The sequence below is a fragment of the Planococcus antarcticus DSM 14505 genome, assembly GCF_001687565.2.
GTDB lineage: Bacteria > Bacillota > Bacilli > Bacillales_A > Planococcaceae > Planococcus > Planococcus antarcticus.
The window spans coordinates 562,501-620,171 of the sequence record NZ_CP016534.2 but is presented as its reverse complement, the minus strand read 5'-3'; the positions used below and the strand labels follow the sequence as shown (position 1 = coordinate 620,171).

At 42.7% G+C, this 57,671-nt stretch carries 40 protein-coding genes, 1 tRNA gene, 3 rRNA genes and 6 pseudogenes (2 of these 50 only partly in view); 9 read left to right on the top strand and 41 right to left on the bottom strand.

Annotated elements, in window-relative coordinates; genetic code table 11:
* On the top strand, positions 1-172 hold the end of the coding sequence (locus BBH88_RS03225; RefSeq protein ID WP_065537302.1) for an ISL3 family transposase. 1,064 nt of this gene lie to the left of the window's left edge; only the last 172 of its 1,236 coding nucleotides appear in the window; its start codon lies off the left edge, out of view; its stop codon occupies positions 170-172.
* Positions 173-178: 6 nt separating this feature from the next.
* On the opposite strand, the gene BBH88_RS03220 is transcribed toward BBH88_RS03225, so the two are convergent.
* From BBH88_RS03220 to BBH88_RS19545, 6 genes and pseudogenes are all read right to left on the bottom strand, one after another.
* Positions 179-3,229 (bottom strand): AAA domain-containing protein, encoded by a 3,051-nt coding sequence (locus tag BBH88_RS03220; RefSeq protein WP_065537303.1) that lies wholly within the window; start codon positions 3,227-3,229, stop codon positions 179-181.
* Between the two features lie 263 nt (positions 3,230-3,492).
* Positions 3,493-4,260, bottom strand: coding sequence for a DUF6920 family protein (locus BBH88_RS03215; RefSeq protein ID WP_065537304.1), 768 nt, complete (start codon positions 4,258-4,260; stop codon positions 3,493-3,495).
* Between the two features lie 186 nt (positions 4,261-4,446).
* Positions 4,447-5,028, bottom strand: a complete 582-nt coding sequence (locus tag BBH88_RS03210) for a hypothetical protein (RefSeq protein ID WP_065537305.1) — start codon at positions 5,026-5,028, stop codon at positions 4,447-4,449.
* A 95-nt stretch (positions 5,029-5,123) separates the two neighbouring features.
* Positions 5,124-6,323, bottom strand: coding sequence for an MFS transporter (locus BBH88_RS03205; RefSeq protein WP_065537412.1), 1,200 nt, complete (start codon positions 6,321-6,323; stop codon positions 5,124-5,126).
* A gap of 346 nt (positions 6,324-6,669) precedes the next feature.
* Positions 6,670-7,899, bottom strand: a complete 1,230-nt coding sequence (locus BBH88_RS03200) for a threonine synthase (RefSeq protein WP_065537306.1) — start codon at positions 7,897-7,899, stop codon at positions 6,670-6,672.
* A gap of 107 nt (positions 7,900-8,006) precedes the next feature.
* Positions 8,007-8,241: pseudogene (locus tag BBH88_RS19545) on the bottom strand (sulfite reductase); the annotation flags it as partial.
* Between the two features lie 63 nt (positions 8,242-8,304).
* On the opposite strand from BBH88_RS19545, the gene BBH88_RS03190 reads away from it, so the two are divergent.
* Positions 8,305-8,880: an NAD(P)-binding protein gene (locus BBH88_RS03190; protein ID WP_169823197.1), complete on the top strand. Its 576-nt coding sequence runs from the start codon at positions 8,305-8,307 to the stop codon at positions 8,878-8,880.
* A gap of 106 nt (positions 8,881-8,986) precedes the next feature.
* Here the strand turns inward: BBH88_RS03190 and xylF are convergent, their stop codons facing one another.
* From xylF to BBH88_RS03145, 9 genes are all read right to left on the bottom strand, one after another.
* Positions 8,987-10,048, bottom strand: a complete 1,062-nt coding sequence (gene xylF / locus BBH88_RS03185; RefSeq protein ID WP_065537308.1) for a D-xylose ABC transporter substrate-binding protein — start codon at positions 10,046-10,048, stop codon at positions 8,987-8,989.
* On the bottom strand, positions 10,041-11,594 hold the full coding sequence (locus tag BBH88_RS03180; RefSeq protein ID WP_065537309.1) for a response regulator: 1,554 nt from the start codon (positions 11,592-11,594) through the stop codon (positions 10,041-10,043). The genes xylF and BBH88_RS03180 overlap by 8 nt, the downstream gene beginning before the upstream one ends.
* The gene (locus BBH88_RS03175; protein WP_065537310.1) at positions 11,569-13,035 is read right to left on the bottom strand and encodes a sensor histidine kinase; all 1,467 of its coding nucleotides are present in this window, start codon (positions 13,033-13,035) and stop codon (positions 11,569-11,571) included. The genes BBH88_RS03180 and BBH88_RS03175 overlap by 26 nt, the downstream gene beginning before the upstream one ends.
* Complete coding sequence (locus BBH88_RS03170) at positions 13,032-14,012, bottom strand: substrate-binding domain-containing protein (protein WP_065537311.1); 981 nt, start codon at positions 14,010-14,012, stop codon at positions 13,032-13,034. Before BBH88_RS03170 ends, BBH88_RS03175 begins: the two co-directional genes overlap by 4 nt.
* Before the next feature lie 136 nt (positions 14,013-14,148).
* A complete protein-coding gene (locus BBH88_RS03165; protein WP_065537312.1) occupies positions 14,149-15,324 on the bottom strand; it encodes a sugar ABC transporter permease in 1,176 nt (391 codons plus the stop codon).
* Between the two features lie 12 nt (positions 15,325-15,336).
* On the bottom strand, positions 15,337-16,857 hold the full coding sequence (locus tag BBH88_RS03160; protein ID WP_065537313.1) for a sugar ABC transporter ATP-binding protein: 1,521 nt from the start codon (positions 16,855-16,857) through the stop codon (positions 15,337-15,339).
* A gap of 86 nt (positions 16,858-16,943) precedes the next feature.
* Positions 16,944-18,062 carry a sugar ABC transporter substrate-binding protein gene (locus BBH88_RS03155; RefSeq protein WP_065537314.1) on the bottom strand — a complete coding sequence of 373 codons (1,119 nt, stop codon included), beginning with the start codon at positions 18,060-18,062 and terminating at the stop codon, positions 16,944-16,946.
* A 185-nt stretch (positions 18,063-18,247) separates the two neighbouring features.
* Positions 18,248-18,766: a YehS family protein gene (locus tag BBH88_RS03150; protein ID WP_006828651.1), complete on the bottom strand. Its 519-nt coding sequence runs from the start codon at positions 18,764-18,766 to the stop codon at positions 18,248-18,250.
* Between the two features lie 119 nt (positions 18,767-18,885).
* Positions 18,886-19,098 (bottom strand): hypothetical protein, encoded by a 213-nt coding sequence (locus BBH88_RS03145; RefSeq protein WP_006828652.1) that lies wholly within the window; start codon positions 19,096-19,098, stop codon positions 18,886-18,888.
* Positions 19,099-19,292: 194 nt separating this feature from the next.
* On the opposite strand from BBH88_RS03145, the gene BBH88_RS03140 reads away from it, so the two are divergent.
* On the top strand, positions 19,293-19,805 hold the full coding sequence (locus tag BBH88_RS03140) for a CarD family transcriptional regulator (RefSeq protein ID WP_006828653.1): 513 nt from the start codon (positions 19,293-19,295) through the stop codon (positions 19,803-19,805).
* A gap of 73 nt (positions 19,806-19,878) precedes the next feature.
* Here the strand turns inward: BBH88_RS03140 and BBH88_RS03135 are convergent, their stop codons facing one another.
* The 3 genes from BBH88_RS03135 to betB form a co-directional block, all read right to left on the bottom strand.
* On the bottom strand, positions 19,879-20,343 hold the full coding sequence (locus BBH88_RS03135) for a MarR family winged helix-turn-helix transcriptional regulator (protein ID WP_006828654.1): 465 nt from the start codon (positions 20,341-20,343) through the stop codon (positions 19,879-19,881).
* Positions 20,344-20,719: 376 nt separating this feature from the next.
* Positions 20,720-22,402 (bottom strand): choline dehydrogenase, encoded by a 1,683-nt coding sequence (gene betA / locus BBH88_RS03130; protein ID WP_006828655.1) that lies wholly within the window; start codon positions 22,400-22,402, stop codon positions 20,720-20,722.
* Positions 22,403-22,624: 222 nt separating this feature from the next.
* Complete coding sequence (gene betB, locus BBH88_RS03125) at positions 22,625-24,097, bottom strand: betaine-aldehyde dehydrogenase (protein WP_065537315.1); 1,473 nt, start codon at positions 24,095-24,097, stop codon at positions 22,625-22,627.
* Positions 24,098-24,383: 286 nt separating this feature from the next.
* Between betB and cudC the strand changes: the two genes are divergently transcribed.
* From cudC to BBH88_RS19540, 3 genes and pseudogenes are all read left to right on the top strand, one after another.
* Complete coding sequence (cudC, locus tag BBH88_RS03120) at positions 24,384-24,935, top strand: choline uptake/conversion transcriptional regulator CudC (protein ID WP_065537316.1); 552 nt, start codon at positions 24,384-24,386, stop codon at positions 24,933-24,935.
* Positions 24,936-25,122: 187 nt separating this feature from the next.
* The gene (locus tag BBH88_RS03115; RefSeq protein WP_065537317.1) at positions 25,123-26,022 is read left to right on the top strand and encodes a glycine betaine ABC transporter substrate-binding protein; all 900 of its coding nucleotides are present in this window, start codon (positions 25,123-25,125) and stop codon (positions 26,020-26,022) included.
* A 183-nt stretch (positions 26,023-26,205) separates the two neighbouring features.
* Positions 26,206-26,450, top strand: a pseudogene (locus BBH88_RS19540) (family 1 glycosylhydrolase); the annotation flags it as partial.
* Positions 26,451-26,690: 240 nt separating this feature from the next.
* Here BBH88_RS19540 and BBH88_RS03110 read toward each other — a convergent pair.
* On the bottom strand, positions 26,691-27,428 hold the full coding sequence (locus tag BBH88_RS03110) for a hypothetical protein (protein ID WP_006828659.1): 738 nt from the start codon (positions 27,426-27,428) through the stop codon (positions 26,691-26,693).
* A 602-nt stretch (positions 27,429-28,030) separates the two neighbouring features.
* Between BBH88_RS03110 and BBH88_RS19980 the strand changes: the two genes are divergently transcribed.
* Positions 28,031-28,318, top strand: a complete 288-nt coding sequence (locus tag BBH88_RS19980) for a TetR-like C-terminal domain-containing protein (protein ID WP_169823196.1) — start codon at positions 28,031-28,033, stop codon at positions 28,316-28,318.
* A 44-nt stretch (positions 28,319-28,362) separates the two neighbouring features.
* Here BBH88_RS19980 and BBH88_RS03105 read toward each other — a convergent pair whose 3' ends face one another.
* The 11 genes and pseudogenes from BBH88_RS03105 to groES all read right to left on the bottom strand — a co-directional run bounded on the left by BBH88_RS03105 (position 28,363) and on the right by groES (position 44,333).
* Complete coding sequence (locus BBH88_RS03105) at positions 28,363-29,109, bottom strand: aquaporin (protein ID WP_083387735.1); 747 nt, start codon at positions 29,107-29,109, stop codon at positions 28,363-28,365.
* Between the two features lie 407 nt (positions 29,110-29,516).
* Positions 29,517-30,518, bottom strand: a complete 1,002-nt coding sequence (locus BBH88_RS03100) for a tRNA dihydrouridine synthase (RefSeq protein WP_006828661.1) — start codon at positions 30,516-30,518, stop codon at positions 29,517-29,519.
* Positions 30,519-31,123: 605 nt separating this feature from the next.
* A complete protein-coding gene (locus BBH88_RS03095; protein WP_006828662.1) occupies positions 31,124-32,071 on the bottom strand; it encodes a sensor domain-containing diguanylate cyclase in 948 nt (315 codons plus the stop codon).
* A gap of 348 nt (positions 32,072-32,419) precedes the next feature.
* A complete protein-coding gene (locus tag BBH88_RS03090; protein WP_006828663.1) occupies positions 32,420-33,265 on the bottom strand; it encodes a DegV family protein in 846 nt (281 codons plus the stop codon).
* Between the two features lie 629 nt (positions 33,266-33,894).
* Positions 33,895-35,487 (bottom strand): BCCT family transporter, encoded by a 1,593-nt coding sequence (locus BBH88_RS03080; RefSeq protein ID WP_065537319.1) that lies wholly within the window; start codon positions 35,485-35,487, stop codon positions 33,895-33,897.
* Between the two features lie 897 nt (positions 35,488-36,384).
* Positions 36,385-37,166: pseudogene (locus tag BBH88_RS03075) on the bottom strand (TCP-1/cpn60 chaperonin family protein); the annotation flags it as partial.
* 106 nt (positions 37,167-37,272) lie between these two features.
* Positions 37,273-38,610, bottom strand: a complete 1,338-nt coding sequence (locus BBH88_RS03070) for a uracil-xanthine permease family protein (RefSeq protein ID WP_065537320.1) — start codon at positions 38,608-38,610, stop codon at positions 37,273-37,275.
* Between the two features lie 30 nt (positions 38,611-38,640).
* Positions 38,641-39,942 (bottom strand): glycosyltransferase, encoded by a 1,302-nt coding sequence (locus tag BBH88_RS03065; RefSeq protein ID WP_006830537.1) that lies wholly within the window; start codon positions 39,940-39,942, stop codon positions 38,641-38,643.
* Positions 39,932-41,974: a glycosyltransferase gene (locus tag BBH88_RS03060; protein ID WP_006830538.1), complete on the bottom strand. Its 2,043-nt coding sequence runs from the start codon at positions 41,972-41,974 to the stop codon at positions 39,932-39,934. Before BBH88_RS03060 ends, BBH88_RS03065 begins: the two co-directional genes overlap by 11 nt.
* 411 nt (positions 41,975-42,385) lie before the next feature.
* On the bottom strand, positions 42,386-44,017 hold the full coding sequence (gene groL, locus BBH88_RS03055) for a chaperonin GroEL (RefSeq protein ID WP_065537321.1): 1,632 nt from the start codon (positions 44,015-44,017) through the stop codon (positions 42,386-42,388).
* 31 nt (positions 44,018-44,048) lie between these two features.
* Entirely contained in the window at positions 44,049-44,333 is a 285-nt protein-coding gene (gene groES, locus BBH88_RS03050; protein WP_006831533.1) for a co-chaperone GroES, read from the bottom strand.
* Between the two features lie 191 nt (positions 44,334-44,524).
* Between groES and BBH88_RS03045 the strand changes: the two genes are divergently transcribed.
* Positions 44,525-45,343, top strand: coding sequence for a CPBP family intramembrane glutamic endopeptidase (locus BBH88_RS03045; protein ID WP_006831532.1), 819 nt, complete (start codon positions 44,525-44,527; stop codon positions 45,341-45,343).
* Between the two features lie 202 nt (positions 45,344-45,545).
* On the opposite strand, the gene tatC is transcribed toward BBH88_RS03045, so the two are convergent.
* The 3 genes from tatC to BBH88_RS03030 all read right to left on the bottom strand — a co-directional run bounded on the left by tatC (position 45,546) and on the right by BBH88_RS03030 (position 47,234).
* Complete coding sequence (gene tatC, locus BBH88_RS03040; RefSeq protein WP_006831531.1) at positions 45,546-46,304, bottom strand: twin-arginine translocase subunit TatC; 759 nt, start codon at positions 46,302-46,304, stop codon at positions 45,546-45,548.
* 12 nt (positions 46,305-46,316) lie between these two features.
* Positions 46,317-46,511 carry a twin-arginine translocase TatA/TatE family subunit gene (locus BBH88_RS03035; protein WP_006831530.1) on the bottom strand — a complete coding sequence of 65 codons (195 nt, stop codon included), beginning with the start codon at positions 46,509-46,511 and terminating at the stop codon, positions 46,317-46,319.
* Between the two features lie 90 nt (positions 46,512-46,601).
* A complete protein-coding gene (locus tag BBH88_RS03030) occupies positions 46,602-47,234 on the bottom strand; it encodes a redox-sensing transcriptional repressor Rex (RefSeq protein ID WP_065536178.1) in 633 nt (210 codons plus the stop codon).
* A 130-nt stretch (positions 47,235-47,364) separates the two neighbouring features.
* Here BBH88_RS03030 and BBH88_RS03025 point away from each other — a divergent pair, with 130 nt between their 5' ends.
* The gene (locus BBH88_RS03025; RefSeq protein WP_006831528.1) at positions 47,365-49,299 is read left to right on the top strand and encodes an ABC-F family ATP-binding cassette domain-containing protein; all 1,935 of its coding nucleotides are present in this window, start codon (positions 47,365-47,367) and stop codon (positions 49,297-49,299) included.
* Positions 49,300-49,676: 377 nt separating this feature from the next.
* Here the strand turns inward: BBH88_RS03025 and tsaD are convergent.
* The 8 genes and pseudogenes from tsaD to BBH88_RS02975 all read right to left on the bottom strand — a co-directional run.
* A pseudogene (gene tsaD / locus BBH88_RS03020) lies at positions 49,677-50,688 on the bottom strand (tRNA (adenosine(37)-N6)-threonylcarbamoyltransferase complex transferase subunit TsaD).
* Positions 50,689-50,694: 6 nt separating this feature from the next.
* A complete protein-coding gene (gene rimI / locus BBH88_RS03015) occupies positions 50,695-51,135 on the bottom strand; it encodes a ribosomal protein S18-alanine N-acetyltransferase (RefSeq protein ID WP_065537322.1) in 441 nt (146 codons plus the stop codon).
* Positions 51,132-51,826, bottom strand: a pseudogene (gene tsaB, locus BBH88_RS03010) (tRNA (adenosine(37)-N6)-threonylcarbamoyltransferase complex dimerization subunit type 1 TsaB). Before tsaB ends, rimI begins: the two are co-directional and overlap by 4 nt.
* A pseudogene (gene tsaE, locus BBH88_RS03005) lies at positions 51,823-52,273 on the bottom strand (tRNA (adenosine(37)-N6)-threonylcarbamoyltransferase complex ATPase subunit type 1 TsaE). The pseudogenes tsaB and tsaE overlap by 4 nt, the downstream one beginning before the upstream one ends.
* 1,466 nt (positions 52,274-53,739) lie before the next feature.
* Positions 53,740-53,812 (bottom strand) — tRNA-Asp (locus BBH88_RS02990).
* Positions 53,813-53,822: 10 nt separating this feature from the next.
* A 5S ribosomal RNA gene (gene rrf / locus BBH88_RS02985) occupies positions 53,823-53,937 on the bottom strand.
* Between the two features lie 77 nt (positions 53,938-54,014).
* Positions 54,015-56,939, bottom strand: a 23S ribosomal RNA gene (locus tag BBH88_RS02980).
* A 200-nt stretch (positions 56,940-57,139) separates the two neighbouring features.
* Positions 57,140-57,671, bottom strand: a 16S ribosomal RNA gene (locus tag BBH88_RS02975); it runs 1,020 nt beyond the window's last position.
* The 16S, 23S and 5S rRNA genes sit together here with 1 tRNA gene alongside, the layout of an rRNA operon.

Here is a 57,671-nt window from a genome sequence, read left to right as displayed (position 1 = left end):
CTGGCGGAAAGAAATCTGTAATTACCACCATCTCCGCTTCACGAATGCGGCGGTGGAAGGACGGAACAACAAAATCAAGGCCCTGCAGCGTCGACATTACTTCACGCGGAATCCCAAGCACTATAAACAACGGATTCTGCTGGAATGTAACGAAGAACTTTTACGGTGTTAAAAAGAATCAAGTACATGTTTTGGTGAAGAGCCTTTTTTTTACTGCTATATATTTCGCAATGGTTTCATAATGCGTTTTAGTGGCAAAGCGCTGATAGTCTGCAACGATGTAAAATTCTTTTTTCGCACGCGTTACAGCGACATTCAGTAAATTCGGTTTTGAGCATGACCATTGAGCAGCTCCGTCACTATCAGCATCAGTTCCTGCAACAAAATAAACGATTTCCGCTTCTTTTCCTTGGAAAGTATGGACCGTACCGATGGATTTTTCTATCCAATCAGTGATTTTTTGTGGCTCGATAGATAGTGCTTTCAGTTTTCTGCGAACAGCTGTTTTCAAGCCATCTTTGACCGCAGTAAATGGCGTAATAACAAAAATAGTTGGCTCTTTGTTTTCTGCTGACCAATGTCCAGCGATCAGCTCTGCAATCAATTCACCTTGTTCTTTGACGTATTGACGGTTAATAGCTTTTCCTGAACAGTCATACCAACCAACTTGTCCTATTTCTTTTTTCACTATTACCATCTTCCCTTCATAGGCAATTTCATTGGCGATGGAAAACATCGGATCAAGGCAACGGCGATGGACCCATAATGGTGTTCCGATCCAGTCTCCACTAATTTTCCATGTGCCAGTCGGGTTTGCACGATCCGCTAAACTTTGAACAGAAGCACCGTTGCCGATAAAGTCCTCTTCCAGCTTATAATGCTTCCGGATATCCGTTAAAATCGTCTGATCTATCGTAACTACCGGCTCAATTTGAATTGGATCTCCAACTACTATGGCTTTTCGTGATCTCCATAAAGCACCCGCTGCCTGTTGTGGACTTGCCTGCCCTGCTTCGTCAATGAATAGATAGTGGATAAAATCCTTGTCTATTCCGCGATACATAGATGATAAGCTTGCGAAAGTTGTGCTCACGACCGGCGTGATCAAATGAATGATGTTCCACATATTTTTAAGGTAACGGACATGATCTTCATCATTTAAATTTAGTTTGTTTCGCGACATTAACAAGCGGATGGCATCCTTTACAGTCACATAATTAAACGCCAAAAATAATTTATGCAGTTTCATCGCTTTCAGGAACAACAAGCCCCGTTCAAAATTCAGCTCATCTGTCAGCCAAATTGTCGCTTTCTGCCTTTTTTCATAGGCCTCAGTATGCCCCTGCCAATATTCTTCAGTCGGCAGCACAAGTCCTTGTTTTTCATAGTAAGAAAGTTTCTCAAAAAAAGATTGCTGTTGCTCTTCGAGTTGCTGTTGTTGGTCCTGCAAGTCATTTCGCTGTTGCTGAATTGCAAACTGTCTGGAATGCAAGGTTTTCAATTCACCCAAGTATTGAACAAGTTCTTTTTTGATTTCATCTCTTTTTACATCTTTTTTGCCAAGCATCTTTTGGAAAAATGGAAGATTTGGCAAAATCGCTAATTCACTTTCCGTTAACTCTCGGTTGATTTCCAATTGCTTCATGTTTTCTGCAACTGCAAGTTCTTCGTGTGCGTTTTCTTCGACTTTTGCTTTCAGCTCCAGTAATTTGGTTTGTTCAATTTCAAACTGGCCGAACTGTTCAGCTAGTTTCTGTAGCTTCGACTTTTTTTCTTCAATCGATGCATGCAGTCCCTGGAATTCCTCTACTGCCTGCTGCCAGTCTCTGGTACTGCTTTTCGCAGCAGTTTTTTGTAACTGGCTGATTAGTCTGTCTGGATCGTCTTTCGATCCCATAAGCACTTTACTGAAATCACTAATATTTCCACTTTTGCCAAGCGCTCCCGAAAACAATCCCCAAGCTTCTTCATCTTTGCCAAGCATCTTTTCTGCTGTCTCTGGGAAAAATGCCAATTGGTTTGCTGTATCTGCATATACTTTTTCGTATTCCGGAAAACTTCTTTCTTCGTTTGGCGAGCGAATTGCTTCCTCTTTCTGCGGCAGCTCTTTTGAAATGTTCTCAACTGCTCCATTATTGCTTGATGCAACTACCATGGAGAAATTCGTTAATTCCTCATTTAAAATGGATATAGAGAATGAATAGGGATCATCAAAAGTAACCTTTTTTTCAAATGTAAATCCCTGCTTTGGGTCTTGGAGCTTGGCCATTTCTAACGCTCGGTTAACGACAACATTTGCGAATATCTCTTTAAGTAAGGTAGTCTTCCCAGTTCCCGGCGGCCCATTGACCGAATCAATATTTTGCCCATTATTCATGATTTGATTAACAGCTACTTGCTGCATCAATGACAGACGATGTTCTACCGGCGACAGCCATCTGCCAGCTGGCAGAAATTTTGGTTGTAATGTGTGTTCAATGTATTTGCGATTTTCATCTATATCTACTTTTTTATCGGCACCTTCAATAAACTGCCGGATGGTCTCGTTGCTATCTTTTTCAAGAATTTGCTGCAAATCCTTCAAATAAAAGCTATTAAAGTTCATTTTACTTTTTAAGCTTTTTATTTTCTTTACCTCTGTTTCTATGTAAAAACGATCTGCATTCCCTATTTCTCCAAACAATTCGCTGTAAAGCCGTTTAACTTCACGCAGAGATTGTTCGTTGATCCCATTTAGAAAGGCCGCTTCCGTCTGCTCTTTAAACAAGCTCATTTGAGAGTCGTAATTGGCTTGAAGCAAATCATAATCCACAGTCGAGCTGTCATTCAATTTTTTAATAAGAAACATGACGATAGGGACAAACAACGAGTCGGCAATGTACTTGCCTTTGTGGTCTACAGAAAAGACAAAGCTGAATAACATGGATGAATCTTCATTAATGATTTCTTCCTTGCTTTTAAAATGATCGCGCAGGAATCGAACCAACTTGCTTTGCTCAAAGCAGTTCATGTAATAATGAGATTGTGATCCAAATGCCTGCTCATCTTTTAGTTGAACAGCTTGCCATGTATAACCATCAATTAAAGCAGATTCTACAGCAGCTCTGTATTCCTCATCTTTAAACAACGACTTGCTTAATTCATTTCCTCTGTCTGGCACTTGGCTGGGGGTAACCGCCTCTACTAAATGCCAGGCTTTTAATGTTGCAGTTACTTTCTTTGCAGTCATTTCTTCTCTCTCCTTTTCGTTAGCTTAACCAAATGATACCACGAAACTAAATTGCATTATATTTCCATGTAAATTAATTTCCTACAAGTCATGTTTTGTATTGCGAACAGATTCCATCTTCTTTTACTAATCTCTATTCATAGAACCATTCCAACATTTAATCTCTTTAACAAGCTCTAGCCGTCAACAAAAATAAAAACTACAGATTCCCCAATGCTGTCGGGTTCACCTGCAGTTTGACGAGTAGTTGTCACTAAAAAAAGTCAGAAAATGCGCTCATTTATTGCATTAAACCGGATATCCTGCGCATCGAATTTATACCAGGTAAATGTTCCACCCTCCAGCACCCAGCTGACTTCCATTTTTACCGGAACCGTCAAGCCGTCAACCAGCTGCTGTTCTATAACGGTGCCGATACACAACAGCGGAAGCGCGTCTTTTCCGCTGTCTTTGTAGCGCCACGCTTCCACTCTCAGCAATTCGCTTTGTTCGTTGAAAAAATAAGTAGCGGAGCCCGTCAGCTCTCTGTATGTTATTGTCGCTTTCGCTGTGTGCGCATCTACTCTCTCCCATGAAAGGAGTGGACTGAAGACAGCTGATGGATACCAAGCCATCTCCATCAAGTAACGCTGCAGCGCCGACTGATTGGTCTTTTCATTGTCAACTGATTTGGAAATTGGAAGAATGCCGGCTATTTTGATGCGCATGCTGGCCTTGCCTTCCTCGAAGCTGTCTTTGCCCGTTACAAATAATCCTTTCCCCATTTTCATCTTCACTGACCAGCGAAATGCAGGCGGATCCGTAAAGCTGATTTGCTTCGCTTCAGATGCGGTCCATGCTTTTTGCTCCGGCTTCAGTTTTATCCAACCCGATTGTTTGAGACTGACATTATTGATTTGTTCGTGGCCGACAGCACCAATTGCGTGAAGCCAATTTTTCACGGGTAGCGGGAGCGACTCAGTCATTTCCGCTGTCATTCTCTTGGTTATGGCACGATTGGATTTTGCACCGGGTGCAGCTTTCTTCTTCATGGTAATCCCTCCTTCAGATTCTATACCTGTTTTCGTGACTTTTAAGGCATCTTTTCATCGATCCCAATCTTGAACTAAAGATGTTCAACTGTAGAGATTTTTTCATCCAAATCAAAAAACCTGTCTAGAATCTAAATTCCACACAGGTTTTTTAAGTCGTTTTTTTCATTGTGCTCTGTACATCCTTTAAAATAGGCTCTGCAATTCCTTTATCGGCCGAACATCCGGCTGGTCTTCGTAGCTAGTGAATTCGATTTCCCCGATACGCATACCGACATTGTATTCTCCGATGACGGTATCTAGCAGAATAAAGGAAGCTGAGATGAATTCATCTTCATTTTCTTCAGTAAATCCTTTGATATAAATCGTCAAATTTACTTCTTCTCTGTCTTCTTCAAACGTAAAGAAGATATCACCCCATGTCAGTTCAATATCGCCGTACGCGACGGAAAATTCTTCATTATGTGGCTGTCGAAAACCAATAAGGTCGAAGTTGTTAAGAACTGGAGCATTTCCGACCAACTCGATGACATCTTCAAAAGCTTCCACTACACCATCCGCACTAACAATAAACTCGCGTTTTCCGGCGACCAGGCTCTCCCCAAACTCAAAAGCCAAATGCCGATTGACCTTATGCAACTTCTTTTCCAGCTGGCTGAAAAGCTTGTCTCTGCCGAACTCGTTCAACTCGAAGTAGGCTTCTTTGTTGTCTATAAACCATCCCCAGAAAGCCGCCACCCTATTTTTCCTCTTCGGCAACCAATTCATCCCGCTATCCCCTTTGCTTCCATCTATATTCTTTTCTCTCTATCATAATCATTTTCACATGAAAGTGATAGTTCTTTTTATCCATATCCAAAAGACTACTTACTGTCTGCTTCTATTTCGTAAGTTCGGAATTTCATCATGGAAATTATACCGAATACAGGACCGATGCTCAGTAAGGCAAATACCCATTTCCAGCCGATAATGCTTTGCACGACTGGAATCAAATTGATCGAAAAAATGGTGATTAAAAATCCAATGCACATCTGAAACGTCAAAGCTGTTCCTACATAAGGAAGCTCTGCGAATTCTGTCACCGCTGCTGAAAATTGGGCGAAATCGGAAATTACGAACATTCCCCAAATGACTGACACCGTTAGCGTCAGCCACAATGCCTGTCCGAATGTAAAGCCAATGACAACCGAACAGCTGGCGCTGACTACGAGAGAAATAATGGTTAGCCGTGACCTTCCCACCTTATCTGCCACTAGGCCCCCTAAAACGCAGCCAACCGCTCCGGCAACTCCAATCGATACAAAAGAGGCAAAAGCAATCATTGTCGGACTAACTTGCGAAGAATAACTGGCAAAACTCGCAGCAAGAAAAACAGGAAGCCATGTCCACATCGCACACAATTCCCACATATGGCCAAAATAGCCATAGTTCGCCAGAATGACGGGTTTATTGACCAGTACTTGTTTCATCAATTTAAAGGAAAAAACCATTCGTTGTTGAGTAGCTGGTGCGTCCACTACTACCCAGTTCATAATCCCGGCAGCAGCCAATGCCAGTAGCGAGCTGACGAAGATAACCAATTTCCAGTCGACAGAAGAAAAAAAGATGCTGATGAAATGAGGCAAGGACGAGCCCAAAGTCAACGCCGCGATCAAAATGCCAAGCGCCAACCCTCTTTTCGCCGGGAACCATTGGGACAGTAATTGAACGGCTGTTGGATAAACGCCTGCTAGTGTCACACCTGTCAATATCCGCAAGATGATTCCGATTGCGGCACTGTCAGTAACGGTCAACAGTCCATTGACCATCGCTCCCGCCAATGCAGCAAGCGCAAAAACTTTTCGTGCATTAAAGCGATCTGAAATACCGAAATAGACGCTGATTAATGTGCCGATGATAAAACCGACCGGGACAGATGCCGATAACCAGGCTTCCGTCCGCGTGGTGAGACTCCAGAGCTCCCTCAATTCCGGTCCCGTTACGCTTTCACTAAACCATAAACTCAACGCAAATAGCTCCGCTAGCGCAATCCATACTAAAGCCTTCCATTTTCCCGCCCCAATAACACTGCTCCTTCCGCAAAACAAACCGATCCTGATCCTTCTCTTCTCCTCATCATAGAACAGCAAAAGCAAATAAGAAAGCTGATAAGAAAAACTGGCGCCTGCTGAAACTAGAGGGATAGCATATTTTTTTATAGAATATTGTTGTCATGATTTTATCCTTTCCAAACAAAAAGAAACCCTTCACCAGTTGAATGTCCTGATGAAGGGCTTTGGAATTTCTGAACATATCAAGTTGCGTTTATGGCGATTGTAATCTGTATCAGCAAACTGGCCTTTACTTTCATGATTCACGCTCTGTTTTTTTGCAACATGGGTTAAACCTTATTAATAAGCCCGGGCGTCTTCAATTTCCAGCTATCTGCTCTCTCTCAATCGAATCGCCTTTTTCCAATGTAGGAACCTCAATGTTCACCGTGTCCGGATATTTGATGCCTGCCCCTGTGTTCAGCGCCACAACGGTTTCTCCTTCTTTAATCCATCCTTCTTTTTGGAGTTGGCGGATTGCTGCAAATACAGCGGCCCCTTCCGGACAAATAAAAGATCCTTCCAGGCGAGCGACTTTTGCCTGCTCGGCAAGCATGGCCTGGTCGTCAATCGCGATGGCACAGCCCTGTGTTTTGTAAATAGCGTCCAGCACCAGAAAATCGCCTAAAGCTTTTGGAACATTGATGCCAAAAGCTTGCGTACTTGAATTTACCCAGAATTCGGACTCGTTCTTGTTCTCTTGCCAAGCTTTGACGATCGGCGCACAGCCGGTTGCTTGAACGGCTACAAGGCGCGGCAAATCGCCTTCAACCCAGCCGAGCTTCTTCAATTCATTGAGGGCTTTATAGATGCCGATCAATCCGACACCGCCGCCTGTCGGATAGAGAATGACGTCCGGCATTTCCCAGTCCATCTGCTCAGCGATCTCTAGCCCCATCGTTTTCTTGCCTTCGATGCGGTAAGGCTCTTTTAATGTCGATACATCGTACAGACCGAAATCCTTTACGGCTTGTCCGACAATCTTCCCGGCATCGCTGATCAGCCCATTCACCAAATACAAATTGGCACCTGACAACGCCACTTCGTTGCGGGTGATTTTCGGTGCATCTTGTGGCATGACGATTGTCGATTGGATGCCGGCTTTAGCACCGTAAAGTGCCCAGGCAGCACCTGCATTGCCATTTGTCGGCATCGCAAACTCTTTGACGCCCACTTCCTTGGCTTTCGAAACTCCTACTGCCGCTCCTCTCGCCTTAAACGTACCGGTTGGAATAAGCCCTTCGTCTTTCATATAAAGATTGGTGACATCCATGTCTGCTCCTAATGTCGGCATCGCAATTAGAGGCGTCATGCCTTCTCCTTGAGAAACAACATTTTTTTCATTTTCCACCGGCAGCAGTTCATGGTATCTCCATAAATCTGGCTGCCTTTTTGCCACTTCATCCCGCTTCAGTTCCGCCTTCAGCTCGTCCCAAAGATAATCTACCAACAAAGGCGAACCGCAAATACACAATTGATGCTGCTGCTTGGTATCGTAAACAGCTTCGCATTTCGGGCAATATAGATGAGAAATATAACTGTATTTCAATTCAAGCACTCCTTTTTCATGAATCTTGCTGTATTGAAAACAACTAGTCTTCCTGACGCCAATAGCCCAGAAATGGATCCCGGGCTATTGAATCGATCTTATTTTATTTAGCTGTGAAAGTTAAGCCCGGATGTGACCGGTGCCACATAACCTGCGCGGATGACGAAATCACCGAAATGCTCGTTTTCCTGGCGCTCTTTGGCGAATTGGAAAAAGATCGGCTTGAGTGTCGCTAAAATCTCTTCTTCCCCCGATATTCTCACGGTATATTTTATTGAGCCGGTCGCCGGCAAAGCCTGCACCCGAATACATATTGTATGTGCCAGACGCTTTTCCGGAATACTTCTATTCAATGCAGAAAGGAATTAATTTGAAAGTATGAGAAGAGTTGAGGAGGGGCAGAAGATGACGGTGATTCCCATTATGATCGATTTGGAAGGCAAAAAAGTGATTGTTGTAGGTGGTGGGCGCATCGCCGAACGGAGGTTAGACAGTTTGCTTGATAACGGAGCGGGGATGATCGTAATCAGTTCCTCTGTAACACCGGAAATAAGTCGATGGGCTGAAGAAGGAAAAATGATTTGGAAGCAAAAAAGCTTCGAGCCAACAGATGCCGAAGATGCTTTCATGATAATCATCGCTACCGACGACCTAGCCGTCAATGCTTCTGCACGAAAAGCCGTTCCTCCACATTGCTTAGTGAATGCTTCTGCTAAAGCAGAGTCCGGCAATATCCATTTTCCTGCTCATTTCAAGAGGGGTAAATTGAGCATCGCGGTTTCAACGAACGGCGCAAGCCCGATGCTCGCAAAAAAAATCAAACACGAGCTGAAAAACCAGTTTGACGAACACTATGAACAATACTTGGAATTTCTTTTCAACGCCAGACAGCTTTTGAAGCAAATCCAGCTTTCCTGGATGAATCATTCTTACAGAGCGTGGCCCAGCAGCAGACACTTCGCGAATTGCGACTGCTCGTAAACAGAGACAACGATTTTCGTTAGGATTCGAGCTGAAAACCGATTTCTCACAAACCATTTCAATCCAAAAACAGACGAAGTTCAAGCCTGAATTCCCGGACTTTCCGTTATCTATCTACCGCACCATAAACATCCGTTCCTGTATGGAAGCCATCTGCGATAACCGTGTCCCGCATATTCTCGGCCGTTACCGGTATCGGCGTCAATAGGATGGATGGAACATCGATTTTGCCGTTGTTGACATATTTAACGGTGGTGACGTCTTCTCCTTTTGCCATTCTGACAGCCAAAGCAGCAGCTTGTTGAGTCAAGGTCTGAATCGGTTTGTAGACTGTCATTGTCTGGGTTCCGCCAACGATTCGCTGTGCCGCAGCAAGCTCTGCATCCTGACCCGCTACTGGAATCTGACCCGCCAAACCTTGCGCTTCCAATGCCTGAATAACACCTCCAGCAGTCGCGTCATTGGCGGCAATGACCGCATCGATTTGATTGTTGTTCGCTGCAAGTGCTTCTGTCATATTAAGGAAGGCCTTTTCCGGCGACCAATCCTCTGTCCATTGATCGTAGACAATTTTGATGTCTCCCCGGTTGATGGCTGGCTGGAGTACATTAAATACACCTTTTTTGATCAGGTGAACATTATTATCGGTCGTTGCCCCTCCGATATAGACGTAATTCCCTGTTGGCACCAGCTCCAAAATCGACTCCGCCTGCATTTCTCCTACCTGCTCGTTATCAAATGATACGTATAGATCGATGTCTGCATTTTTCACCAGACGGTCATAGGCAATGACCTTAATGCCAGCACGATGCGCTTTTTGGACAATGGCCGCTGTCGCCTCCGCATTGTGTGGCACGATTACAAGGAGATCGATGCCTTGTTGGATCAGCGTTTCAGCCTGAGTGAGCTGCAATGCGTCATCGCCGTTGGCTGCAACAATTTCCACTTCCGCACCCAGCTCCTCCACCGCTTTCTTGAACAAGGCTTGGTCTTTCAGCCAGCGCTCCTCCTTCAGTGTATCCATGGAAAATCCGATTTTGACGGTCTCGTTACTGTCCGTCACCCGTATTTTTTCGGGTACGGCTTTGCCAATCGACTCTTCAGGTGCGCAGGCTCCGAATAACAGGCTGATGAATAAAACCAGTATCAGTCGAATTTCCTTATTCATCGCGTTGATCTTTCCTTTCCGTTAAAAGTGTCCGGCGGTATTCTTTTGGAGATACATCATTCATCTTCTTGAAGACCTTGCTGAAATAATTCGGCTCGTGATAACCGATTTCGAAGGAAATTTCCTTTAAGCTTTTCTGCGGATCTCCCAATAGCTTTTTCGCTTTGTCGATTCGGCAGGAGGTCAGAAAATCGATGTAGTTGATACCGAGTTTTTCCTTGAACATCTTGCTCAGATAAATGGGACTCAATTCCACTTTCCGCGCTAGCGCATCCAATGAGATGTCTTCATGGGAATGATCTATTATATATTGCTTAATCTGGTGAATTTTATCCACTTCAAGGCGATTGTAATGCTTCAGGTAGACCTGTTTCAGCCGTCCAACCACTTGAAGCGTTTCCACAAGCAGCTGTCGATGGTCTTTGGCTTGAATTGTGTAATAGGGAATGGTGGCGTCAATGCCCATTTCTCCCATGACCCGAGCAGTGATCCATAGAAATTCAAGTGTTCGCTGCTGAGTCCAGAGGATATTGACCCCTTCCTGCTCGAAACGGCGGATCAGGTCTGTCACCAATCGGTCAATCGACTCCCATTCCCCTAAACGAATAAAATCAAATAGCTTTTTCTCCTGTTGCTTGATGAAAGCCGCATCGCCCACTTTTTCAAGGGACGGAACATCAGAGGAAAAGCGGTATCTCGATGGCAGCGACAAATCCATTGTGGCAATCAGGGATTTCTGGTAGGAATTGCGGATGTCCTCCAGCGATTCACAGACCGGCCCCACGCCGACAAACCAGCCTTCCTGACGGCTTCCCGAAATGGATAGGATGGCTTTCACCAATGAAATTGCCTGGGAACGAAACGATTTTTCCTTGTCCCGAAAGACGATGATGGGCAATTGGCAGCCATACAATGCCCCAATCCACGCATTCTCAGTCTGGCGGATTTTTTCTTTTACTTGTGGATACAATCTCCCCAAGCCTTCCGGCACCAGAACTGTCATGACAAATTTTTCAGCAGTCGCAGGGATTTCCAGCATATCAACCAGCAATTCAATATGGACATCATGAACATGATCGAAAAGCAATTGGGTCACGACATCTGTCTCTACAATAGCCAGGGCTTTCTGAAAGTCTTCCTTCTGCTGGTGTTGAGTAGCTGAAACCTGCTCTTTTTGAGCTTGCTGCTCAAGCAGTTTGCCGACTGTCGCTACAATTTCACCGGCTTTACTCGGTTTCAGCAAATAGTCTTTGACTCCCAACTTTATCGCCTGCCGGGCATAATCGAAAGTATCGAAAGCAGTTACCATGATGAATTGAATGTCCCGGTTTTCTTGCTGGATTTTCTCTATCGCTTCCAGCCCGGTCATGCCTGGCATCATAATATCCATAAATATCCAGTCCGGTTTCCAGGATGCCGCAAGATTAATCGCAATTTTCCCGTTTTTCGCCTGCCTAATGTCGAAATCGTTGTAGGCATGCTGCAAAATGGCTTGCATGCCGTCCCGTTCAATCGGCTCATCATCTACTATCAATAGTTTGATCATGGTTAGCCGCCCCCCTGACTTTCGGTAGTTTCAAGATAATTTTAGTCCCTTGTCCTATCTCACTTTCAATGTCCACCAAATCGTCCTTTCCGTAAAACAGCTGTAGCCTTTTTACAACATTGGCAAAACCAATGCCGGTCGAATGGCCTTCTGCCGGTAAGATAGATCCCCCGAGCAGCATCTGCCGTTTTTCTTGGCTCATGCCTTTGCCATTGTCCTCAATTTCAATCCTCACTTCTCCTTGTTGGTCTTTGATGCGGAACCAGATATGGCCACCGTCTTCTTCTGGCTCAATCGCATGAATCACTGCATTTTCAATAAGCGGCTGCAGCGTGAGGCCCGGAATCTGCAAGTTTAAGCAGGTAGAATCCAACTCTGTAAAAAACTGAAGGCGGTCGCTGAACCGCGCTTTCTGGATTTCCATGTATTGGCGGAGGACAAACTCCTCTTCCGCAAGCGTCACAGCACGGTCCATTCGCTTCAAGTTATAGCGCAGCAAGCTGGCGACACTGACCAGCAGGTCACTGGTTTCTTCAGCGCCATCCAGGTAGGCTTTCTTGGATAAGGTATTCAAAGTATTGAATAGAAAATGGGGATTGATCTGGCTTTGCAGATTGCGCAGCTGGCTTTGCTGGAGCAGTAATTTGCTGTCCTGCAGCTCCCGTTCCAATTGTGCTTTCTGCTGAATTTCCAAAATCATGGCATTGATATTCCCCCGCATGTGATTGAAGGTTTTAGCCAAAAAAGAAATTTCATCATTGGAATCCACACGAATTTCCTGATCAAAACGGCCTTTAGCCAATTCATTTGCCGCTTTTGTCAGTTGATGGATTGGCTTGGTGATACTGAGTGAGAACAGATACGTAAACAGCAACAGCACCGCCGTGATCAGCAGCAACAGCCAGACACCCAGTTTCTTCAATTCCGCCGATTGATCAATGATTCCGCGGTAGAATCCTTCATAGGTTTTCAGTTCTGTATCAATAATGGTTAACGTCATTTCTGAAATATACATGGAAATCCGTGTAGCTTCTGTAAATTCCGCCAAGGAAGCTTCGGTAGCTTCCTGCTCCTGAAAACTGACGGAGCGATCCACCGTTTCCACAAAACTGCTGATCAGATGGCTGTAATTCGTCAAAGCGAATTCATTTTCCACATTCCTCAATTCATAGACAGTCGATTGAACGCCAAGAAGCCGTTCTCTGCTATCCTCGAGGCGCGATTGTGTTTCATCCGATGGCATCAATAAATAATTATTCAGATCCGTCACCATTTGCTGGCTTTCACTGGTAATTTCATTCATCTGCAAATAGCGCTGCAGTATGTCATTATATTGGGTCTGCACCTTTTGATTGTAGAAAGTCAGCGTCAGCCATATGGCGATCATCATCACCAACACCACGATTGCCAGCATCCAGATTTTTTTCTGAATCGTATTCATGGTCCTGCTTCCGCCCCTTTCACAACACGAATATCTGTGATGTACCCACTGGATTCCAGAGGAACGACTTCATTTCTTAACCATTGCATCATCAATTCAACGCTTTGCTCCCCCATCTGTTCGGGAGACTGCTGAATCATCGCATCTAGCTTGCCTTGGTCCAGCAATGACGCCGTTTCAGATCCATCATCAAATGAATAAAGGTGATACGGCGCCAATTGAGCTCGTCTGCTGATTTCTTTCATCAGCGGTCCGACATGATTGGCATTGAGTGCGATAAAGGCCTGGACATTCGGATATTGGTTGAGTACGTTTTGTGTGGCAACAATAATTTCTTCATCCGACTTGCCGCTTTCCGCATAAACCGTTGAAATGCCTTCATGCTGTGCAAGAACTTCGTTAACTCCCTGCATCCGCTGCCGTTGGCTATATTGCTGCTCCATATCCCCGAGTAGCACCACCTGTCCACTGCTGCCCATCTCTTTAACTAATTGCGCAGCCAGCATTTTGCCGGCCGCGTAATGATCCGACCCCACAAAGGTTTTACGTAGACTTTCTGCCACCGGTACATCATTAGCAACGATGATAATAGGAATGCCATAAAACGCGGCTTTCTCTTTCGTCAATTTCTTGAATTCCTCCGTATCCAGCCCCTGCACGATTACGCCGTCCACTTTGGAATGAAGAGCGATTTCAATCTGCTTCAAAAAATCTTCACGGTTGCTGCCGTAACTTCCCCAGACGTCCAAAATCACCCCTTCCTGTCCGGCTTGCGCCGCTGCACCTGCTCCGACTTTATCCCAAAAAGGAGTTTCAAGCTCCTGCGTTATTAGCACAAGCCGGTAGCTTTCTTCATCCGCAGGTATGGCAGCGGGTAATTGCCAATCGGATTGAAAAGCTCCTTCCGCCGACCATAAGGTGAAAAACCCAAGAACTGCACACACGGAACACAAGACGATCATGACTTTTTTTCTCACGGGAATCGGCTCCTTTTCCGGTAGTGAACTCTTCCCATCTTACCACTTGGCTGAAAATTCACAATACAGTTTCTTATGAGCAAAAGGCATCTCCCAAAAGGAGATGCCGCTTTATTTTCTTCATCTTTCAAACTGTCTAGGCACGCTGCCGACGCGTCATTACATCAAATATAACAGCTACCGCCAGAACGCCACCACGAATCATATATTGATAGGAAATGCCCGTCCCGAGCAAGTTCATGCCGCTGGATAATGAGGCCATCACGACAGCACCGATAATGGCTCCTGTGACGCGCCCAACTCCTCCTGCCGCTGAAACACCGCCTACATAAGCGGCAGCAATGGCATCCAGCTCGAACAATGTCCCTGCCGTAGTCGTTGCCGACTGCAGACGCGAAGTGAACAGCAAGCCCGATAAGGCAGCCAGCATGCCCATCGAGCCGAATACAATGTAAGTGATTTTCTTGACATTGATCCCGCTCAAGTGTGCTGCTTCCGGATTACTACCAACTGCGTAAATATTACGTCCTAAAACGGTCTTTGTCGTCAGAAAATGATAGATGACCACCACTATCAGCATAATGACCATTGTCCACGAAAACCCGTTATAGCCTGCTAGAATCCAGGTAATGTACGCAATGACCAAAGAAACGAGCAATAATTTAATGAGGAAAATGCCACTCGACATGACGTCAAAACCGTAAGTCATTTTATTTTTCCGAGTGGAAACTTCGCTGTAGATATACAAAATGATGGCGGCAACGCCAAGCAGCAACGACAGCAGGTGAAGGCCATTGACAAGCATTAGCGAGGGAATGAATCCGTTGCCGATTGCATTGAATTGATCGTTATTAATGATGATGGTTCCGGTATCTTCCGTGACATTCAGCAAAGCTCCGCGGAAAATGAGCATGCCTGCAAGTGTTGCCACAAAAGCAGGGATGCCAAGCTGCGCAATCAAAAACCCATTGAAAAGGCCAATCACAATCCCAAATAGCAGAACGATGGGAATGGTGATCCAAACGGAAAAACCCAGCTGTGTCATGAAGATTGCCGCGACAGCACCTAAAAAGCCGGCAACAAAGCCCACGGATAAATCAATATGGCGGATGACGATGACCAAGGTCATTCCGACAGCAAGGACAGCGATATAACCTGCAGAGTCCAATAGATTGCTGATGTTCCGGGATGAGATAAAAAGGCCATCTGTCATGATAGTGAATGTCAACATGATGACGATCAACGCGATGTACATGCCGTAATCGCGGATATTTGTTTTTACGATGGATTTAGCTTCCGTAAAAAGATTCATTGTTACTGCCTCCTATTGCGTCGCGAGCTCCATAATGGTCTCTTGAGTGGTTTCTTCAATTGCCAGTTCACCTTTCACTGCACCTTCAGCCATTACGTAGATGCGATCGCTCATTCCCATGATTTCACCAAGTTCTGAGGAAATCATGATGATGCTGAGCCCTTCTTTGATCAATTCGTTCATGATGGTATAGATTTCAAATTTAGCCCCCACGTCAATCCCGCGCGTGGGTTCATCGAGAATGAGGATTTTTGGTCCTGTGAACAGCCATTTGCCGAGCGAGACTTTCTGCTGGTTGCCGCCGCTCAATTTTCCAACAACCTGTTCAAGAGAACTGGCCTTAATATTCAAGGATTTTTTATAATCTGTCCCAACTTTCACTTCTTCATTCAGGTTCAGGATGCCTTTTCTGGAAATGCCCTTCATATGAGCGGCAGAGATATTGATTTTGATATCCTGTATCAAAAACAGCCCGTCGCCTTTACGGTCTTCTGTCACATAAGCAATGCCCGCTTTGATGGCGTCGCTGGTGTGCTTGAAGTTTTTCTTTTCTCCGTGCACTTCCAGTTCCCCTTCGAGCTTGTAGTTTTTAGGGTTACCGAATATACTGAGCGCCAGCTCTGTTCGGCCCGACCCCATCAGGCCTGCGATGCCGATGATTTCTCCTTTTTTCACTTCCAAGTTGATATTCTTTGCAACTTTGCGCCCCAGTTGGGGGTCATAGGCAGACCAGTCTGTCAGCTTCAATACGGTTTCGCCGATTTTCTTGTCCAACCGTTTCGGATAGATGTCTTCAATTTCACGTCCGACCATGTTTTTGATGATGATGCTTTCAGTGATCTCACCTTTTTGCGCATCGAGTGTGCAGATGGTTTTGCCATCCCTCAGCACGGTCGCTTTGTCGGCAATCGAAATGACTTCCTTCAATTTATGTGAAATCATGATGCAGGTGATGCCCTGGCTTCTCAGTTCCTTCAATAACTCCAATAAATTCTCGCTGTCGTTTTCGTTCAAGGCGGCGGTCGGTTCATCGAGGATCAGCAGTTTCACCTCTTTGCTGAGGGCTTTGGCAATTTCAACCAGCTGCTGTTTTCCGACGCCAAGATCCTTAATCAAGGTTTCCGGTGTGACATTGAGCTTTACTTTTTTCAGCATTTGTGTCGCTTGAACAACAGTTTCATTCCAGTCGACAAAAGGCCCTTTTGTGATTTCATTGCCGGCAAAGATGTTTTCGTATACGGTCAAATCCGGAAACAGTGCAAGCTCCTGATAAATGATGCCGATTCCTGCTCTGACACTGTCATTGATTTCGTTGAACTGCTGAACGTCCCCTTCAAAAACGATATCTCCTTTATAAGTTCCGTAAGGATAAACACCACTCAGCACCTTCATCAAGGTAGATTTACCGGCTCCATTTTCACCAATCAGGCAGTGAATTTCTCCCTTTTCAACTTTGAAACTGACATCGGAGAGCGCTTTGACGCCTGGAAACTCTTTGGTGATGTTGTTCATTTCTAAAATATAATCGATCATGCAATCGCCTCCCTGCTCTAAATACAAGTGAAACGGAAGAACAGCGATAGAAGTTCTATCACTATTTTTCCGCTTCGCTGTATTTTCTACTCTAGCCCCGTAAACTCACTTGCTTCATAATACTCGGAATCAATCAGTTCAGCTTTCACGTTGTCCTGGTCCACAACAATGACGGGCGTCTGTTTCGCTTTTACTTCTACCGATCCGTTGTCGTAAGTTCCTGTTGTTTCAGGTGTATTACCATCCAATACTTCAACTGCCATGCCCATTGCATCTGTAACCAATGAACGGACATCTTTAAAGACCGTCATCGATTGCTTTTCATCGATGATATATTGAATCGACGCTTTTTCTGCATCCTGCCCGGTAATCAAATAGCTAGATACCGCACTGTCAGAAGCAAATACATCTGCGATTGAACGGGCTGTTCCATCATTTGGCGCAAGTACTGCTACATCGCCTTTCATGTCATCCCCTACAGAAGTCAAATGCGTCTGTGCTTTGTTTTTGGATTCATTTGGATCCCAGTTGGTCGTAACCTGACCGATGATTTTGCTCAATTGCTCACGTGATAGGTCTCCCGTATCTTTTAACGCTTCTGCTTCACTCGAGTTGGCTACTTTGAATGTGCCATCAGCGATTTTTGGCTGAAGCACTTCCCATGCGCCTTCGAAGAACAGGAAGGCGTTATTATCTGAAGATGCTCCTGCATATAAGTAAAGTGGAATGTCCTTGCCTTCTGCATTGTCAACCAGATACTGCGCCTGCGCCGCTCCCACCGCTAAGCTGTCAAATGTCACGTAATAGTCGACTGCATCCGTGTCCGTGATCAAACGGTCGTAAGCAATGATAGTCACATCTTCTGCTTTCGCTGCTTCTACTGCCGCTGCAGCTGCTGGTCCATCATGAGGTGTAATGATCAATACTTTGATGCCTTTGTTTAACAAGGCTTCAACATTCTCTTTTTCTTTTGCTGAAGATCCCTGGCTGAATAAGATTTCTGTCGAATACTCGGAATCTGCCAATGCATCTTTGAAACGTTGCTCATCCTGAACCCATCTCGGCTCATCCTTGGTCGGCAATACAATTCCAATATCCACAGCTGATGAAGAGCCTCCACCGTCATCGCTATTGCATCCGGCAGCCACTAGCGCAAATACCACAAGCATCATTAGAAACAGAACGCCTTTTAAATTCTTTCTCATTATTCATCCCTCTCCCTTTGAATAAACTAAGTACAACTTTAGTATAAATTCAGGTAATAATATTGAAAGCGCTATCACTAGCACTCTTTCAACATCATCTGTAATTTTTAAACTTCCCCCTAAATTTCCCGGCACAAAAAAAGCATCTCCACTTGCCGATCGAACCGACAGGTGGAAATGCTCTTTTATTTTCTGTATTTGATCGCCAAACCCTTGAGGAAGTTCCGCGCATAGCGATCGCCGCATTCTTTGTAATTTTTGTGGCCTACTTTTCGCAGCAAGGCACCCATTTCGCCTCTTGTCACTGTCACACCTGCCAAATCCCAAATCTCCAGCACATCTTCACTGTTCAGCTGCAAAGCGATTTTCACTTTTTTCAGCAGCAAGTTGTTGGAGCGCTCATTGGTCAATGCCGGAATTTCAGGTTGACCGGGTTTGGGCTCCTGCTTGCCTCTCTTGAAAATGATGAAACCGTTTAAAAACGACTCGAACAAGTGGTCGTCTGCCTTGATGTAGTCCTCGTTGTCCTGTTCAGTCCAGATGCTGTCATTGCCCTCGTCATCGCTTTCTGGCGTTTTCGTCAGCACTTTCAGCACTTCTTCCTTGCTCAGTTCCACACCACCCAGTTTGAAAATCTCGACCATATCTTTGTTTTTTATGTCTAGCGCGTAGCGCAGCCTGATCAGTAAATCATTATTATCCATTCTAATTTGCCTCCTGTTAATTTCCAGTAATGATGTCTATGCACAATAAATCCAATTCTAATGATAGCACATATTCCCTTGTCCATCGGGCTTACAAACAGACAGTAAAAAAGACAGCTTTATATGCCTGTCTCCTGGTTTTCTCTATTCTTCGCTTCTTTTAATTGCTTTACCTTATCTTGTAGGTCCACGATAATTTCCAGAGATTCTTCATCGTCTTTTGACTCTTCATAAAAGAACTGTAAATCGCGCTCCATATCTGCCAAACGTTCGTTATAATGCTCAAGTTTTCCGGCAATAATTAACCGCTTTGTTTCTTCTACATTTTTCATTTCTCTTTAACCTCCACTTTGATTGATGGAACGTTCATTTTCTTTTAGTTCCCGCTCTCGAATATCTTAATCCGTTCTTTTTGACATTTTTATGTCTATTTTAAGTCTTTTTATCCAATTGTCAACTAAGTTTACAATTGGTTGGATTTATGATACGATGAAAGTTAGTTGAGTTATATTTTAGGAGGAAAAAAATGTTCACTATTGGAGATCACATCATTTATTCCGCCCATGGCCTATGTAGAATTAACGATATTCGTGACGAAACAGTTTCAGGTGTCACAAAGAAATATTACAAATTACATCCTTTGGAGAATACCTTGGTGACCATCAGTACACCTGTCGATAATGACAAGGTCGTTATGCTGAAACTTCTTCAGAAAGAACAAGCTCTTGAAATCATCGAAATCTTTAAACAGCCTGGAGCAGAGTCGGACAGCCAATCAAATTCTAAACCGTTGCCGTCTAAAAACATCAATACGGGAGACCGTATGCAGATTGCAGAAGTCGTCAACACATTGATGCGCAAAAAATTTGATACGCAACTCCAGAAAGAAGCTTTCTATGCGCACGACTACAAACTTCTCAATAACACACAGATTATTCTCTTTAAAGAACTCGCCCACGCATTGGACACAAGCTTTGAAGAGATCAATAAAATGATCAACGACTTGATCACGGAAGAACAACCGCTAACTATTGGTTAACTTTTGTACTGATAAAAAAGTGCCCCGCTTCATCAAGATCTTGATGAAGCGGGGCACTTTTTCAAAATCTAAGCTATGTTCCCCAATCGGCCTTAAGAAGATCCTTGAGAATCTTCATTTGGTCAGCACCAATTTTTTCTATAATTTTATTTTCTAGCTGACCCTTTAGTCCTTCGTGTTTCTCATAGCATTGTTCTCCTAAAGCCGTTAACCGGATGCATTTCTCTTTTTTATTGTTCTCCACATTCTGAACTTCTACCAATCCTTTGGCAGCCAGATTTTTAATGAATTTATGGATCGCTTGGCGGGAAATATCCACATTCTTAGTGACGTACGCAATGGTGGGCTGCTTTTTATAAATACGCGCCATAATATGCCATTCAGAGTTTGAAATGTGAATTTCACTCGTTTCATTCCATGCATGTTCCAAGATTTTCAGTGTTGAAATCTGGCGTTCGCTCAATAAATCAATCAAATCTAAACTCTGCAACTCCACATACGGGGCCAAACGGTTCACTCCAATCATCTTCTTCGCCATTTAATATACCGATTCCATCAGATGAAGTCAATTTGTAGAAATACTTATGCAAGTTTGAAGAAATTGCTGCTATCCCTCCACTCTCCCATTCATTTGTCTTCCACCAATCGACTGCTATACTTTAAAATATTTTGAATTAACATCCACTTTCTCGGTAATATACGAAATGGCGGGATGCCGTTTATAGAATCATTTCTTACTATTTTATTGGCTTCTCCTTTTTTAGGCTAGCCTACTTCTCATTTTCCAATAAATGCATCACCTGTATTATTATTGTTATTCTAAATCCATTCATAAAAAAAGAGAAGGCACTCTATTATAAATGGATGCTACATGAGCAAATACATCTTGATAGAGGCCTTCTTACTGGAAAGTGTTATTCAGTTACTGTGCCCGCATTAGCCGGATGGACGCCATGACGATAGAAATCGGCATGAATTGGCTTCAACGCTTCACGTCCCAGGATAAGGTCTGCTGCTTTTTCCGCCAACATCAATACAGGTGCATGGATATTGCCGTTCGTAACGTATGGCATGGCTGATGCATCGACCACACGCACATTGTCTAACCCATGAACTTTCATCGTTAACGGATCTACGACAGCCATTGGGTCCGAAGCAGGTCCCATTTTCGCTGTGCAGGATGGATGAAGGGCAGTCTCAGCATCATTCGCCACCCATTCTAAAATCTCCTCGTCTGTACTAACGGCAGTTCCAGGTGAGATTTCCCCTGAATTATAAGAAGACATCGCAGATTGAGACATAATTTTCCGAGAAACTCTTACCGCTTCAATCCACTCACGTCGATCCTGTTCAGTAGAAAGATAATTATAGACCATGCTCGGGTACACTTTAGGATCTTTTGAACGGATCTTCAATGATCCCCTCGAATCGGAGTACATAGGTCCAACATGTACTTGGAAACCATGTTTAGTTTCCGCCTTTTGCCCATCATAACGCACTGCTACCGGCAGGAAGTGAAACATCAAATTCGGGTATTCAACGTCTTCGTTCGAACGGACAAAACCTCCGCCTTCGAAATGATTGGTCGCTGCCGGACCAGTGCGTGTGAAAATCCACTGTAAACCGATTAAAGGCATCCGCGCTTTGTTTAAACTAGGCTGTTGAGAAACAGGCAATGGACAAGAGTGTTGGATATAGACTTCGAGATGGTCCTGCAGGTTTTCTCCTACGCCTGGAAGGTCCACTACAGGTTCAATGCCGAGTGAGCGAAGGTGTTTAGCCTCTCCAACACCTGACAGTTGAAGCAGCTGAGGCGTGTTGATTGCACCACCAGATAGTATAATTTCACCGGCTTCGACATAATGAGTTTTGCCATTTTGTCGATAAGTCAGTCCTTTAGCTCGAGTCCCATCGAAGTCGATGCTAGAAACGAAAGCACGCGTTTTCACCGTCAGATTTTGACGCTCCATTGCCGGATGCAGGTAAGCACGCGAAGCTGACAAACGTCTGCCTTTGTACACATGCTTATCGAATGGTCCAAATCCCTCCTGACGAAAACCATTCACATCTGGGGTTCGTGAGTAACCTGCCTCTACACCTGCGTTAAAAAAGGATTGAAACAAAGGATTAGTAGCTGGCCCGCGTTCAAGTTTGATCGGTCCATCGTGGCCACGAAGATCATCATCCGGTGAGGCCAAAGCCGTTTCCAAGCGTTTAAAATATGGAAGACAGTGGGCAAAACCCCATGTCTCCATTCCTGTGTCTGCTCCCCAGCGCTCATAGTCCAGCGGATTTCCGCGTTGGTAAATCATCCCGTTGATTGAACTCGAACCGCCGAGCACCTTTCCTCGGGCATGCTTGATACGTCGTCCATTCATGTATGGCTCAGGATCCGATTCATATTTCCAATCGTAAAGACTGTTGCCTGCAGGAAATGGCAAAGCTGCCGGCATTTGAATCAATAAATCCCATGAATAATCACTCCGTCCCGCTTCTAAAACCAGAACATTTCTTGTGCCATCTTCACTTAGACGATCGCCGAGCACTGAACCCGCACTACCTCCACCAACAATAATAAAATCATATGTTTCACTCATCTTCTGTTCCTCCTTGAATGTTGAAATTGACAGGAAAGGAGTTAGACAACAGGAAAAGCATTGCTCAAAAACCCTTCTTCATTTTTCAAATTTAGTTAGTAATTTGTGTTTTGATAGCCCATTTATCTAAACCAAATCGGTAGATCAAAATCGACTTTACGAGAAATTTTGAATTCTTTTGCTCTTGCTGATTCTCTAAAGAATGGATCACCGGTTAACGGCTTAGAACCAATTAATAGAAGCTGGTTTAAGATTTTGGAATATATGCTTTGTTTCTGTATATTCTTCTAGGCCTTGTCTGCCAAGTTCACGTCCAAAACCTGACTGCTTAAATCCGCCCCACGGGGCGTGCGGGAAGTAAAGGTTAAATTCATTGATCCACACAGTACCCATGCGCATTTTTGTTGCACAACGTTCAGCTTTTACAATGTCGTTCGTCCAAACTCCACCGGCAAGTCCGTATATTGAGTCGTTGGCAAGCTTTACCGCTTCTTCTTCTGCACGGAATTTCTCAACTGTGAGAATTGGACCGAAAGCTTCTTCTTGAACGATTTTCATGTTTGTTGTGCAGTCCGTAAAAATAGTAGGCAAATAGAAAAAGCCTTTTTGTAATTCAGGATCTTCAGGACGTCTTCCGCCAACCGCTAATGTAGCACCTTCTTCAATCCCTGCTTCTACGTACTTTTCTACTTTTGCTAGGTGTTCAGCAGAAATCAGTGGACCCATTTGAGTCTTTTCGTCAAATCCGCTTCCCAGCTTGAATTTCTTCACTCGTTCTACAAGCGCGGTAACGAATTCATCGTGAATGCTTTCTTCTACAATTAGTCTTGTGCCAGCGGAGCAAATTTGTCCTGCATGGAAAAATACTCCGTTCAGCGCTTGGTCGACTGCTACTTCAAAATCAGCATCTGCAAAGATGATGTTCGGGTTTTTCCCACCAAGCTCAAGTGCGAGATTCTTCACGTTCACGCTTGCTGCCTGCATAATTTTCTTCCCGGTGGCAAGGCCGCCTGTAAAAGAAATAAGATCTACGTCCGTGTTGCTGGACAGCTCTGCACCAACTGTAGCTCCTGCACCAAGAACTAGATTCACAACGCCAGCAGGTACTCCCGCCTCTTCCATCAGTTCAAACACTTTTATAGTAGTAAGTGGTGTAATTTCACTTGGCTTCATGACTAACGTATTTCCAGTCACTAGCGCTGGAGCCAGTTTCCAGGATGCTTGCAGTAAAGGATAATTCCAAGGTGTAATTTGCCCACAAACACCCACAGGTTCGTGAACTACTTTACTAGTGGAGTTTGGCACTGGAGAATCCACCAACTCTCCCCCATTTTTATCTGCAAGTTCTGCATAATAGCGAAACACACCAGTGATATCATCCATGTCTCCACGGCTTTCTACTGTTGTTTTGCCCGTATCCAATGATTCTAAATCAGCAAGTTCCAGCTTATCTCTTTCAATCAATTCAGCAATTTTCCTGACAATAGTCCCTCGCTCAGTTGCTGGTGTTGAAGCCCATGTTCCGTTATCAAATGCCTCTCTTGCTGCAGAGATTGCTGCTTTTGCATCTGTTTCATCACCTTCTGGAACAACAGCAATAATTTCCTGATTAAAAGGATTAATAATGTCTCGTTTGCTCCCCGATTTTGCGCCCACCCATTTACCATTGATATATTGTTGTAATTTTAAATTCAAATCTATCAACTCCAGTTTTATATTTAATTAAGTTAGTTCAGAATTTATTTAACACAAAAAACATAACACGTCTTTTTAAGGCTGTCAAAATTAGTTGCAACACAATGTATAAATTTAGAAGTGAAACCACTTAAAACAGTTGTGGTTATTGGTTTATAGACATTTGCAAGTGGTGAAAACCCGATTTTCCATTTGACATTTAAACTGAACAGGTTAACATGAAGTCTGTTAAGAAGATTTAAGTATTTTTTAATACTATTTACTTTATTGATAAAGGAGCGACATTATGAGTGACTCTAGTGAAAGATCCAGAATAAAAATAGAAGAAGCCAAAGATAAAGTCATTGGCGCGATTGCAGAGACTATGGATTTATATGGGGTAACGCCTGCTGCTGCAAATTTATATGCAACTATGTATTTCAAAGATCAAATGACACTTGATGAAATGCGTACAGAGCTCGAAATGAGCAAACCGAGTATGAGTACTGGTGTCCGAAAGCTTCAGGAAATAAAGATGGTCAAAAAAACATTTACACGCGGTTCGAGGAAGCATACTTATGTAGCCGAGAAAGATTTCTTCCGTTCTTTTATGGTGTTTTATTGTCAGATGTGGGAACGGGAAGTAAAAATGAACATGGAAGCAATTGAGGAATCACAAGAAGAGTTTATCGATATTATAAAAGACTCCACCAGCACACCCGAAATTGTTGCAGAAGCAAAACAATACTATGATCAATTAGAAGAATCTAAAACCTACTATCACTGGTTGGATCACTTAGTTGCAAGCATTAGAAGCGGTAAGATCTTTGAATTCTTACCAAAAGAACCACAAGATTAAGTGGACTTAAAGTTTTCAGGCAGTCTATAGAAAAGCAGTTACAGATTGCCTCTTTATGTGAATGTTCTACTCTTTCGTAAAAAGAAAGAGCTTTTCACGGATTTTTAGTTAAATAAAATTTTAATGTATTTAATTTTTTTAATGCATTTTAATTAATAGGTATTATTACAAAGGGGAGTTTTACAACATGAACAAGTGGAAAAAAGAATTTCGTTTTATTTTAGCGATGCTTATCGTTACTGTACTCACAGCATGCGGAAACGCTGATGGAGAATCGAATAGTGAACAACAAGGCACCCAAGCAGCCGAAAGTGATAAAGAAATAACTATTGGTCAAATTAACTGGGCTGAAAATATTGCTGTAACAAACATGTGGAAAGTAATTTTAGAAGAAAAAGGTTATGACGTAAAGTTGAATGTTTTGAACATGGGCGTGACGATGCAGGCATTGGAAAGTGGCGATATAGACGCCAGTTTGGAAATATGGTTACCGGTACAGGATGCTAATTATTTGGCGGAGTATCAAGATACGGTTAATTTCTCAGATGCTACTTGGTATGACAAGGCAAAAGTTGGACTTGTTGTTCCAAGTTACGTAGAAGAAGTTAATAGTGTAGAAGACTTAAATGATCATAAAGAAATTTTCGACAGCAAAATTGTTGGGTTTGATCCTGGAGCAGGCACGATGGAAGTTACAGAACAATTAATCAAGAACTATGATCTTGAATTTAAACTGCTACAAAGTTCTGAATCTGCAATGCTAGCTGAAATCAGCGAAGCAGTAAAAGCTGGAGAACCCATCGTGGCACCGCTTTGGAGCCCACACTGGGTATTCTCAAAATATGACTTAAAATTTCTGGAAGATCCGCAAAATACATTCGGTGGCACAGAAAAAATTCACCATGCTACAAGACAAGGATTTGAAGAAGACTACCCTGAAGTAAGCGAGTGGTTTAAAAATTGGAAGATGAATGACGAACAAATCGGCGAGCTTATTGACTATGTAGAAAGTGCTGAAGACCCTCTGGATGGAGCTGCACAATGGGTTGAAGAGAATAAAAAATTGATTGGTGAATGGGTAAAATAAAGGCATAAATATAAGAAGTAAAGAAGCTGGTCTCTCGTGTGAGAGATCAGCTTCTTTTGTTATTGTCAGAAGTGTATTCGCAAGCAACGCATTGTGGCAATCCCTTCTAAATTTTTTTATAAATTCATGGTTTTATTAGTAAGAACTCCACTTCACAATTTTTTAATGTAAGAAGAGTTTTTTATCTTTGATGTGCCGTGCATTGAATACATCGAAGAACATTTGAAAGTCATCATAAAAAGCAATACATCAGTTCATCAACCTAAAAGGCTATTATGCCTAGTCGGCCATCGACCTGCTGAGCTGGCTGAACGACTATAAAAAAATACGGCTTTTTCTATGTCAACCACAAGGATGGGCTAAACTGCAAGAAAAAGCTGTCATTTCATTGGTATCAGCATGTGATTGAGACGTGTGGCGAAGGATTGGAATTTGCATTGTCTCACAATACTCTTTACTCGCGTTTGATTTCAGCCAACACCTTTTCATACATGCTGTCAACGCCGATGCCTGTCAGAAACGGCATACCGTCGATTACCTTATCTTTTTAAATTCCCAATGCCAAAACAGAAAAAACCCGATTGAAATCACTTGTTATAAAAGTGGTTATCATTCGGGGATATTTATAAGCTCAAGTATGCCATATCTTACTTTTAGTCATAAGTTTACTATTGTTCAATTTGTTCAATAGAAATTCCCGGGATGGAAATTGAACCGCCCATAGTCGATTCGTAAGTAATTAGTCCCGTCGATAGTCCTCTTATCGTAACCGTATCATCTTCTAAGATTCGGGAATCTACAACTGTGGAATCGAATTCTGCAAAAAGGATGTTATCATAGTCATCATTCACAGCTAATCTGATTTGAGTTGTTCCGTCACCTTCCATTACTTGAATAACAGTGCCATGGAATTTAACTTTTTCAAAAAGGAAATCATCAGGCGTTCTAGCCAATTGATCATACGTAATACCCGTATCATATCCAACTCTTTCTTCTTCTTCCGCCTCTGCTTTTTCTTTGGCTGCAACTTCAGCTTCTGCATCTGCTTTAGCTTTGGCTTCAGCTTCTGCTTTGGCTTTTGCCGCTGCTTCTTCCGCTTCTTTCTTAGCTTTAGCTTCCTCTTCTTTTTCCTTCAATTCTGCTGCTTTTTCTTTGCGTTCTTCTTCTTTCAATAAGAAGAATGGTTCTGCTTCTTTCACTTTAGCTTCTAGTTCTTTAATGTTTAAAGAAGATTCTTCGTTAGTTGATTCCAGTTCGTTGATTTGTTCAATCAGTTTTTCATTGTTGTCTGTAGATGCATCTACTTCAGATTGAGAAGGACCAACGCTACCACCAATAATTAGAGCAATTAATGCTACTAATATGTATCTCCATTTAGCTTTAATGAATCTTAACACCTTTTCCATATTCAAATCTCCCTCTCAATTATATAGTTCAAATTAATCATATTACATATAATCCTAATTTCATAGTTAAAGTTGTATAAATATACTTTATTTATGAATTTTAGTATGCAAAATATTGACGTGTAGTTTATAAAATTCTACTTCTCGTGAAATTTTGATGAAAAATAAAACTTCTTATTTTTTAGAGAAGTAGGATTTTCTTTGCTATATGTTGAACTAATTATTTATAGTAGGACCGATTTCGCTATGGACATTCCATAAAACAGCTGCCAAGAGCTTGTGACGAACTAACTCGGGCTGTGCACCCGAGTAGATTTCTTCCCGTGTCGCTTCCGCTGCTCTCTTGGGAGTCTCCGCTGATTTACTTCATATCCTACTGATTCGTCATTCAAAGATGCTGTGCAGAAAGATAAAGATTGGCAGGTGGTGGAGCTCAGCGCTTCATACGCGGAAAAAACGTCCGTCTGGAGCGATTTCTTCGTTTATCTACTCTTATCGAGGTGAAAAAGCTATTTCTTTAGTAAAACTTATATAGTTTTTAAATTGAACTCTTCTTTCTGAACGCAGAATTCTTTAAAGATTTTTGAGTAGCAACAACCAAGTTGGCTTGCCCTAATCGGCTCAAGCATTTTTTTAATGATTTTTTTTCGGAAAAAGTGATCAAAAACGAACACTTCTATAACAACACGACAGTCACTCAAGACTATGTATCTTCCTTTTCCGCCATTGCCTTTTTAGGTCTAATCGTTCAGTGGTTGGATAATGAGGTAGCTGAAATCTCCTGTGATGAATTGCCAAGATATATATTTAGATCATCTTCCTCATCAAGAATTTGTGACAGAGGAAGAGCATTGAAGACGGCTAATGCCTCAAATTTCACATCTGGATAAACAGCAAAAGGCCGCCTCCTGTTATAATAGGAAGCAGTCTTTTTTTACTTGCCGGCAGCATCTATATCGGACTCTCCAGCTATCTCGATCCCGGTCTCTTCTTTTACAACAAAGAAAGCTTTAAAAACAAGAGCTGCAAGAGCTGCACCTATAAGAGGTGCAACAATGAATACCCAGACTTGAGCAAGTGCATCCCCGCCAGCAAAAATAGCTGGAGCCAAACTTCGCGCCGGGTTTACAGAAGTACCGGTCAGTGGAATACCAATAATATGGACCAGCGTCAAAGTTAGACCGTTCACAATTCCTCCCATGTGTGAGGTTGCCTTGCTCGAGGTCACACCCAAAATGGCCAACACAAATATAAAGGTAAGAATCACTTCAACGACAAGGGCTCCGGTCAGATTTAATCCGACTGCACTCAACTCTCCATAACCGTTTGCACCAAACCCTTCTAAACTTGTAGAACTTGCGTTGACAAAGGCGAGAACAGAGCTTCCTGCGAATGCCCCTAAAACCTGCGCAATTACATATCCCCCAAATTCTTTAACAGTCAGATTGCCAGACATTAGCACAGCCAGCGAAACCGCCGGATTTACGTGGCATCCAGAAATGTGGCCGATGGCATAAGCTCCTGCTACTATTGAAAGTCCAAAGGCAAATGCAATGGCAAGGACTCCAAAAAACCCTGTGTCCGTTCCTCCTGTGTAACCTCCCAAAACGACTGCTGCACCCGTACCCAAGAATACCAAAATAAAGATACCGATAAATTCTGCCAAATATTTTCTCATCATAAACCACTCCTCTAACCCGAATGAATTTCCAAAAGACTCGCTTCTTCTTGTTACGTTAAAGCTGAAGTGCCTGGCATTCAGAAAGTGACCTGATCCTTTTCATCCGGACTGCTGCATCATTTTATGCAATATACGTTTTTGAAAGTGTAACTGGAATCCAACATTATCAACTCTTTTTGGCAAGCTACGCTCCTTTCCATTTGTTATCTATGGATTCTTGCCCATCTCCTATCTTCAGCTTTTTTTATTTTCCGAATTCTGTTGGTAATATATTTTTGCTTTCATTGTAGTTTTATACCTAAAAAACGCAAGATATTCCTTTAGCTGTAAAAAAGGCTTCCCACCAATTCACTGAATTGGCGGGAAGCCTTTTGCGAAAACTATTTTTTTGCAGGATTATTCGAAGTTTAGCTGCTCTCTAGAGTTTCCACTAACTTCTCTGCCTCTATCGAAGCCTCAAAATCGGTAAGCAATGCACGCACTTCATCCGTCGTTTCTGTATACATCAATTGGTTTCTCAATTCCCCAACCCCACGGACTCCGCGGACATAAATCTTAAAGAAACGACGAAGCGGTTTGAATGAAATCGGCTCGATGTCTGTAGAGTATTTGTCGTGAAGATCCAAGTGCAACCGCAGAAGATCAAACAATTCCTTCGGGCTATGTTCTGTCGGTTCTGTTTCAAAGGCAAACGGATTATGAAAAATCCCCCGCCCGATCATGACTCCGTCGATTCCGTACTTATCAGCAAGCTCCTGGCCTACTTGGCGATCAGGAATATCTCCATTGATGGTCAGAAGTGTATGAGGCGCCACTTCATCTCGGAGCTTCTTAATCTCCGGAATTAGCTCCCAGTGTGCAGGAACAGCGCTCATTTCTTTTTTAGTACGCAGATGAATCGACAGGTTGGCAATCTCCTGCTCGAATAGATGGGTCAACCAACCTTTCCACTCGTCCACATCGGTATAGCCAATTCTTGTTTTGACACTGACCGGCAAACCGCCCGCTTTTGCTGCTTGTATAATATCAGCTGCGTTGTCAGGGTACCGGATCAATCCGCTGCCTTTTCCTTTTGCAGCAACATTTGGCACCGGGCAGCCCATGTTGATGTCAATCCCTTTAAAGCCTTGTTTCGCCATCCCGATACTCATTTCCCGGAAATGCTCGGGTTTATTGCCCCATATGTGTGCCACCATCGGCTGCTCATCTTCTGTAAACGTCAGTCTTCCCCGCACACTAAAAACCGCTTCCGGGTGACAATAACTTTCGGTGTTCGTAAATTCGGTAAAAAATACATCAGGCCTTGCTGCTTGGGCCACTACATGTCGAAATACAACATTCGTCACATCTTCCATCGGCGCTAACACAAAAAACGGTTTCGGCAAATCACGCCAAAAATTCTCTTTCATATTCAACTTTCAATCCTTTCATTACGGGACGAGAGGCCAAGCCTTCATCCAAAAATTCTTAATATATATTGAACAGAACCTGCTGTGCTGTGGGTACTCCACAAACAAACTCCGCTTTCGGACTTGCAGAATGTGGTCATGCAACTGGCGCTGAACTAACTTGAGCTGAACGCCCAAGTAGATTTCTCCTATATCGCTACGCTATTCCCAAAGAAGTCTCCACTGGTTTGTTCCATATCCTCCTACTTAAATAACACAAAAGGTTAATTTTCATTTATTAGTTGTTGAAGAGTTCTTAAAGGAAAGAAAATCAATAAACATCAATTTTGTTTATGATGTCACCTCATTTTTTCTTAGCCTTATACAGTTTACACGAGTCACGCATTCAAGGAAAGTGGCGAGCATTAAACCAGTTTTCTTAGGCAGAACCTTGATTTTTTCCTGTCATATTTCGGCAACATTTTGGACTGGCACCAGATCGATAGCCAGCTTCCCCCACTTTTTTTCTATACAAAAAGCGCCAATCCCGATAAACGAGTTGACGCTTCAACTAGTGGGACTAGCAGATTACATAATCCGTTCTGCCATCGAAAACCTGTTGTGTTTCACGAGTCAAAAAACTTATACGTATTTTTCCCTGCTGTTTTTGCACGATATAAGGCATGGTCTGCATGTTTAAGAAGCATATTTAAATTGATAGTGTCATCGATTGGATACGTCACAATTCCAATACTGGCGGAAAGTTGATAATCGGCATCCCATGCACTTAAGCTGTCGAGTAACCGTTCCGCTTGCTTAGTCATTTCCTCTTTGCTGGATATGTCGGAGAAATGGATGATGAATTCATCTCCCCCTAATCTGACTGCAAAGGCGTTGCGGTGCTCATTCACAAATTTCCGTAGCCTCCAAGCGACTTCTTTTAACACTAGGTCTCCCTCATCGTGGCCATGTACATCGTTTACCTTTTTAAAGCCATCCAAATCAAGAAAGAATATCACTCCTCCGGTTTTGTGATGGTCTTCAAAAAAAGTAGAAAGGTAGCGCCTATTGTATAGGTCAGTCAACGAATCTCTATAAGCAAAGCGCTCCAGATCCAAATAATAAGAAAACATCCTGACGATTCTTTGCAGTAAATGGATGCTCTTGTTGTCAAAATGGCTTACTTCATCGTTTATCGCGCATAATGTCCCAAATTTCTCTCCGTTCATAAAAGAAATAGGAATCCCTAAATAAGATCTGACATTGGCTTCTTCGAGCGCATTTTTAAAATCGGCTAAACTGCTTTCTTTCATCGTATCTTCATAGATCAAAGGCTGTTTTTTTTCAAAATCAATGCGATTGCAAAGAGTGTCGTTAAGGTTTACAACCATTCCTTCAGCCACCAGAATACTCGTATCCTCATTTGAAAGCTTTAGAATAACTTGCTGCGTATCACTGACAGAACTCAAAAAAAACAATTGGTCAGGCAAGATTTCTTTTGCCAGATCAAGTACATCGCTGGCCAGCTCATCAAAATTCTTATACATTTGCAATTCTTGATAGATTGTCACCATAAAGCACCTCAATTGTTATCATATTTTACTTTTATAGACCAATCATATGACAGGTAAAATACAACGCATTTAGATTGTTTCCATCTTTTTTTAGAAAGGCAATATTTTACTAGATTTCTTAAAGCTTAACATATACAACTAAAGAGTGTTCAACAACTTGACCGCCTGTGTCCTGACAAATAAAGTCCATTCGAAGGGTTGGATACTGAACTACCCATTTGAGACAAATAAAAAAGGCCGAAACCATTACGGATTCGACCTCCATTCATATATTCATTAAGGTTTTTGACTTTCAAAAAAACCATTAAGGTCATACAACTTGTCACCTGTTTAAAAACCACAATGAAATTAGTAAGCAACCCAACTCAACCCAGTAGTTCCCTCACCCGCATGGACACCCACGCAAACACTAAGTGCAACGACTTGTACCCTCAAGGATGGAAACTCTTGTAATAGCTCATGCTTCCATATTTCTGCGTCATCGGCATTATTGCAGTGAATCACAGCCACTTCTGGCACAGTACCAGTAGTCATATCTCCACGAAGCGCGGAAGTCACATTATCTTTCGCTCGCTTGTTTGAACGAACTTTTTCTTTCATAACAGGTTTACCGTCCTCAAAACTGATGACCACTTTAATGTTTAGCAAATTACTTATAAATGTTTGTGTTCCAGAAACGCGGCCACTTTTGTGCAATTGGTTTAAGCTCGAAGGAATAAAAAACAATTTCGATTTAGCTGTTAGTTCAGTCATAGCAGCAACAACTTCTTCCACGTCTTTACCATTTGCAAACAGCTCATTGCCGCTTTCAATCATTTTAACCATCGGAAAAGAACCGATTTTTGAATCGATTACATGCACGTTGAAGTCTGTCATCTTCGCTGCCGCCTGTGCGCTTTCAAATGTTCCTGATAGTCCACTTGATAAGTGCAACGCCATCGCAAAATCGTATCCTTCTAACTGAAGCTCTTCGTATAAAGAAACCATCTCGCCAATTGCAGGCTGCGAGGTTTTAGGTGAAACTTTTGCTAAGCGTAATCTATCGTAAAATTCTTCTTGTGTCAGATCAATCGATTCCCGAAATGACCCATCAGAAAAAACAACACTAAGGGGCAGGATATGTATATCATATTTCCGGATGAAAGCATCATCTAGTTGCGCAGCTGTATCCGTAATCCAAGCGATTTTCTTCATTAAAAAATTCTCCTCTAAATACAAATTTCATATCGGAATCCTATCTACTACCGCTAACTTACATTACGGATTAACAGCGTACTAGTGACAGTTGTCACATAAAGAAGAAGTTTTATTTTAGCTGTCATGATTTGAACATATATAGCCTCTTTCCTTTTATCTACGTAAATAGTCAACTCAAGTCGAACGAAGCCATGAAACTCATGAATACCTCAAATGAGGGTATTATAATTCAAGACTTCTCAAGGAACTTGGTTAAACTTCAAGAGAAGCTCCACGATTTCTTGTTGATTCAGTCGGTTGTTTGGGATAGGTTCGGCGACACTGCCAAACCTAGCTTCGAGGGGCATGGCGCTCATGAATTTTCTTTAAATGAGACATCTTGCCCGGGTCTCTGATTCATGGTTCTTCCGCTTAGTCTCGTGCTCGAACTGCGCCAGACTTGCGTTAGCTACTGTGTATCGACTTGAACTGTTTTTGATTTCTGATTGTTCGACTGAAAATGATCATCTACATTAATAAAAACAGTCAGCATCTTCATGATAAGATGCTGACTGTTTTTAAGTTTACTTTTACTGTTTGTTACAAAACACAATCCTCGACAAGACGAATATGAATCCCGTCATTTATCATGAATCTTTTAGTGAATCGCCTTCCGTTTCTTTCTTCACAAATGCTTTACTCTTCAGTTTAGGGTCAACGCCAAACTGATCTTCAAACATAATTTTCGCCACTTTCGGAGCAGCCCAAAATGTTGTCACTAAAAGCAGTGAAACAGGAATTGCCGTAACAACAATAAACGATTGAATTGCTTCAATTCCACCTTCACTAATCATTAAGAGCACGATCGCTACAGTACCCATAATAATTGCCCAAAAAATACGCATCGTCTTTGGAGGGTGACCATCTCCTGTTATCGCAACTGAAATTGTATATGCCATCGAGTCGGCTGTCGTGACAACAAATAAAACTGTGACTAACAAGAACAATGGTGCAATTAATGAATTGAGTGGTAGTTGTTGCGTAATGGCCATCATCGCAGCTGGCATACCAGATGCATTTAATGCATCCGAAATAATGCCTGGCTGAGCTAGCTCATAAAACATTCCTGTGCCTCCAACAACCGTAAACCAAAATGCCGTAACGATTGGTGCTGTAATAGACACGGCCAAAATCAATTCGCGAATGGTGCGTCCGCGAGTAATCGTTGAAATAAAGATGGCCATCATTGGTCCATATCCGAGGAACCAACCCCAAAAAAAGATGGTCCAAGAACCTAACCAAACCGAATTCCCGCAAAACGTACTCATTGCAAGAAATTCTTGAAGATGGACTCCAGATGCTGCAAGAAACGTATCAAGGATAAATCCGCCTGGTCCTAACACTAAAATCGCAACCATTAAAATCAGCGTAATAATGATATTTAAATTACTCAAAAATTGGATCCCTTTGCGTAACCCTGAAACAGCCGATATCGTAGCGATTATTACTACACCAACAATGATAATTACTTGCGTAAACAAGTTGTTCGGTATCCCGAACAATACTTCCATTCCGTAAGCAGCTTGCAGTCCAAGAAAGCCAATTGGTCCAATCGTCCCCGCTGCTACAGCAATCACTGCAGACGCATCGATAATGGTACCAAGCGCACTGTTTTTCATAATTTTTTCACCAAGCAACGGGTACAGCAATGTACGCGGTTTTAACGGCATGCCTTTTTGGTAATGCGCATACATTAATACAATTGTTCCAAGCGTTCCGAGAATCGACCACGCAAGAAATCCCCAATGCAAGTAGGCCTGTGCAAATGCTGGAATGACGGCACTTTCAGTAGCCGATTCCACACCAGAACCTGCAAAATTAGGTGAACGATCAAGAAAATGGTACATCGGTTCGGCAGCTGCCCAAAATACCCCTCCACCCGCAAGCAAGGTTGTCATAATCATGGCAAGCCATTTAAAATAAGCCACTTCTGGCTTTTCAATGCCACCTAGACGAATATTACCGTATTTTGAGAATCCAAGGAAAAGTGCGATAAAAAACGTACCTAAAAACAAAACTTGCCAAAATCCTCCGAAATATTTCACAGCAAAAGCGAAGGATTGATTAACTGTATTCGATACAAAATCTACATCGATAAACGATGCTATAACAAAAGCCACAAGTAACCCACCACTGATGAATAGTACGGGCCAATCCGTCCTAGATCCATATTTATTCAAAATATACCCTCCTTTATAAGCATCTATTATAGATACTTACCCTTTGAAAGAAGTAAAGAAATCACTCTACTTCGATAATGGTATCAATCTCAACCACTGCCTCGCGTGTGAAACATCATCAGCAGTCGATTGTTGATGTTTCACACGCACAATAACGTAATCTGCATAAGCTTTTTCGAGCAACATCCCTTTTTTCGCTACTAACGACTTGGACTTGTTCTGCTTTGTTCAATATTTCTACCTACTCTAGTTGGCTTTGTAAGTTTGACCATTCACCTATACATAAGTTGAACGAAAGAAGTATCCTATTGAAAATCGTTTCGGTCGCTTGGGCCTAGCTTCGCCTAGCCCCTTGCCGCGCCTCCGCTAAGATATCTCTCGATATGGAGCAAAACAGTGGAGACCCGCAGGAGCAAAGTGACTGAGGAGGCTTGGCGCCCGCCCGCGGCAAGCGGAGCTGTTTTGCGGAATATCAATTATGAATATTCACTAGTTCAACTTGTATAGCAACTAATGTAAGCCACATTATCCAAAAAACTCAGTATTCCCAATTGTTTTTGCCCTTTCTTACGCATAAAAAGAAAGAGCTTCGCACTTGAAAGCTTTTTTTGCAATAAGTATGTAATTGTATATGATACAAACACAACTTACCAACTCTTTTTACTCCTTAAAGCATTAATTGAAGAGATAGCGTCAGTTAACATCCTTTATCCGGAAATTTAATCATACGAACGCATGAACCCAAGTATCTTAATTCGGCAAATAAAGATATTTCAAAAAACTAATGCATCGCTTTTTGGTGCCTACAAGAAACACTGGAGCATGGTCACTTTTACATGCAAAAAAAGAGAGAAACCTTTAGAAAACAAGGTTTCTCTCTTCATTAGTTAGCTAGAATTACATTATGCCGCCCATATCAGGCATGCCGCCACCTTGTCCTGCTGGTCCAGGCAAGTCTGCTACGACTGCCTCAGTAGTCAAGAACATGGCTGCAACAGATGCTGCGTTTTGTAATGCTGAACGAGTAACTTTGGTTGGATCGACGATACCTGCGTCCACCATGTTGACCCATTGGCCGTTAGCGGCGTTGTAGCCGATACCGACTTCTTCAGTTTTCAGACGGTGAACGATGATGGATCCTTCAAGGCCCGCGTTTGTTGCGATTTGACGTACTAGCCTGGCTCTTCTAGTGCACGAAGAACAATGTTAACACCAGTGGCTACGTCGCCTTCGGTATCTTCAAGCAATGCTTCTACTTGTTTGTAGACGTTAACTAGTGTATTACCGCCACCAGCAACGATTCCTTCTTCTACAGCTGCACGAGTTGAGTTCAAGGCATCTTCAATGCGAAGTTTACGTTCTTTCAACTCCGTTTCAGTTGCCGCTCCGACTTTGATCACGGCAACGCCGCCTGATCGTTTAGCTAGACGCTCTTGTAGTTTCTCTTTGTCGAATACAGAAGTTGATTCTTACAACTGTGAACGGATCTGGCCAACGTGCGATTCAATAGAAGTTACATCGTCGATTCCTTCAACAATTATTGTCTTGTCTTTTGTAACCACAATCTTCGAAGCGCGTTCTAATGATGGTAGGTCAGCAAACTCCAGATCAAGTCCTAGATCATCTGTAATCACTTGGCCACCTGTTAGGATTGCACTAGCCTTACGACGATCGCCGTACTTTAGAGTACCTGTGCAACATTGAATTCAGAATTAACTATTGCACAGGCAAACTTTAGTCTTTACAACATACAGTACGATTGATAAGCATATTCTCAAAATACGTCTATGCGTCTTCTCTTATCGGATCACTAGGGATGACTAGGTTCAATACAATAGCAACAAAACAGGCTATTGTTATTCCAGATTCTCCAAACAACAACTTAACAATGTCTGGAAATGCGTTCATAGCATCGGGTACTTGACTTAATCCGAGTCCAAATACTAAAGATAACCCAATGATAATCTTTGCTCTTTCATTTAAAGGCTCTGATGTCAATATGTCTATACCTGTTAATGTAATTTGAGAAAAAATAATTACTGTGGCACCTCCAATAACTGCTTGTGGCATTGTAGATATAAGAGCCCCGAACTTAGGAATAAGACCAGCCAATATTAAAAACGCAGCGCCAAGAGCTACAACATATCTACTCATTATTTTTGTAAATGCTATCATTCCTACATTTTGACTAAAAGATGTATTTGGCAAAGAATTAAAAACCGCTGCTAGAGAAGATGTAAAACCATTTGCTATTACTGAGCCAGAAAGCTCATCAGGCGTGGGTTCTCTGTCTGCTCCCCCATTAGTAATTGCTGTAACATCTCCAACTGTCTCAACAGATGTAACGATAAACATAATTAACATAGGTAGTATAGCTCCCCAGTAAAATTCCATGGGAAAATAAAATGGTTTTGGAATTGAAAACCATGTAGCTTCTCTTATTGCTGAAAATTCTACCATACCTAGTGGCAAAGCAACCATATATCCAACGACAATTCCTATTAAAATTGAAGATGTTTTAGCCATTCCCTTTGCATATCTATTTAGAAAGATTACAATTACCAATACTAGTAAAGCCACCATCCAGTTTTTAGCTGATCCAAAATTTTCAGATCCACTTCCTCCAGCCATAGCTATAATACCTGTAGGTAAAAGTGACAAACCTATAGTAAGAACTACTGTACCTGTTACAATTTTTGGAAAGAACCTCCTTAATTTCTTTATAAAAAATCCTAAGGTCCCGCCAAATAAACCTCCTACAAGACTTGCACCTAATAATCCTGATATACCATAGGAGCTTGCTATAGCTATATTTGTAGGTAGAAATCCAAAACTAGTACCCATAACTATTGGGAGTCCTGCTCCTACTCTCCATATTGGGTAACATTGGATAATAGTTGCAACTCCTGCCATGATCATTGCACTTTGAACCAATATCGTTAAATCAGATCCTGTGATGCCAACCACACCTGCGATTATGATAGGGACGGCAATATTACTTAGGAACATTGCAAAAATATGCTGTAATCCCAAAGGTATTGCTTCTTTTAATGGGGGTATACCATCTACATCATATTTATTTGTGTTCGTAACTTTATTATTATATCCAACTATTTTTTTCATAAAACACCTCTTTTCAACTCTATTTATATTCTATTCTATCTCCAATATTTTTTTTGCTGCATAATCTGCGCCTCTTTCTCTTGAGGTGTTTCTCCAATACAGTAAACTATCTTTAGAAATCTCTTCTATATCATTAAATGCCTTCGATAATTCTTCCTTGCTAAAGTTGTTTGGATCCAACACTCTTCCTAATTTATTCTTTTCAACATCATATGCTATATTAAACTGGTCACTAGAAAATGGTAATATCACCATCTCTTTTCCATAGTACATAGCTTCTGTTAACGTGTTACATCCACCATGAAATACAACTGTGTCTACATAATGCATAAGAGCTATTTGAGGTATGAAATCTTCTATTATTGTATTTGGCGAGCTATATTTTTTAAATTTCTCAACATTACTACCTGCAGAAACTATTAATAGAGCACTAGGGTAAATTTCTCTGACTAATAGGATAAGTTTTTCAAGTACATCTTTTCTATTAGATAAAAAAGTTCCTAAACTTATCATTATTATCTTTTCTTTTGTATCTATTTTTTCTAGCCATTCTTCATCTAATGTAACCGCTTTGAATGAATTTCCTATAAATATTTCCTTTGGTTTTTCTTCATTTTTTTCAATGTTGTTAAAATCAAAATAATTGTAGATAACAGCTATTTCAGAGACCAAACTAAAAGCATTACTAATTTTTTTAATAGACTTATTTTCAGTGATAATATTGTTAAAAACTTCAGTAAATTCTCTTTGAGTTTGGGTCGAAACCTGCTTTAACATCCTCAAATCTTCTTCCTTGATAGTTATAGCCTCGGGCCAGCTTTTAGGTACATTAAAATACTTTCCTTCTTTTGGAATAGTATTGGGATGAGGAGGACAAAATGTGATAAAAGGCAGACCTAAAAAATACAAGCTAAGAGTAACAGAGTAAGATAATATATCTACCACATAAAGATCAACATCTATTGAATCATCTATTAACTTTATCTTATCTATAAGCTCTTCTGGATTATAAAGCATATCAGCCTTTCTGTGGTGAGACTGAGTTATAAGTGTTTCTACTGCACCTTTTTTTGTCGACTCAAAGAATTCTTCTAATCTTATTCTCTCAGTATCTGGTTGTATTGTGTTTTCACCTTTCCCAATGTTTTTATTTGTACTTATATCTATTTCATAAAACTTTAAATTTTCTTTCAAGATTTTTTCCTTAAATTCTATACTGCAACCAAATGTCACTTCTGCACCATATTCTTGGAAACTTTTTGCTAACACTAACAAAGGGTTAAAATGCGAATAAAAAGGTGGACTTATAAAAAATATTTTTTTATATTTCATTATTTTCTTCTCCTTTTAAAGATAAATAAAATGATACAAACTCATTTGAAATCTTTTTAATGGAAAAGTTTTCATCTACAGTTTTTTGTCCTGCAGCTTGAATTTTTTTAAATTCATCTTTATCAATTTTAGTATCATAAATATGTTTTTCTGTTTCTTTTGCAATCGTTTCCCAATTACTGGTGTCGATTAAAAATCCATTTTCTCCATTTCTCATATAACTCTTAACTCCACCTTTTATAGGACCTAGGGTTAGAAATCCTATGGACATAGCTTCTAAAATAGCTATACCAAACTCTTCTTTTACACTTGAGCAAAGATATATATGAGGATAGTTAAAGTCTCTCTTAATAATATTCCTTTCAAGCAATCTTATATCCAAATTCGACATGGCACCTTTATGTATGAATCTGTCTTTGAATTGAGGATGCTTTTGTACGTAATCCTTAAAAAAATTAATAACCATTTCTTCTTCTTTATTTGGTCTCTCTAAGTCTCCTCCTATTATTAGAAGATTATGAGTTTCCGAAAGCTTGGAGTTTGACCACGCTTTTAAAAGTTCGATCTGTCCTTTTAAAACAGATAGTCTCCCTACATTTAAGATTACAGGTCTTTCAAAAAAATCTTTATTTGTTTCACTTAATTCTATAAAGCGATTTGAATAGATATCTGTGTCCTCTACATCCATTGATTTATCTATTTGTATTCCTTCACCTATCATTCTTATTCTTCCATTTATATTTTCATCTTTAAATTGAGGGAAATATATCTCAAGTTCTTTTTTTACATCTGCATTCCCTATACCAACTATTCCATCGCTTGTGTATATTAATTCATCACCTATTTTTATCTTATTTAGTTTTTCAATAAGCTCTTTAAAACCAAGTTCTTTTAAATGACCGGATCCATCAAACATATTTCTGTGTGGGTCTGGTGTTAGTGTAAATACAAGTTTTCTATTTAATTCTTTACATAGATGAGCAACAGATTTAGAAGCGTTATCTAAAAATCGTATATGAAAAACATCTGGCTTTATTTCTGACTGTCTTAAAAAATTACCTATATATCTTTTTATAAATAATTCTCTTTTTATAAACTTGTCTGATACTACAGACTGATCTAAATATATTGGCAACCTAATAAATACATGTTTATCTCCATAAAATCTGATAAACGGCTTATTTAATTCTTGAGTTATGGTAATAGTAAATACATAAGACACACTACTGTCTTTTGATATCTCTTCACCCAAACCTTTTAATAATACTGCTAACCCTCCATTATTTCCTTTCCCGCTATCTTCAAAATCTCCATAAAACATTGACTGCAAAATTGAAGTACCTTGCTTTTCAAATTTAAAATCTGTATTGAGAAAGTTGATATAACTATCATAAAACACGTTGTTTTTCTCATTTATTATATTCTTCTTCACAAATGATTGATCAACGGTTTCTATTGAATACAAATTTCCTAATAAATTTAATACCTGGATTTTTATATTATCAGGGTAATCTAAGGTCAATAATTTGTATATATGATCTTTAAACCCCTGTCTTTTAAAACTATCCATATAGTCCATTAAGATAGAAATTATATCTAAATCTAGTTTGTATTTCTGAAGCATAAATAAGATATCATGATCACTTAAAATATCGATATCACATTCAATACAAATATCTAAAACATGATATAGCTTTTGACTGTCATACTGTTGTTGTGATAGTAAGTCTTTTGTTTTTTTCTCTACTATCTGCTTTATATCATCATTGAATAATTTTAAAAGAGTATCAACTATAAATCGGTCTGTATATGAATCCTCTCCCAAAAATGAGTATAATTCATCTATTTCTTTTTCGCCTAGTTTCTTTTTCCGCTCTATTTGCTTTATTGTTCGAATTTGCTTTATTACTACTCGTTCTCTGGAATTTATAGTCTTACTTTTATTTATGTAATCATCTAAAAATTGGAGAGGATAAATATATTTACTTTCATTATCATAAACATGATTTCTAAACTCAATAAACTCATTCATTTTTTCACCCTCCAATACCTTTAATAGATTAGTCTCTTATTACACTATACTTATAACTAATAAGCTATATGTCAAGTTTCATGATTGCGATAGTGATTTTAGAAAATAAAAAAATATTGAATCCTATGCTTCTAGAGTATTCAAAACATTTTTTAATCGCTCCAACTCAATGAGTATAAAATATTCGTATTTTAAATGTTTATTTCCTAATGCTGGCCATAGCGACATAAACTCTCGCTTTCCGATTTATGAACACATGACAATAAACGTAAAAAAGAGGTCTTTCATTAAGTTATTAGACTTAATGAAAGACCTCTCAGATAATCTTATTTAATGAAACATGAGCAAAAAAATGAACATTTTAAAATAAAAACGCTTATAATGTCGTCAAATCAACACTTTTCGACGTTATTACATCATGCCGCCCATGCCGCCCATATCAGGCATGCCGCCACCTTGTCCTGCTGGTTCAGGCAAGTCTGCTACGACTGCTTCAGTCGTCAAGAACATGGCTGCAACAGATGCTGCGTTTTGTAATGCTGAACGAGTAACTTTGGTTGGATCGACGATACCTGCGTCCACCATGTTGACCCATTGGCCGTTAGCGGCGTTGTAGCCGATACCGACTTCTTCAGTTTTCAGACGGTGAACGATGATGGATCCTTCAAGGCCTGCGTTTGTTGCGATTTGACGAACTGGCTCTTCTAGTGCACGAAGCACGATGTTGACGCCAGTTGCTACGTCGCCTTCTTGTGTTTCAAGAAGTTCAGCCACTTTGTTGTAGACGTTAATCAATGCTGTACCACCGCCGGCAACAATTCCTTCTTCTACAGCTGCGCGAGTCGAGTTCAAGGCATCTTCAATGCGAAGTTTACGTTCTTTCAACTCCGTTTCAGTTGCTGCTCCGACTTTGATCACGGCAACGCCGCCAGCCAATTTCGCTAAACGTTCTTGCAGTTTCTCTTTGTCGAACTCAGAAGTTGTTTCTTCCAGCTGGCTGCGGATTTGGGTAACGCGTGCGATGATGTTCTTCTGATCGCCGGCGCCTTCTACGATGGTTGTGTTTTCTTTCGAAACAACCACTTTTGATGCGCGTCCAAGCTGAGCGATATTCGTTGATTTCAATTCAAGTCCAAGGTCTTCTGTAATCACTTCTGCGCCCGTCAATGTAGCAATATCCTCGAGCATAGCTTTACGACGGTCACCAAAGCCTGGAGCCTTAACAGCTACTGCATTAAACGTGCCGCGCAATTTATTGACAACCAATGTTGCCAACGCTTCGCCTTCAACATCTTCAGCAACGATCAACAAGGGTTTGCTTTGCTGAACGACTTGCTCAAGGATTGGCAGGATTTCCTGGATGTTGCCGATTTTTTTGTCAGTAACCAAGATGAATGGGTTCTCAAGAACTGCTTCCATTTTATCTGAATCCGTTACCATGTATGGTGACTGGTATCCGCGGTCAAACTGCATGCCTTCGACTACATCAAGCTCAGTCGTAAAGCCACGTGACTCTTCTAACGTGATAACGCCGTCGTTGCCGACACGCTCCATTGCTTCAGCAATCAGTTTACCTACTTCTTCGTCACCAGACGAAATCGCTGCAACTTGTGCAATTGATTCTTTGCCTTCGATTGGCTTAGAAATAGCTTTTAGTTCCTCAAGCGCATTTTCAACGGCCAATTCGATTCCGCGACGTATGCCTACTGGATTCGCGCCAGCTGTAACGTTCTTCAAGCCTTCACGGATCATTGCCTGCGCAAGAACCGTAGCTGTCGTTGTACCGTCACCGGCAATGTCGTTTGTTTTAGAAGCAACTTCCGCAACAAGTTTCGCGCCCATGTTTTCAAAAGCATTTTCAAGTTCGATTTCTTTCGCGATCGTCACACCATCATTCGTGATCAACGGTGAACCAAATTTTTTCTCAAGAACTACGTTGCGCCCTTTTGGCCCAAGTGTCACTTTTACTGCATCTGCTAATTTATCTACGCCTTTCAGCATTAAACTGCGTGCATCTTCGCTGAACTTAATATCCTTTGCCATGTTTAGCTTCCTCCTGTGTCGTTGGTTTATTTTAGCCTAAAACTGCTAATATGTCGTTTTCACGTAAAATCAAATATTCTTTGCCTTCATATTTTAATTCAGATCCTGCGTATTTCGAGAAGATGACGCGGTCGCCAGCTTGCACGTCCAATTCTGTGCGCTGCCCGTTTTCACGGATAAGTCCATTTCCTACAGCGATCACATGGCCCTCCTGCGGTTTTTCTTGTGCGGATCCCGGTAAGACTATACCGCTTGACGTTTTTTCTTCCGCTTCGATGAGCTCAATAATTACACGATCTCCTAGTGGTCTTAACAATTGAAACACCCTCCTCAAATTATCTACATGTTCTCGCTTAGCACTCTCAACCTCTGAGTGCTAACCCATTAACAAGTTTAATAAAATCTTCTGTCTTTTGCAAGCAGGAACCATCATGATTTTGATTTCTTTGCGGTTATTCTCGGAAAGCTCTACAATGGAAGGAGCTTAAAAGTGAAAGGAATTACATCATGCCCACCAAACGAAAAACTTTCATAGACAACTTTTTAAAAAATGGCAGTCCGTCCAAACCAAAAGCCAAAAAAGATACCGGCTATCGTCCAAAATTCAAAGGCAAAAAAACACCGCTGTATGTGTTATTGATTTTCATTGCCGCACAGCTTTCACCGATTTTGTTTATCGCGCCTACCTTGAGTTACTTTCAGGGGCAGGGTATGGACCGCGATGCAGCCGCTGCCGCCACTTCAGGCTGGCTGATTTTCCTGACGATGGGCATTGGTTTTATCATTACGCTGCTCGTCATTTTCCGAGACAAACGCTTTTTTGATATTTGGAAAGGCACAAAATCTTCTTTACTGATGTCTATTGTCTGGGGCTTTCTCGGCTTCTTGCTCTTATTAATTGGGCAATCGATCGCCGCTTTAATTGAAATGAATCTTCTTGGCATTGAACCCGGTTCTGAAAACACAGCTTCATTAGTGAATATCGCTGAAGCTGTTCCGCTCGCTATCGTTTCCATCGTATTATTTGGCCCGATTCTTGAAGAATTGGTTTTCCGCCGCGTGCTGTTCGGTTCGCTTAACCAAACCACCAACTTCTTTTTCGCGACAGCCATCAGTGCCTTAGTGTTCGCTTTGATTCATTTCGACTTTACGCACTTGCTGCTGTATTTCACCACCGGGTTGATCTTGGCGTTCCTTTACCAAAAAACCAAGCGTATTATCACACCCATCATCGCCCATATCTGTTTGAATGGTTATGTGATGCTCATTCAGCTCAATATGGATAAAATTTTGGAGTTCCAAAAACAAATGGAAAACCTACAGTAGGAAAAGCGGAAACGGCCGCTCAGATTCGACAGACATAAGACGAAACGGCGAAGCGCGTTCTTTGCCACTTCGCGCGAAACGTAGAAGTGCCTGTCAAAGCTAGGCACTGCATTTGGCTTATGTCCTGAGAATTTGACCGTCGGAATCTGGACAATCAAAAAGCCTCTCCCCGAATCAATTCGGGAAAAGGCTTTTTGTTGTTCTATGGCTGTTGCTGCTCTTCGATGATTTGCTGCTGCTCCGCTTTCAGGAACTTGCGGTAGCCAATTTTGGCGATGATGACACTAAACTCGTATAGTATGATCAACGGCAAGGTCACAATCATATGCGAGACGATGTCCGGCGGGGTAATAAACGCCGCAACGATTACTAATCCGAGATATGAAAACTTGCGGTACTTCGTCATCAGCATCGGCGTAATAATGCCGAGCCTCGTTAGAAACAGCATCAGTACCGGCAGCTGAAAAATCAAACCGAACGGCAACGTGATCTGGAACAGAAACTGGAAATACTCATTGATACCGATGGTTTCCTGTATATCCATATTATCAGAGATGTTCAACATAAATCCGATGACGTAAGGAAACAGGATCAAATATGCAAACGCAATCCCCCCCAAAAACAACAGTAGGGAAAACGGAATATAGCTTAATGTCGCTCTCCGCTCCTTATCGAGAAGACCTGGGCTGATGAACGCCCAAAACTGATACATGATTAAAGGGGACGTGATGATCAACGCTAAAATCATCGTTACTTGCATAAAGATTTTCAGTGGATCGGTAATTTTAAATGCGTTTAAGGTAAGATTTTTCGCTTCTTCCGTATATTGCAGATACTGGATCAGCGGCTGGGAAAGAAAAAAGCTGACAATAAGCGCCAATATAAAGAAAACGACTAGAATGGTCAGCCGTTTTCTCAATTCAACTATATGTTCAACTAACGTCATATCTTTTTCGGTCATCGGACAAACATCCTAACGTATTTCCTTTTGCTCATCTTTCTTTTTCAAATCTACTTTATCGTCGTCATCGTCCACAAGTCCTTTTGTAGCATTTTTGAACTCACGCAAAGACGAACCAAACGCTTTTCCAAGTTCCGGCAACTTTTTCGGACCGAAAACAATCAAAGCAACAACACCGATTATGATTATACTCATTGGACCTGGCATACGTGGCACCTCCTGTATTATGGCTTTATTCTACATCATTCGAGCGCGTTTGGCTATTTGGAAAGAGCTTGAAAATGTGAAGGTTTTAAGTCAATGCTGCTTAATCTGGTAAATCAAGGTCTGCAATTCTACCGACAAATCGATGGTCTGGACACGAATATGATCGGGCACCGAAATACGCACGGGCGTAAAATTCAAAATCCCCTTGATATCAGTCTTTGCCAAGCGGTCTGTCACTTCCTGTGCCGATCGTGACGGCACAGTCAAAATGACCAACTCTACGCCGTACTCTTTGATTTTCTCTTCGATTTTGTCTGGATGATACGTATCGATCTCGCTGATTTTTTCGCCTTCTACCGGACTGTTCGAGTCAAATGCCACAATAATTTTCGTATTGTGGTTTCGGTGGAAATTATATTTTAGAAATGCACTGCCCAATCCTCCGACGCCGATTAGTGCCACATTTGTAGCTTCGTCCTGATCGAGGGTCTTTCGAAAAAACAGCAGCAGCTCCTTAACGTCATAGCCATATCCTTTTTTGCCAAGCGCGCCCAAATGTGAAAAATCGCGACGGATAGTGGCCGAATCAATTTTCATCGCTTCACTCAATTCTTGCGAGGAAATCCGTATCTGTCCAGCGTTCGCAAAATTTTGAAGAAAACGGTAATACAACGGCAGCCTTTTAGTCGTGGCTTGCGGAATTTTAGATGTCTCGTGTAACATACGCTTGCATCCTCCTGAGGTGTTGTCAAATCGCTTTCATCTTACATTAGGAGCCTTGATATGTAAAGGCTTGTCCAATTGCGAACAAGCGCCCCATCAGCTACACTTAAAGAGAATAGAGGTGACCTACATGATTGTCTTGCAAGTAAATCAAGTCCATAAATCATTTGGTGCGGAAGAGATTCTGTCAGGCGTCAAATTGGAAGTCCAGCACCGTGACCGCGTAGCATTGGTAGGCCGCAACGGCGCGGGAAAATCCACGTTACTGAAAATCATAGCCGGTGAAATGTCCTATGACAACGGAGATATCAGCATGCCGAAAGATTTGACAATCGGCTATCTGGAACAGCAGAGCAATTTGGAATCAGAAGCCACTGTTTGGGATGAAATGATGACGATTTTCCATCATTTCCGTGAACAGGAGGCAAAACTTCGCCTGCTGGAAGCACAGATGGCCGAACCTGACATATACAATAACCCCGCAGAAAACGATAAAGTTATGAAAGAGTACGACTTGTTGCAGCATGATTTCAAGGATGCGGGCGGCTATCAGTATGAAGCGGATACAAGAGCCATCCTGCACGGCATGAAATTCTATCCGGAGGACTTCGGTAAGAAAGTGACGTCTTTATCCGGTGGCCAGAAAACGCGCTTGATGCTTGCCAAGCATTTGCTCAGCAAGCCGCAGCTGTTAATTCTCGATGAACCGACCAACCACTTGGATATCGAAACCCTAAGCTGGTTGGAAAACTACTTGAAGAATTATCCAGGTGCGTTACTGATTGTTTCCCATGACCGCTATTTCCTCGACCAGGTCGTGACGTTGGTTTACGAAGTTTCCCGTCATCGCGTTAAAAAATATAACGGCAATTACAGCCGCTACCTGGATGAAAAAGCTAAGCAATACGAATTGGATCAAAAGCAGTTCGAGAAACAGCAGGGTGAGAAAGCCAAGCTCGAAGATTACGTCCAGCGCAACCTGGCACGGGCTTCAACGACCAAAATGGCGCAAAGCCGCAGAAAGACCCTACAGAAAACCGATTGGATGGAAGCCCCGGATGGCAGTGAAAAATCAGCCAGCTTCGGCTTCACTATCGGCAAGCAGAGTGGCAATGACGTCTTGAACGTTCAGTCATTGGAAATCGGCTATAGCAATAAGCCGGTTTCTGAGAATATTTCACTGAAGCTGTACCGACAGGAAAGCCTAGCGCTGGTCGGTCCAAACGGCGTCGGCAAATCGACTTTGCTGAAAACTCTCATAAAAGAACTGAAACCGCTCGAAGGCGACGTCCATTACGGAACCGGTATTCAGTTTGGCTACTACGACCAAGAGCAGGCCAATTTAAAAGGCAATAAGCTGGTACTAAACGAATTATGGGACGATTACCCTCTTATCAACGAGAAAGACATACGCGGCATCCTAGGGCGTTTTCTGTTTACCGGCGATGATGTGCTGAAACCCGTCTCTACATTATCTGGCGGTGAGAAGGCACGTGTTGCACTGGCAAAACTCATGATGCAAAAAGCTAATGTCCTACTACTTGATGAGCCAACCAACCATTTGGACCTCGACAGTAAGGAAGTGCTCGAAAATGCCTTATTGGATTATCCGGGTACCTTGCTTTTTGTATCGCATGATCGCTATTTTATGAACCGGATCGCTTCGAAAGTCGTTGAACTTACACGGGATGGCACGACCGAATACTTGGGTGACTATGATTATTATATAGAGAAAAAGCTGGAAATCGCTGAATTGAAAGCTCTTGATGAAGCTGGTATAGTTGCCGAAGTAAAAACAGCTGCAGCCGTATCCACTTCGCAGATTGATAAAGAGGCCAAAAAGCTGGAACGCCAGCTCATCCGCCAGTCGGAAGAAGTTGAACAGGACATGGAGAAGCTAGATCAGCAAATTGTCGAAATCGAAGAGCAATTGTGCGAACCAGAAATCTTCCAGGACCACGAGCGGGTATTGCCGCTCCAAAATCAATTGGAAAGACTGAAAGCAAGTCACGAAGAAACGATGACCCAATGGCTTGAACTCCAGGAAAAAATTGAAAATATTTGATTTTATCCGGCTATTTTATAGCCGGTTTTTTTATGGCTATATATAGGTCAATAGGAATTCGCAAAATATTTATTTCCACAGATTTCTCCACAATCCTTCGCTTGTCTAATCAACTATCAACAGACTTTTCCACATTGTCCACAGCCCGAATAAAAGTTGCCCACATAGTTTTCCACTTTCAAGCACACAATATATAGAATATCCTCTATTTCACCCTTAGTTATAACAGTTTATTCACAAATTGTGCATAAGTACAAATGTTCTCTATTGACAGAACGAGTATGCATCGTTTCATGAAAGTCTGAATTTTATGTAAAAAAGAGCAAGTAATTTCACACATTTCAGAGCTCCTGAAATGATGAAATTACTTGCTTCTATTAAATCCATGATGTTAAAGGCATACCTGGACGACCATTCATGGCCATGTTTCCATAAAGCCCTTTTTATACATAACAGTTCCTGCCGCCGCAATCATTGCTGCGTTATCGGTACACAAAGACAAAGAAGGAATATAAAACGGAATCCCTTTTTCCGTAAATGCTGTTTTCAGCGAGTATCGCAATCCTTTATTTGCGGCAACTCCGCCCGCTGCAATTACTTGACGAGCTTTGTACTCTTCAGCCGCACGCATCGTTTTACCCGTAACCACTTCTATCACGCTATTCTGGAATCCGGCAGCTATGTGTTCAGGAGCTACTTTTTCTCCACGCTGCGCCGCATTATGCATATAGTTTAATACTGAGGATTTCAATCCACTAAAGCTGAAGTCATAAGACCCTTCTCTAGCCAAATCCGTGGAAATGCTATTGCTTTGTCACTGGCATGTGCCATCGGTCATATGTGGACTCCTGGATAAGGCAAGTTTAACGTCCGAGCGACTTTATCATACGCTTCTCCCGCAGCATCGTCTCGCGTTTCTCCTATCACAGTAAAATCTCCGTGTTCTTTCATGTAAATCAATTCCGTATGGCCCCTGAAATAACCAAGGCAAGGAGAGGAAACTCCATTTCCTGTTCCAACCGGTTCGCATAAATATGGCCCGCAATATGATGAACGCCGACCAAAGGCAGGTGATGCGCGAAGGCAAAGGCTTTTGCTGCATTGACCCCAATTAGTAACGCCCCAACCAGACCTGGACCTTCAGTTACTGCTACTGCATCTAGTTGATGCGTTCCATTCCGCCAACTGTAAAGCTTCTTCAATAACCAAAGTGATTTGCTCCACATGATGCCTTGAAGCAATCTCCGGGACCACACCGCCAAAACGTTTATGGCTCTCGATTTGTGAAGCCACAACATTAGAGATAATGTCGGTTCCATTTTTAACGATGGACGCTGCCGTTTCATCACAGCTCGTCTCAATTCCCAATATATAAATATCTTTATTCATCAAAGTTCACCACATCACTATGGCATCTTCGTAATTGTCCGTATAATACCGCTTACGGATGCCTCCATTTTTAAAACCTAATTTCCGGTAAAGATTTTGCGCTACTATATTGCTGACGCGGGCTTCCAATGTCATCAGAACTGCGCCATGCGCCTTCGCTGTGTCGATGGTAGCTTGCATCAGACCACCACCCAGTTTTTTTCCGCGCTGATCAGGATGGATAGCGATATTCGTGACATGCGCTTCATCCATCACCAGCCACATTCCACAGTATCCAACGATGCCTTCATCTGTTTCAGCAATCACATAATACGCATGCTCATTGCTAGTCATTTCATGGTAAAAAGCATCTTTGGTCCAAGCTAAGGTAAATGATAAACTTTCTATTTCGTAGACTTCTTCGATGTCCGCAGTCGTCATTTTTCTGTATCTTACTGCTTCATTCATAAGTTGTGACCTTCTTGAGCTTTATTGTAATTGGCTTCCGCTTCCGTGATTCGGCGGTATTCAGGAACGGCGTGATGAACATCGCTTTCCTTAGATTCCTGTGCCAGCAAAATTAGATTTGACGCACGCGGCAGCCGGTTCTGGATGCTACTCCATCGAGCCGCCTCACCCAATACCTCAATGATTAGTGCTTCGTGCAATGCCGCATCAACCCCGTGAACAGCACAGGGCGATCGAGTTCTTTCACCTTCAAAAGAAATTCCCTCACATCACTATGCTGATCAGCAAGTACTGGCTCCAAATCAATCCCCTCATACAATCCAATAAAGGCCGTACCGCGGCGAGCATCCATAATCGGGCAAACGAGCCCATCAAACCCCTGTCCATTCGCAGCAAGCACTTTTAAGCTAGAAACAGGATGAAGTGGAATTTTCAGCGACCAAGCCAATGTTTTCGCAATGGTTAAACCGATGCGGACGCCTGTATAAGAACCAGGACCTTCTGCTACTGCAATGTGGGTCAGATCGGCAGGCAACACTTTGGCTTTTTTCATCATTTCTTCTATCGCCGGCATTGCTGTTAACGAGTGATTGATTTTCAAATTAGACGTTTCTTCTATTAAGACCATGCCATCCTCAATCAGCGCAATAGCTAATGGAGAATTCGAGGTGTCGATTCCAAGATAGATCATAAGTTTAGCTCCCTGCAAAGATTTTCATAGCGTCTGCCAATCGGATAAAGGACCATCTTGCGCCCTTGCTCAGACTGTCGGTTAATTGTAATTTCTAGGCGTTCTTTTGGCAGGTACTCTTCTATAAATGTTGCCCATTCAATTACAGACCGCTTCACTGCTGAAAAACTCATCAAATCCGATGTCTTCGTCACTGTTCTCAAGACGGTAGACATCAAAATGATTCAAATCCAGGCGTCCCGAATATTGCTTTAAAATTGTGAAGGTTGGGCTATTTACCATCCGTTGAATTCCAAGGCCTTTTGCTAAGCCTTTCGTGAAGGTTGTTTTTCCCGCACCTAAGTCTCCTTCCAGCGTTAGCAAATCCCGCGGCTCCAATAATTCTGCTAGAGTGACCGCAAAAGCTTCAGTTTCCTCGGGTGAATTCAGCATAATTGTATACATCATTTTTTTAGTCACCTCTATTGAGTCTTTACATAGTTTAGCGAAATTGTTGTAGTAAATCAAAATATATCGTTTTTTCTGATGGCAGGTTTTGTCATTCTTTAACATTTCCCGAAAAGAGTCGCATCTTCAAGCAGGTGAAGAGCAAAGCCCAGCGCTAAGAGGGAGATGAATATCGCTTGGTGCAAACTTAAACTGTCTTTCTTTTTCCAATTGAGAACTAATCAAGAGAACAGAAGCGAGGCGAAAGGATATAGCCTACAAATTCCACTCTACCTACATCCGAACAAGAAGCATAAGTGGCCAAAACCTTCTGCCGTGTTTGTGTTGGCTTTGACTTGATGTTAGTTGAGTAAATAAAGACATGTAAAAATTAAAAATCACAAGGAGCTGTTAAACCAATAGAAGTTTCCAACGTCTGACAAACGCAAGACCGCACTTGACTCGCTCAAGGAAGCGGACAGCCTAGCACTGCCCAAATGAGTCTGCAAAAAGCCTATCCCAACTTCTTTTTGGGGCGTACAAAGTTTTCACATTTCACAAACCCGAAAGATCAAACATTCTTTCACAACGAATAGGGTGAACGGAAATAGTACGCTTTTGGTTCGTCAGATCAAATGTAACCAACACTGAGAGATTCCGCCTCACCACCCCAAGGCACGTCCAGTTCCATCACTGCCGCGGGAAATATCACATTTCCATCTTGCCTGGGCATGAGCACACGCCAGTTTTGAAAGAAATAATTCAAATCGTTGGATTGAATCGCCTTGAAGAGTTGGTTTGTCGAGAGCGAATAGGATGAAAAAGCCAATTACCCCGGTTTCCACCAACAAACAGTAGCAAAGCTGGCAACAGAGCAACACATCTTTGTCCTGCAGAACAAAAGGACTCGCCCGTTGGCACCTGCAATGGGTGCAAGTTGCTCTTCTGCATGATCAACTAGCGGAAAGACTTCCTGCACAAAGCATTGAAAAGAATAGTTCTTGCTACGATTGCATCGTAATTGAAGAATTCAACATGACAGGCCTGACGTAAGCCTATCATTTCGGTAAAAGCATGTAGAGTGTTCACCATATTTTTCCACAACCAATTAGCAGACCGAGGCAAATGGCTGATCACAAGCAGCAAAGATGCCCCTTCGACAAAGAGGGTTGGAACTCTCGGCGCGTTGAAAGCACAGCTCGCTCTTTTGGAACGTATATTTTTGAGATTGTTTATTTGTTTCTGGCAGGGACTCGAACGCCCATCAACATCAAAACGAAGGCATCCTACTGTTGGGAATGTCCTAATAACCAACCTCTTGGAACACAAGGGTTAGCTCAGTCTGTTTTCGTTGGCTACCAAAAGCAACAATAAGTCGAGAAGCCCCACTTCAAGCAACAGGTATGAAGGGAGTTAGGTAGTAGATAGTTTACTGAAGAACAAAAAAAATAAACACAGCAAGGTCGCTGTGTTCATCATCAAAATTACGGTCCCGACCGGGATCGAACCGGCGATCTCCTGCGTGACAGGCAGGCATGTTAACCGCTACACCACGGGACCAAAAAAAATAGACCAGCGACGTCTTACTCTCACAGGGGGAAACCCCAACTACCATCAGCGCAAAAGAGCTTAACTGCCGTGTTCGGGATGGGAACGGGTGTGGCCTCTTTGCCATCATCACTGGACTATTTGGTTGAGTGCTTGTTCACTCAAAACTGGATAAACGACATTGACCCATTGAAATTCCTTCATGATACATTATTTGGTTAAGTCCTCGATCGATTAGTATTCGTCAGCTGCACGTGTCGCCACGCTTCACCTCGAACCTATCTACCTCATCGTCTTTGAGGGATCTTACTTGCTTGCGCAATGGGAAATCTCATCTTGAGGGGGGCTTCGTGCTTAGATGCTTTCAGCACTTATCCGGCCACACATAGCTACCCAGCGATGCCCTTGGCAGAACAACTGGTACACCAGCGGTGTGTCCATCCCGGTCCTCTCGTACTAAGGACAGCTCCTCTCAAATTTCCTGCGCCCGCGACGGATAGGGACCGAACTGTCTCACGACGTTCTGAACCCAGCTCGCGTACCGCTTTAATGGGCGAACAGCCCAACCCTTGGGACCGACTACAGCCCAGGATGCGATGAGCCGACATCGAGGTGCCAAACCTCCCGTCGATGTGGACTCTTGGGGAGATAAGCCTGTTATCCCCGGGGTAGCTTTTATCCGTTGAGCGATGGCCCTTCCATGCGGAACCACCGGATCACTAAGCCCGTCTTTCGACCCTGCTCGACCTGTACGTCTCGCAGTCAAGCTCCCTTCTGCCTTTACACTCTGCGAATGATTTCCAACCATTCTGAGGGAACCTTTGGGCGCCTCCGTTACTCTTTAGGAGGCGACCGCCCCAGTCAAACTGCCCGCCTGACACTGTCTCCCATCCCGATCAGGGATGTGGGTTAGAATTTCAATACAACCAGGGTAGTATCCCACCGACGCCTCCTCCGAAGCTGGCGCTCCGGGCTCTAAGGCTCCTACCTATCCTGTACAAGTTGCACCAAAATTCAATATCAGGCTACAGTAAAGCTCCACGGGGTCTTTCCGTCCTGTCGCGGGTAACCTGCATCTTCACAGGTACTATAATTTCACCGAGTCTCTCGTTGAGACAGTGCCAGATCGTTACGCCTTTCGTGCGGGTCGGAACTTACCCGACAAGGAATTTCGCTACCTTAGGACCGTTATAGTTACGGCCGCCGTTTACTGGGGCTTCAGTTCGCACCTTCGCTTGCGCTAAGCACTCCCCTTAACCTTCCAGCACCGGGCAGGCGTCAGCCCCTATACGTCACCTTACGGTTTTGCAGAGACCTGTGTTTTTGCTAAACAGTCGCCTGGGCCTATTCACTGCGGCTCTCTCGGGCTATTCACCCTACCAGAGCACCCCTTCTCCCGAAGTTACGGGGTCATTTTGCCGAGTTCCTTAACGAGAGTTCACTCGCTCACCTTAGAATTCTCTTCTCGCCTACCTGTGTCGGTTTGCGGTACGGGCACCTCCCGCCTCGCTAGAGGCTTTTTTGGCAGTGTGAAATCAGGGACTCTGAGGTAAACCTCTTGCCATCACAGCTCAACGTATCAGGAATGGGATTTGCCTCATTCCACGCCTCACTGCTTGGACGTGCACAACCAACGGCACGCTCTCCTTATCCTTCTGCGTCCCCCATTGCTCAAACGGCGGGGAGGTGGTACAGGAATATCAACCTGTTGTCCATCGTCTACGCCTATCGGCCTCGACTTAGGTCCCCGACTAACCCTGAGCGGACGAGCCTTCCTCAGGAAACCTTAGGCATTCGGTGGACGGGATTCTCACCCGTCTTTCGTTACTCATACCGGCATTCTCACTTCTAAGCGCTCCACCAGTCCTTCCGGTCTGACTTCAACGCCCTTAGAACGCTCTCCTACCACGGATCTCCGAAGAGATCCATCCACAGCTTCGGTAATCCGTTTAGCCCCGGTACATTTTCGGCGCAGTGTCACTCGACCAGTGAGCTATTACGCACTCTTTAAATGATGGCTGCTTCTAAGCCAACATCCTGGTTGTCTAAGCAACGCCACATCCTTTTCCACTTAACGGATATTTGGGGACCTTAGCTGGTGGTCTGGGCTGTTTCCCTCTTGACTACGGATCTTATCACTCGCAGTCTGACTCCCAAGCATAAATCACTGGCATTCGGAGTTTGTCTGAATTCGGTAACCCGGGATGGGCCCCTAGTCCAAACAGTGCTCTACCTCCAGGATTCTCTATCTTGAGGCTAGCCCTAAAGCTATTTCGGAGAGAACCAGCTATCTCCAGGTTCGATTGGAATTTCTCCGCTACCCACACCTCATCCCCGCACTTTTCAACGTGCGTGGGTTCGGGCCTCCAGTAAGTGTTACCTTACCTTCACCCTGGACATGGGTAGATCACCTGGTTTCGGGTCTACAACTGCATACTCTGTCGCCCTATTCAGACTCGCTTTCGCTGCGGCTCCGCCTTCTCAGCTTAACCTTGCATGCAATCGTAACTCGCCGGTTCATTCTACAAAAGGCACGCCATCACCCATTAACGGGCTTTGACTACTTGTAGGCACACGGTTTCAGGATCTATTTCACTCCCCTTCCGGGGTGCTTTTCACCTTTCCCTCACGGTACTGGTTCACTATCGGTCACTAGGAAGTATTTAGCCTTGGGAGATGGTCCTCCCGGATTCCGACGGAATTTCACGTGTTCCGCCGTACTCAGGATCCACTCTGGAGGGGCAGGGTTTTCGGCTACGGGGCTATTACCCGCTGTGGCGGACCGTTCCAGGTCGCTTCGCCTAATCCTGCCTTTTGTAACTCCGTATAGAGTGTCCTACAACCCCAAGAGGCAAGCCTCTTGGTTTGGGCTGATCCCGTTTCGCTCGCCGCTACTCAGGGAATCGCATTTGCTTTCTCTTCCTCCAGGTACTTAGATGTTTCAGTTCCCTGGGTCTGCCTTCTCATGTGCTATCAATTCACACATGGATACTGCCCAATTAAAGACAGTGGGTTCCCCCATTCGGAAATCTCCGGATCACAGCTCACTTACAGCTCCCCGAAGCATATCGGTGTTAGTGCCGTCCTTCTTCGGCTCCTAGTGCCAAGGCATCCACCGTGCGCCCTTTCTAACTTAACCAATGGTTAATTAAAAAGTTGTGGCACCAAGTGCCACGCGTACATGAATTGCTTCATTTTTGTTTCAATGTCGTTTTATCCAGTTTTCAAAGAACAAGATTGAAAGTCACAAAAAAAGGCGTTGCCGCCTGAAGGTGAACCTTCAAAACTGAACGCAAAACGTCAACCCCGAGAAAACCTCGGTTCCGAATTTATCCTTAGAAAGGAGGTGATCCAGCCGCACCTTCCGATACGGCTACCTTGTTACGACTTCACCCCAATCATCCGTCCCACCTTCGGCGGCTGGCTCCACAAGGGTTACCTCACCGACTTCGGGTGTTACAAACTCTCGTGGTGTGACGGGCGGTGTGTACAAGGCCCGGGAACGTATTCACCGTGGCATGCTGATCCACGATTACTAGCGATTCCGGCTTCATGCAGGCGAGTTGCAGCCTGCAATCCGAACTGAGAACGGTTTTCTGGGATTGGCTTGCCCTCGCGGGGTTGCAGCCCTTTGTACCGTCCATTGTAGCACGTGTGTAGCCCAGGTCATAAGGGGCATGATGATTTGACGTCATCCCCACCTTCCTCCGGTTTGTCACCGGCAGTCACCTTAGAGTGCCCAACTGAATGCTGGCAACTAAGATCAAGGGTTGCGCTCGTTGCGGGACTTAACCCAACATCTCACGACACGAGCTGACGACAACCATGCACCACCTGTCACCGCTGTCCCCGAAGGGAAAGGCGTATCTCT

Coding starts and splice junctions, on each gene's coding strand:
- BBH88_RS03145 (WP_006828652.1), bottom strand. CDS start 19,098: ATGAAAAATGTAGAAGAAACAAAGCGGTTAATTATTGCCGGAAAACTT.
- BBH88_RS03150 (WP_006828651.1), bottom strand. CDS start 18,766: ATGGATAATAATGATTTACTGATCAGGCTGCGCTACGCGCTAGACATA.
- rimI (WP_065537322.1), bottom strand. CDS start 51,135: ATGAATGAAGCAGTAAGATACAGAAAAATGACGACTGCGGACATCGAA.
- BBH88_RS03165 (WP_065537312.1), bottom strand. CDS start 15,324: ATGAATCTTTTTACGGAAGCTAAATCCATCGTAAAAACAAATATCCGC.
- BBH88_RS03090 (WP_006828663.1), bottom strand. CDS start 33,265: ATGAAGAAAATCGCTTGGATTACGGATACAGCTGCGCAACTAGATGAT.
- BBH88_RS03060 (WP_006830538.1), bottom strand. CDS start 41,974: ATGAATGAGTTTATTGAGTTTAGAAATCATGTTTATGATAATGAAAGT.
- betA (WP_006828655.1), bottom strand. CDS start 22,402: ATGAGTGAAACATATGATTTTATTATTGTTGGTGGAGGTAGTGCGGGT.
- BBH88_RS03065 (WP_006830537.1), bottom strand. CDS start 39,942: ATGAAATATAAAAAAATATTTTTTATAAGTCCACCTTTTTATTCGCAT.
- BBH88_RS03110 (WP_006828659.1), bottom strand. CDS start 27,428: ATGGAAAAGGTGTTAAGATTCATTAAAGCTAAATGGAGATACATATTA.
- BBH88_RS03030 (WP_065536178.1), bottom strand. CDS start 47,234: ATGTTACACGAGACATCTAAAATTCCGCAAGCCACGACTAAAAGGCTG.
- BBH88_RS03180 (WP_065537309.1), bottom strand. CDS start 11,594: ATGATCAAACTATTGATAGTAGATGATGAGCCGATTGAACGGGACGGC.
- BBH88_RS03135 (WP_006828654.1), bottom strand. CDS start 20,343: ATGGCGAAGAAGATGATTGGAGTGAACCGTTTGGCCCCGTATGTGGAG.
- xylF (WP_065537308.1), bottom strand. CDS start 10,048: ATGAATAAGGAAATTCGACTGATACTGGTTTTATTCATCAGCCTGTTA.
- BBH88_RS03210 (WP_065537305.1), bottom strand. CDS start 5,028: ATGAATTGGTTGCCGAAGAGGAAAAATAGGGTGGCGGCTTTCTGGGGA.
- tatC (WP_006831531.1), bottom strand. CDS start 46,304: ATGACCGAAAAAGATATGACGTTAGTTGAACATATAGTTGAATTGAGA.
- BBH88_RS03105 (WP_083387735.1), bottom strand. CDS start 29,109: ATGATGAGAAAATATTTGGCAGAATTTATCGGTATCTTTATTTTGGTA.
- BBH88_RS03215 (WP_065537304.1), bottom strand. CDS start 4,260: ATGAAGAAGAAAGCTGCACCCGGTGCAAAATCCAATCGTGCCATAACC.
- BBH88_RS03045 (WP_006831532.1), top strand. CDS start 44,525: ATGCCCACCAAACGAAAAACTTTCATAGACAACTTTTTAAAAAATGGC.
- groL (WP_065537321.1), bottom strand. CDS start 44,017: ATGGCAAAGGATATTAAGTTCAGCGAAGATGCACGCAGTTTAATGCTG.
- BBH88_RS03155 (WP_065537314.1), bottom strand. CDS start 18,062: ATGAGAAAGAATTTAAAAGGCGTTCTGTTTCTAATGATGCTTGTGGTA.
- BBH88_RS03175 (WP_065537310.1), bottom strand. CDS start 13,035: ATGAATACGATTCAGAAAAAAATCTGGATGCTGGCAATCGTGGTGTTG.
- BBH88_RS03070 (WP_065537320.1), bottom strand. CDS start 38,610: ATGAAAAAAATAGTTGGATATAATAATAAAGTTACGAACACAAATAAA.
- BBH88_RS03220 (WP_065537303.1), bottom strand. CDS start 3,229: ATGACTGCAAAGAAAGTAACTGCAACATTAAAAGCCTGGCATTTAGTA.
- BBH88_RS03190 (WP_169823197.1), top strand. CDS start 8,305: ATGACGGTGATTCCCATTATGATCGATTTGGAAGGCAAAAAAGTGATT.
- BBH88_RS03095 (WP_006828662.1), bottom strand. CDS start 32,071: ATGGTGACAATCTATCAAGAATTGCAAATGTATAAGAATTTTGATGAG.
- BBH88_RS03160 (WP_065537313.1), bottom strand. CDS start 16,857: ATGATCGATTATATTTTAGAAATGAACAACATCACCAAAGAGTTTCCA.
- BBH88_RS03035 (WP_006831530.1), bottom strand. CDS start 46,511: ATGCCAGGTCCAATGAGTATAATCATAATCGGTGTTGTTGCTTTGATT.
- cudC (WP_065537316.1), top strand. CDS start 24,384: ATGAGTGACTCTAGTGAAAGATCCAGAATAAAAATAGAAGAAGCCAAA.
- BBH88_RS03140 (WP_006828653.1), top strand. CDS start 19,293: ATGTTCACTATTGGAGATCACATCATTTATTCCGCCCATGGCCTATGT.
- BBH88_RS03100 (WP_006828661.1), bottom strand. CDS start 30,518: ATGAAAGAGAATTTTTGGCGTGATTTGCCGAAACCGTTTTTTGTGTTA.
- BBH88_RS03115 (WP_065537317.1), top strand. CDS start 25,123: ATGAACAAGTGGAAAAAAGAATTTCGTTTTATTTTAGCGATGCTTATC.
- BBH88_RS03025 (WP_006831528.1), top strand. CDS start 47,365: ATGATTGTCTTGCAAGTAAATCAAGTCCATAAATCATTTGGTGCGGAA.